Source organism: Nibribacter ruber (genome assembly GCF_009913235.1).
In the GTDB taxonomy this organism is placed as follows: domain Bacteria; phylum Bacteroidota; class Bacteroidia; order Cytophagales; family Hymenobacteraceae; genus Nibribacter; species Nibribacter ruber.
On record NZ_CP047897.1, the window covers coordinates 1326047 to 1383717 of the forward strand.

47 protein-coding genes (2 of these 47 running past the window's edge) are annotated in these 57671 nt (G+C 50.6%); 15 read left to right on the top strand and 32 right to left on the bottom strand.

The window, feature by feature from the left end:
• Positions 1-1132 carry the 3' portion of a bifunctional metallophosphatase/5'-nucleotidase gene (locus GU926_RS05620; RefSeq protein WP_160689838.1) on the top strand. The gene continues 530 nt to the left of window position 1, outside the view, so the window shows 1132 of its 1662 coding nt (coding positions 531-1662); its start codon lies beyond the left edge, outside the window; its stop codon occupies positions 1130-1132.
• A gap of 241 nt (positions 1133-1373) precedes the next feature.
• Here the strand turns inward: GU926_RS05620 and GU926_RS05625 are convergent, their stop codons facing one another.
• Complete coding sequence (locus GU926_RS05625; protein ID WP_160689840.1) at positions 1374-2060, bottom strand: outer membrane beta-barrel protein; 687 nt, start codon at positions 2058-2060, stop codon at positions 1374-1376.
• 347 nt (positions 2061-2407) lie between these two features.
• On the opposite strand from GU926_RS05625, the gene GU926_RS05630 reads away from it, so the two are divergent.
• Positions 2408-3646 carry a PQQ-dependent sugar dehydrogenase gene (locus tag GU926_RS05630; protein ID WP_160689842.1) on the top strand — a complete coding sequence of 413 codons (1239 nt, stop codon included), beginning with the start codon at positions 2408-2410 and terminating at the stop codon, positions 3644-3646.
• Between the two features lie 166 nt (positions 3647-3812).
• On the opposite strand, the gene GU926_RS05635 is transcribed toward GU926_RS05630, so the two are convergent.
• The 11 genes from GU926_RS05635 to GU926_RS05685 form a co-directional block, all read right to left on the bottom strand.
• Positions 3813-4691, bottom strand: a complete 879-nt coding sequence (locus GU926_RS05635) for a DUF5777 family beta-barrel protein (protein ID WP_198001467.1) — start codon at positions 4689-4691, stop codon at positions 3813-3815.
• Positions 4688-5272 (bottom strand): YceI family protein, encoded by a 585-nt coding sequence (locus GU926_RS05640; RefSeq protein WP_160689844.1) that lies wholly within the window; start codon positions 5270-5272, stop codon positions 4688-4690. Before GU926_RS05640 ends, GU926_RS05635 begins: the two co-directional genes overlap by 4 nt.
• 16 nt (positions 5273-5288) lie before the next feature.
• Positions 5289-5696 carry a cytochrome c gene (locus GU926_RS05645; RefSeq protein ID WP_160689846.1) on the bottom strand — a complete coding sequence of 136 codons (408 nt, stop codon included), beginning with the start codon at positions 5694-5696 and terminating at the stop codon, positions 5289-5291.
• 79 nt (positions 5697-5775) lie between these two features.
• The gene (locus GU926_RS05650) at positions 5776-6333 is read right to left on the bottom strand and encodes a CHRD domain-containing protein (protein ID WP_160689848.1); all 558 of its coding nucleotides are present in this window, start codon (positions 6331-6333) and stop codon (positions 5776-5778) included.
• A 176-nt stretch (positions 6334-6509) separates the two neighbouring features.
• Positions 6510-7904, bottom strand: coding sequence for a porin family protein (locus tag GU926_RS05655; RefSeq protein ID WP_160689850.1), 1395 nt, complete (start codon positions 7902-7904; stop codon positions 6510-6512).
• Positions 7882-8448 (bottom strand): RNA polymerase sigma factor, encoded by a 567-nt coding sequence (locus GU926_RS05660; protein ID WP_160689852.1) that lies wholly within the window; start codon positions 8446-8448, stop codon positions 7882-7884. The genes GU926_RS05655 and GU926_RS05660 overlap by 23 nt, the downstream gene beginning before the upstream one ends.
• 300 nt (positions 8449-8748) lie before the next feature.
• Positions 8749-11721 (bottom strand): PAS domain S-box protein, encoded by a 2973-nt coding sequence (locus tag GU926_RS05665; RefSeq protein ID WP_160689854.1) that lies wholly within the window; start codon positions 11719-11721, stop codon positions 8749-8751.
• A gap of 454 nt (positions 11722-12175) precedes the next feature.
• On the bottom strand, positions 12176-13468 hold the full coding sequence (locus GU926_RS05670) for an amidohydrolase family protein (protein ID WP_160689856.1): 1293 nt from the start codon (positions 13466-13468) through the stop codon (positions 12176-12178).
• 58 nt (positions 13469-13526) lie between these two features.
• Positions 13527-16577: an amidohydrolase family protein gene (locus GU926_RS05675; RefSeq protein ID WP_160689858.1), complete on the bottom strand. Its 3051-nt coding sequence runs from the start codon at positions 16575-16577 to the stop codon at positions 13527-13529.
• A gap of 409 nt (positions 16578-16986) precedes the next feature.
• On the bottom strand, positions 16987-18540 hold the full coding sequence (locus tag GU926_RS05680) for an amino acid permease (RefSeq protein ID WP_160689860.1): 1554 nt from the start codon (positions 18538-18540) through the stop codon (positions 16987-16989).
• Between the two features lie 213 nt (positions 18541-18753).
• Positions 18754-19374, bottom strand: coding sequence for a hypothetical protein (locus GU926_RS05685; protein WP_160689862.1), 621 nt, complete (start codon positions 19372-19374; stop codon positions 18754-18756).
• A 183-nt stretch (positions 19375-19557) separates the two neighbouring features.
• On the opposite strand from GU926_RS05685, the gene GU926_RS05690 reads away from it, so the two are divergent.
• Complete coding sequence (locus tag GU926_RS05690; protein ID WP_232058443.1) at positions 19558-20820, top strand: exonuclease SbcCD subunit D C-terminal domain-containing protein; 1263 nt, start codon at positions 19558-19560, stop codon at positions 20818-20820.
• Positions 20821-21228: 408 nt separating this feature from the next.
• Positions 21229-22833 (top strand): catalase, encoded by a 1605-nt coding sequence (locus GU926_RS05695; protein WP_160689864.1) that lies wholly within the window; start codon positions 21229-21231, stop codon positions 22831-22833.
• A 902-nt stretch (positions 22834-23735) separates the two neighbouring features.
• Here GU926_RS05695 and GU926_RS05700 read toward each other — a convergent pair.
• The 6 genes from GU926_RS05700 to GU926_RS05725 all read right to left on the bottom strand — a co-directional run bounded on the left by GU926_RS05700 (position 23736) and on the right by GU926_RS05725 (position 27373).
• Entirely contained in the window at positions 23736-23990 is a 255-nt protein-coding gene (locus GU926_RS05700; RefSeq protein WP_160689866.1) for a hypothetical protein, read from the bottom strand.
• A gap of 48 nt (positions 23991-24038) precedes the next feature.
• Positions 24039-24644, bottom strand: a complete 606-nt coding sequence (locus GU926_RS05705) for a hypothetical protein (protein WP_160689868.1) — start codon at positions 24642-24644, stop codon at positions 24039-24041.
• Between the two features lie 2 nt (positions 24645-24646).
• Positions 24647-25456, bottom strand: coding sequence for a metallophosphoesterase family protein (locus GU926_RS05710; RefSeq protein ID WP_160689870.1), 810 nt, complete (start codon positions 25454-25456; stop codon positions 24647-24649).
• A gap of 221 nt (positions 25457-25677) precedes the next feature.
• Positions 25678-25929, bottom strand: coding sequence for an acyl carrier protein (locus tag GU926_RS05715; RefSeq protein WP_160689872.1), 252 nt, complete (start codon positions 25927-25929; stop codon positions 25678-25680).
• A gap of 247 nt (positions 25930-26176) precedes the next feature.
• A complete protein-coding gene (locus tag GU926_RS05720; protein ID WP_232058444.1) occupies positions 26177-26764 on the bottom strand; it encodes a glutathione peroxidase in 588 nt (195 codons plus the stop codon).
• A 156-nt stretch (positions 26765-26920) separates the two neighbouring features.
• Positions 26921-27373 (bottom strand): MarR family winged helix-turn-helix transcriptional regulator, encoded by a 453-nt coding sequence (locus GU926_RS05725; protein WP_160689876.1) that lies wholly within the window; start codon positions 27371-27373, stop codon positions 26921-26923.
• 365 nt (positions 27374-27738) lie between these two features.
• Between GU926_RS05725 and GU926_RS05730 the strand changes: the two genes are divergently transcribed.
• Complete coding sequence (locus GU926_RS05730; protein WP_160689878.1) at positions 27739-28011, top strand: hypothetical protein; 273 nt, start codon at positions 27739-27741, stop codon at positions 28009-28011.
• 78 nt (positions 28012-28089) lie between these two features.
• Here the strand turns inward: GU926_RS05730 and GU926_RS05735 are convergent, their stop codons facing one another.
• The 3 genes from GU926_RS05735 to GU926_RS05745 all read right to left on the bottom strand — a co-directional run bounded on the left by GU926_RS05735 (position 28090) and on the right by GU926_RS05745 (position 32145).
• Positions 28090-29052, bottom strand: coding sequence for a cation diffusion facilitator family transporter (locus GU926_RS05735; protein ID WP_160689880.1), 963 nt, complete (start codon positions 29050-29052; stop codon positions 28090-28092).
• On the bottom strand, positions 29036-29527 hold the full coding sequence (locus tag GU926_RS05740) for a transporter substrate-binding domain-containing protein (RefSeq protein WP_160689882.1): 492 nt from the start codon (positions 29525-29527) through the stop codon (positions 29036-29038). Before GU926_RS05740 ends, GU926_RS05735 begins: the two co-directional genes overlap by 17 nt.
• Before the next feature lie 215 nt (positions 29528-29742).
• Positions 29743-32145, bottom strand: coding sequence for a heavy metal translocating P-type ATPase (locus tag GU926_RS05745; protein ID WP_160689884.1), 2403 nt, complete (start codon positions 32143-32145; stop codon positions 29743-29745).
• Between the two features lie 428 nt (positions 32146-32573).
• Between GU926_RS05745 and GU926_RS05750 the strand changes: the two genes are divergently transcribed.
• Positions 32574-32894: a cupin domain-containing protein gene (locus tag GU926_RS05750; RefSeq protein WP_160689886.1), complete on the top strand. Its 321-nt coding sequence runs from the start codon at positions 32574-32576 to the stop codon at positions 32892-32894.
• A 67-nt stretch (positions 32895-32961) separates the two neighbouring features.
• On the opposite strand, the gene GU926_RS05755 is transcribed toward GU926_RS05750, so the two are convergent.
• The 3 genes from GU926_RS05755 to GU926_RS05765 all read right to left on the bottom strand — a co-directional run bounded on the left by GU926_RS05755 (position 32962) and on the right by GU926_RS05765 (position 35609).
• Positions 32962-33669 carry a response regulator transcription factor gene (locus tag GU926_RS05755; protein WP_160689888.1) on the bottom strand — a complete coding sequence of 236 codons (708 nt, stop codon included), beginning with the start codon at positions 33667-33669 and terminating at the stop codon, positions 32962-32964.
• Positions 33670-33753: 84 nt separating this feature from the next.
• Positions 33754-34326, bottom strand: coding sequence for a hypothetical protein (locus GU926_RS05760; protein ID WP_160689890.1), 573 nt, complete (start codon positions 34324-34326; stop codon positions 33754-33756).
• 14 nt (positions 34327-34340) lie between these two features.
• Positions 34341-35609 carry a sensor histidine kinase gene (locus GU926_RS05765; protein ID WP_160689892.1) on the bottom strand — a complete coding sequence of 423 codons (1269 nt, stop codon included), beginning with the start codon at positions 35607-35609 and terminating at the stop codon, positions 34341-34343.
• A 247-nt stretch (positions 35610-35856) separates the two neighbouring features.
• Here GU926_RS05765 and GU926_RS05770 point away from each other — a divergent pair, with 247 nt between their 5' ends.
• On the top strand, positions 35857-39093 hold the full coding sequence (locus GU926_RS05770; protein WP_232058445.1) for a protein O-mannosyl-transferase family: 3237 nt from the start codon (positions 35857-35859) through the stop codon (positions 39091-39093).
• Between the two features lie 585 nt (positions 39094-39678).
• Here GU926_RS05770 and GU926_RS05775 read toward each other — a convergent pair.
• Together GU926_RS05775 and GU926_RS05780 are read right to left on the bottom strand one after the other, a co-directional pair.
• Positions 39679-40320, bottom strand: coding sequence for a DsbA family protein (locus GU926_RS05775; protein ID WP_160689894.1), 642 nt, complete (start codon positions 40318-40320; stop codon positions 39679-39681).
• Between the two features lie 1007 nt (positions 40321-41327).
• Complete coding sequence (locus GU926_RS05780) at positions 41328-42593, bottom strand: DEAD/DEAH box helicase (RefSeq protein WP_160689896.1); 1266 nt, start codon at positions 42591-42593, stop codon at positions 41328-41330.
• 345 nt (positions 42594-42938) lie between these two features.
• Between GU926_RS05780 and GU926_RS05785 the strand changes: the two genes are divergently transcribed.
• The 7 genes from GU926_RS05785 to GU926_RS05815 all read left to right on the top strand — a co-directional run bounded on the left by GU926_RS05785 (position 42939) and on the right by GU926_RS05815 (position 50408).
• Positions 42939-43946 (top strand): nucleotidyltransferase family protein, encoded by a 1008-nt coding sequence (locus GU926_RS05785; RefSeq protein ID WP_160689898.1) that lies wholly within the window; start codon positions 42939-42941, stop codon positions 43944-43946.
• Positions 43946-44821, top strand: coding sequence for an S-4TM family putative pore-forming effector (locus tag GU926_RS05790; RefSeq protein WP_160689900.1), 876 nt, complete (start codon positions 43946-43948; stop codon positions 44819-44821). Before GU926_RS05785 ends, GU926_RS05790 begins: the two co-directional genes overlap by 1 nt.
• A 156-nt stretch (positions 44822-44977) precedes the next feature.
• Positions 44978-45652 carry a TetR/AcrR family transcriptional regulator gene (locus GU926_RS05795; RefSeq protein WP_160689902.1) on the top strand — a complete coding sequence of 225 codons (675 nt, stop codon included), beginning with the start codon at positions 44978-44980 and terminating at the stop codon, positions 45650-45652.
• Positions 45649-46968, top strand: a complete 1320-nt coding sequence (locus tag GU926_RS05800; RefSeq protein ID WP_160689904.1) for an ABC1 kinase family protein — start codon at positions 45649-45651, stop codon at positions 46966-46968. Before GU926_RS05795 ends, GU926_RS05800 begins: the two co-directional genes overlap by 4 nt.
• 440 nt (positions 46969-47408) lie before the next feature.
• Complete coding sequence (locus GU926_RS05805; protein ID WP_160689906.1) at positions 47409-47759, top strand: DUF6370 family protein; 351 nt, start codon at positions 47409-47411, stop codon at positions 47757-47759.
• Positions 47760-47832: 73 nt separating this feature from the next.
• A complete protein-coding gene (locus GU926_RS05810) occupies positions 47833-48693 on the top strand; it encodes a sulfurtransferase (protein ID WP_160689908.1) in 861 nt (286 codons plus the stop codon).
• 80 nt (positions 48694-48773) lie between these two features.
• Positions 48774-50408 carry a glycosyltransferase family 39 protein gene (locus GU926_RS05815; RefSeq protein ID WP_160689910.1) on the top strand — a complete coding sequence of 545 codons (1635 nt, stop codon included), beginning with the start codon at positions 48774-48776 and terminating at the stop codon, positions 50406-50408.
• 61 nt (positions 50409-50469) lie between these two features.
• On the opposite strand, the gene GU926_RS05820 is transcribed toward GU926_RS05815, so the two are convergent.
• Positions 50470-52260: an AsmA family protein gene (locus GU926_RS05820; protein ID WP_160689912.1), complete on the bottom strand. Its 1791-nt coding sequence runs from the start codon at positions 52258-52260 to the stop codon at positions 50470-50472.
• A gap of 53 nt (positions 52261-52313) precedes the next feature.
• On the bottom strand, positions 52314-52787 hold the full coding sequence (locus GU926_RS05825; protein WP_160689914.1) for a DUF4890 domain-containing protein: 474 nt from the start codon (positions 52785-52787) through the stop codon (positions 52314-52316).
• A gap of 279 nt (positions 52788-53066) precedes the next feature.
• On the opposite strand from GU926_RS05825, the gene GU926_RS05830 reads away from it, so the two are divergent.
• Complete coding sequence (locus tag GU926_RS05830; protein WP_160689916.1) at positions 53067-53489, top strand: GNAT family N-acetyltransferase; 423 nt, start codon at positions 53067-53069, stop codon at positions 53487-53489.
• 27 nt (positions 53490-53516) lie between these two features.
• Here GU926_RS05830 and hemA read toward each other — a convergent pair whose 3' ends face one another.
• The 4 genes from hemA to GU926_RS05850 form a co-directional block, all read right to left on the bottom strand.
• Positions 53517-54785 carry a glutamyl-tRNA reductase gene (gene hemA / locus GU926_RS05835; protein WP_160689918.1) on the bottom strand — a complete coding sequence of 423 codons (1269 nt, stop codon included), beginning with the start codon at positions 54783-54785 and terminating at the stop codon, positions 53517-53519.
• 315 nt (positions 54786-55100) lie between these two features.
• Positions 55101-56162 (bottom strand): response regulator, encoded by a 1062-nt coding sequence (locus GU926_RS05840; protein ID WP_160689920.1) that lies wholly within the window; start codon positions 56160-56162, stop codon positions 55101-55103.
• Between the two features lie 2 nt (positions 56163-56164).
• Positions 56165-57391, bottom strand: a complete 1227-nt coding sequence (locus GU926_RS05845) for a hybrid sensor histidine kinase/response regulator (protein WP_160689922.1) — start codon at positions 57389-57391, stop codon at positions 56165-56167.
• Between the two features lie 14 nt (positions 57392-57405).
• On the bottom strand, positions 57406-57671 hold the 3' portion of the coding sequence (locus GU926_RS05850) for a response regulator (protein ID WP_160689924.1). 184 nt of this gene lie beyond the right edge of the window; the window shows 266 of its 450 coding nt (coding positions 185-450); its start codon lies beyond the right edge, outside the window; the stop codon is at positions 57406-57408.

The following is a 57671-nucleotide window of genomic DNA, read 5'->3' on the forward strand; positions in this document are numbered from 1 at the left end:
AGAAGTGAAGGGCGTGAAGTTGGGCTTTATCTCTTACAATGACCCCGAAGTGCCCATCCGCCAGAACCCGGGTTTCAGTAAAGGATTACTTTTCAAACAACTGGAAGAAAATCTTCAGCCGCTTATTAAGGAATTGAAGGAGGTACAGGAAGTAGACATTCTGTTTCTGGTAACGCACTTGGGCATCTCTAAGCAGATATACCTGGCAGATCAGGAAGAGATAAAGGGTGTGGACTTTATTCTGGGCAATGACACCCATGAGCGCATAAGACAGCCTCTGAAAAGAAAGTACGCGCAGGTGGTGGAACCGGGAGCCTTCGCGTCCTTTGTGGGCAGATTGGACTTGGACGTGAAGAATGGCAAGATTGTAAGCCAGCGCTATGAACTCATTGACGTTGACCCTGCCAAATTTCCCGCCGACCCAGCCGTCCAAAAAGTAGTGGATGCCCAGATGGCTCCCTACAAGCAAAAGATGGACCGGGTGCTGGGTTACACGTCTACGCCCCCTTACCGCTATCTGGTGGTGGAGAACCCCATGGACAACATGATTACGGACGCTCTACGCGAAAGAACCGGCGCGGACATTGCCATCTCCAACGGCTTTAGGTTCAGTACACCCATTGTGCCCGGCGCCTCAGGAACAGCCCCCATCACCTACAGCGACCTTTGGAACATGCTCCCTGTGAATGAGAACGTAAAAACCGCCAAGGCAACGGGTAAGCAGATACAGGATTGGATGGAGCAGGAGTTGCACAACGTCTTCGCAGAGAAGCCATTGGAGCGGTTTGGCGGCTGGGTCTTGCGCTTTTCTGGCATGAAAATGACCTTTAACGCCAACGCTCCCAAAGGCCAGCGGGTACAGAGCATAATCGTGGGCGGCCAGCCGTTAGACCCAGCCAAACTTTATACTCTAGCCGCCTGCCGGCGAACCGGCGAGCCAGATCACATGCTCTGCCGCCTGCCAAACGCCCAAGATCCTCAAGTGATGAAGTACACGGTGCATGATGTGTTGGAGGATTACTTAAAAAAGCAGGGTACCGTGGCTCCAAAGGTAGATGGCCGAGCCCAAGCCCTGGATTTGCCCTCCCCCGTGCTGTCCCAATTGCCAAACGTTGACTATGAGTTCAGGTAAAAGCACGAGAAAACCATTACTATCTTTTTTGCATTAGCGCCTCATTCGTTTTTGGCCTGTTTTCTTTAAAACAGACCAAAAACGCAAAATAGGAATCTGTGAAAGTTCCACTTTTAAGGAGTAAAGAAAAGGGAGGCACCTGCGTTGCCTCCCTTTTCTTTACTCCTTAATTTTAAATATTATAGGTGTCACCTAATGAACGAAGGCATCTTGCTTTATAACTTTGAAAGTTATTCAAAACCTAAAGTTTCACATTCAACCCTATCCCCAGCGTGGGTTGATGGAAAAAGGGAGACTGGTCGCCAACGGAAAGGTTTTTCTGAATTAGGTTACCTTCAATATAGCCATCAATTCGTTTATTAATCCGGTATTTCAACAAAAGCCCTCCTACAAAATAGGTATTTACCCCTGAAGCGTTTGCCTCACTGTTTATAGTCTTAGCCCCTTCACCTGAGGTTGAATATTCGTTGTGAACAGACCCAAACACCGTCACTAACTTGGCGGTCCCATATAACTGGAATCTTTTCCCGGGATTAAATGGCGTATACTGTAGCGTCACTGGAATCACCCAACCTCTTATATCATTTCTAATTTCATCAGTAAATGAAGGGCCGTCCTCCTCTTTCCTGTATATTCCTGCACTAGTAACAACACTTCTCCTATACCCAACTCCCACTTCTATATTTAGTCGGTCACTAAGCCTATAGCCTAAATGAGGAGTAGTCCATGGCCGCAAATTTCCCCCTTGATACGTTATGCCAGAAGAAGATCTGCTTTTAAATGCTACGAAATAGTTAATGTTACTTAATCCTACCCCTACATACCATTTGCTTTCTGGAGGGGATGTTTTCAAGGAATCTAAAGTCTGCGCCGAAGCCGCGCTTGCGAATAATAAACAGATAAGGGTTGCGCAAATAGAATTTCTCATGGTATATAATTTGGTTATAGGTGATTCTATGGAATGGGTGAACTGATGAAATGAACAGGATTAAATGCAAGTATTATTAATTGTTATATAGAAGGGTTTGAATAACATAGTAACTGACTATATTCTATTCTTATTATATTAAATATTAAAAATTTACAAATCGTAATAAAGACATCATCGGCATGTTAGTAGGTCTTTAATGATTGTCTAAAAACTTCAAGCTGTGTTTGCTTTATCCATCTTTTACCGGCTCCCTGAACAAACCTTTTCTGTGTCTGTTAACTAAATATTGTTTCACTCAGTACAACCACCTATACAGGACAGCTGGCAATAAACAAGACCTACCTATGAAAAACTCAAAACAACTTATTATTTCTAGCCTGCTGGCGGTGGCCATGAACACCGCCTGTAGCCAGAAAACCATGACCAATGACCCGGTAGCAAATGAATGTAAGCCCCTGGAAACACGCCAACCCAACGTACCAGAGCAGAAACCAACCTTTGCCGGCCAAACCCGGGCCTGTGGCATTACGTCTACCTCTGCCTATCAAGTAGATGTAATGGCCAAAGGACTGGACAAACCTTGGGCCGTAGAACCTATGCCAGACGGCAATTTGCTGGTAACAGAAAAACCCGGCAGAATGCGCGTCATCTCAGCAATGGGTGCCATGGGCGATCCTTTGACCGGACTGCCTGAGGTAGTCGCTGGCGGACAGGCTGGTCTGTTAGATGTGGCGCTTAGTCCTACGTTTGCCACAGACAGAACCATTTACTGGAGCTTCTCTGAGCCGCGTCCCGGCGGCAACGGAACTGCCGTAGCCCGCGGCGTATTGTCACAAGACAACAAAAGCCTGAGCCAGGTGAAGGTGATTCTGAGCACCAAGCCTACCTATAACAACACCATGCACTTCGGTAGTAGGCTGGCGTTTGGGCAGGACGGCATGCTGTACGTGACCATGGGCGAACGCTCAGATTTAAAAACCCGGCCCCAAGCCCAGCACATGGACAGCCACCTGGGCAAGATTCTGCGCATCACCAATGACGGCGCTCCGGCTCCGGGCAATCCATTCATAGGCCAGGCCGGCGCCTTACCCGAAATCTGGACTGTAGGCCACCGCAACGTACAATCCTCGGCCTTTGACACCCAGGGCAGACTATGGTCTGTGGAGATGGGACCACAGGGCGGCGATGAGCTGAACCTGATTGAAAAAGGCAAGAACTACGGCTGGCCGCTGGTGACCTTCGGGGAAGAATATTCTGGGCAGCCAGTGCCCAATGCCGTAACGGCCAAAGAAGGATATGAGTCGCCGGTGTATTACTGGGACCCCGTGATTGCGCCGTCTGGCGCGCAGTTCTATACCGGAAGCGCTTTCCCAGAGTGGCAAGGCAACCTGTTTATAGGCGGACTCAAAGACAAGCGCCTGGTTCGGCTGAAGATAGAGAACGGCAAAGTAACCGGCGAGGAGCATCTTCTTACAGACCGAGGCCAGCGCATACGTGACGTGAAACAAGGCCCGGACGGCGCTCTGTACGTAGTCACTGACCAAAGCAACGGCGAACTCTGGAAAATCTCTCCCAAGAAATAACGCAGTTTCCATTTTATCACACAGCACCCCGTTTTTGGCTTGTTTTCCAGAAAACAAGCCAAAAACGGGGTGCTGTGTTACTACTGTTGCTACAGTAGGACAAAGGCAGGTACAGCTTCTATATTCCTGTGCCGTACCTGCTTTGTCCACTACATTCACATAAGTTTTACTTTTCCTTCAGTTGGAACACCCGTGAGATGTTGAACCCGAAATAAATATCGCCTTTGCTCCAGCTGCCCGCATTACTGGGGATGAAGAATTGCTCTATCATTCCCTGGGAGTTGGTGGCCATGAGTTGGAAGACGTGTCCGCCGGTTTCAATGTCTACCCCCAACGAAAGGCTGTTCCTGAACTGGTCTGCGGTAGCACCCGGTAATAGATAAAAGTATTCTGCGTTGAAGGTAGTGCGTTTGGTCAGTTTAAACCTTCCGCCCGCGCCCACGGCATACACGTTGTTCTCATCCGTAGAAAGAGGCACCAGGTTTCTGTGCACCAGGGTTGGGGCCACCTGCAAAGAGACCCTATCTGTGAGCTTGCGGGCTACCAAAGCCTGAAACGTGTAGGTGAGCCGGTACTTGAACTGTTCTTCTACGTTGGGCTCAAACCACTCCAAGGTTTTAATGGCGGTGCTGGTGAAAAGCGTGAGGGTAATGGGCATGCCTGCTTCCTGCTGCTGAAGTAGTTTGTATTTCAGGAACCCGTCATAGGTTTTTTCCAGGGAGCTTCTGCCCACGCCCACGGTCAGCTGATCTGTGAGACCGTATTCCAAACCCAACCGAATAGTGGCCTGGTCCAGCCCCCAGAACTCATAGGCGCCGCTGTTAAGAGTCCCAAATCTATGGGAGATTAAAAATAGCAGAGCGCCGGCTCCGTTGGTTTGCACGGTGTGCCCGTTTAGCAGGCGCGTGGCTTTGAAGGTGCCCGTGGTATGGCCTGTCCGGGCGCTGTCCTGGGTTTCCGCTAGCTTTAGCAAATCGTCCTGGGCCTGGCTTTTGGTCACCATCACTAGGCAGAAAAAGCAAAAAAATGCAACACGTTTTATCATGGCCGTAGAGGTTTTTCCTGGAACGGAGCATACAGCATCTGCACGCTTATGTCAATGCGTTTGGCTATGTGCTCTCTCACCAGGGCGGGTATCTCAATGTTGAATTCCTGGGGCGTAACAGAGAAGTTGGCCCTGCCCTGCAACTGCCTTCCTTTCACGTCTAGCGTGGCATTGGTCTTCAGGAGCCTCTCTACCCCGTGAATGGTCAGAACGCCCTCCAACTGCAGGTTATAGAGCCGGTCCTGCCCGAAGTCGATTTCCTGCAGATTGAGGATTTTGCCTTTAAAGGTAGCCTTGGGGTACTTGTCTGACTCCACGTAATTCTCATTGAAGTGCTCCTGCATGAGCGCCTTCTTGAACTGGAACGCCTTCATGGGCACTGAGAAAACCAATTCTCCGGTCTTGGTGTCCAGTATAGAAACCACTTGACGGTTATGGGCTTCAATGTCTTCCAGGGGGGCCTTGGAGAAGAAGGAAATGTACCCGGTCCTGGTCATGTACTTGCCCTGTGCCTGCACCCCGGGGGGGCCTAGCAGTGCTAAAGCTCCCGCCAGCAGCAACATCCTTCCCCTCTTTTTCATCACCCTGGTCATAGTCTTAGTTGTTAGGGGCACCGTCATCTACCCATTTCTTAATCTTGGCAATGTTACAGTCAGAAAGCTTAGCGCCCCCGCTGGGCATGGCTGGAAACCCCGGAGAGTGTGTAATCACGCCCATGAGCTTGCCCGTACTGGCCTGGGCCTTTACGCCGGCGTACGTATCCAGCACCACGCCGTCGGTGGCAATGGCCGTGCTATGACAGCTGTAACAGTTAGTGCTCAAAATGCTCACCACGGTGTTGGTGTAGGTAACGCCGGTGGTCACGCATTGCTGGTCCTGCGGATTGGGCGTGGGGGTTGGTTGTGGGTCTGGATCATCAGCTGAGTCACTGGAACAGGCAGAAACCATGCTGGCCGCAAGCGCCAGTAATACAAAAACGGTACGTGATGGGGTAAAATACTTCATAGTGGAGAAGGATTAGTGGAACAAAAAAGCGTTTTGAAAAAGGGGGAGTCCTGGAGCCTCCCCCTTTCATCAGTTGAGATTAATAGCCGGTGGTGCCGCCTGTAGTGCTGCCCGTGGTAGAGCCGGTGGTGGTACCTGCATTTCCTGTAGTAGAACCAGTGGCCCCTTGCATGGCAATCTGGGCGCGTATTTCTCCGGCCGGGTAATTGGTGGTGTGCACGTTCACATACCATAGGCCCGCCATCAAATCTGCCTCCTGGGCGTCGGTGAGAACTGCCTCTGCCGTTACTGGGCTACTGAAGGTGGTTTCACGTATGTTGACCACCGGCGGGCCAGACACGCCCACGGCTCCCTTGTGAAAGTGCGCCATGGTGGTGGCGGAAGACAAGCCAGAAAAGGTGAGGGTGTAGGACAGTACGTTGGTGTCTTTGTTGTAAGAGCCCGTGATGGTACCAGTACCTCCAGAGGCATTTGCGGGAACTTCCTGTGCCCCGGTCAAAGTGGCCATCTGCATCTCTACCTTGTTCTCCTTTGTCATACCATCATCATCATCATCATCACTGCAGCTGTTCATGGTGAAGGCGCCTACTACCAGTAGACTGAATACCAAGTGGAAAATATATTTTGAGGTTTTCATAGTGATACTTTTTACTTTTTGAGATTGAATTGAATACATCCTTATCACAAGTAGCTATACATCAAATATTTATAGCCTTCGTTTTTTCCTTTTAAGCAATTAATCGTCCTGAAATTTGGGCAACAAGGAGCCAGTCTCCCATTTTTTGGAAGATGAAACAGTGAGTTGAAAGTTGTTTAGGGTTTTAGGTGAAACGTATAACTGGTAGAGAAAAAGACCCCGGCACTGGTCAGGTTAACCTTTCCTTCGCCTATGCCAGACAGCGGTATTTTCACGAACGGCTCCACCCCCAGAGAAAGGCCGGAGGCAAACGTGCGCGCGTAGCTCACGGAAAGATTCTGGACCTGGAACCAATGCCGGTTCTCATTGTCCACTTCCCAGGTTTTGGTGTAGGTTTTGGCCGGATTGCCATAGCCATACGCAGCGGTGTAACTATATGTATACTTCTCGCTTAGCATGAGGTAGCTGGATAGTCCGGCCTGCAGTGCTAGCGTATTGCCTCCTTTCTGCCAGAGCGTGTATTTCAAATTCAAAGGCAAGTCAATGACCTGGCAGACGGCGTCAATGTCATTTTTATAATTACTGATGGCAGAACCAGCGGGCGCAGTGTATTCCTCAGGCGGAGCGGAGTAAATCTTGCGGGCCCAGATGGCACCAGTCACCAGGCTCCACCTCTTGCTGATCGGAACGGCCACCAGCATGCCGGCGTTGGGAGAGATCCGGCCCGCGCCTTTGAATTTGACCGTGGTAATATCTGGGGCTATTGCTACACCTACCTGCACAAATCGCAGAAAATTACTTTCCTGTGTCACTGGGGCTTGTTTCTGTGGCAGACTGTCTTGGGACGGCACCAACTCTACAGGCGTTTCTTTCAGGTTTTTGGGCAAGTCTGCAGAATCAACTACCAAGACTGTCAGCGCTTCCAGTAGTTTTTTTTCTTTAGTGGAAATAGCTTCCTGCTCGGTTATAAGGGTTTCTTGCTGCTTTAGGCTTTCTTCCTCCAATCCTTGTGGGGCCTTTTCTGCGCCAGCGTTACTTTCTTTCCTGTTGATGGCTAACTTGTATGGAACGGTTCTTTTTTTACCGGGCAGCAAAGTCACAATTCCTAAAACTCTTCTTTGCTGGGCAACCCGTTTTTGGGCAGTTTTCTGGGTTTCAGGCGAAAAACGTTCCTTCTGCTGGGTATTCTCAGGTATTGCTGCCTTATCCATGGAGACCTGGGCTTTTTTAGTTGACAGGCTAGTCATGGTTGTAGCCTCTGGCCGGGTGCGGCTGGCAACCGAAGTTGCTTTTTCTGGCGCGGTAGCCTCATTCTCTGACTGGCTCTGTACCAATGCAGCAGACTTTTCCTGATGGCTGGTAAAGAGTGTGGGCACGCTGAGCAGACCCAGAAAGAGCAGCAAGATGAGTGCCGAATAATACCACGCACCTCTTCCCTTGCCCCCCTGGAGCGTATCTAGCCGTTGGTCCATGTCTGCCCAGGCGGCCGGGTTAAAGGGAGGTTCATACCCTTCTGCCGACTCCCGGAACAGCTGATCTAGTTCTTCGTCAGACATATTGTTTGTACTCATCTACCCTGTTTTTTTTTAACATCTCCCGTAAATTGGCCCTTGCCTTGAACAGATTGGATTTGGACGCTCCCGCAGAAATTCCCAGAATCTCAGCTATTTCCTCATGGGTGTAACCGTCAATCACGTACATGTTGAACACCGTTCTATAGGCCGGCGACAGTTGCTGCACCAGGCCAATGAGGTACTCATAGTTGATCTGCTGCAGGACGTCATAGGCATCGGCGGTGGGGGCCGCGGACTCCAGGTCCATGGAGTGGTAATGCTTGAGGTTGTGGCGGTAGTTGTCCAGGGCCGTGTTGATCATGATCCTCCTCAACCATCCTTTAAAAGGCTTGGCCGGATCATACTGCTTTAACCTGGTAAACACTTTCATAAACCCATCATTCAACACCTCTTTCGCCTCTTCTGCATCTTTGGAGTAGCGCACGCAAATGCTCATGGCATAGCCATAGAAGAGCTTGTAAAGCTCTCTCTGTGCTTCTCGGTTTTGTGCCAGGCACCCTTGAAGTACTGCTTCTATCTCCTTGCTTACCGTTTCGCTCACTGTTTCAGATTTAGCGCTCCCATCACGGAAGGATTTACAAAAGGGTTGCCACGGCTTAAAAAAAAATTTACCTGAAAAATGCAGGGACGGGAATCTATCAGCAACCTGGCCTGGTGTACAGCCCAGTGGACATTGGGGGAATGCGTGATGGTTCTGGGTAGAAAGATATCATTTTTACGGATTTGACAAGAAGTTGGGACTTCAAAATAGAGAGTGGGCATCTGTCCTTTGTGGGGGAGGGCAAAAAAAAGAGGGGCGACTGTAACGTCTGCCCCTCTCTATTGTATTTCTAGCCATGGTCTACGCCAAGTTCTTGATGTACACCTTGAACGAAGATCCTTTGCCCACCTGGCTTTCAACGGTCACATAGCCACCCAGCGCCTCAGCCTGGGTTTTTACCAGGTACAGGCCCAGCCCCTTGCCCGTGACATGGAAATGGAACCGTTTGTATAGGCCAAATAGATTTCCCTGTTCCTTTTTAAGGTCAATGCCCAGGCCGTTGTCTTCTACGGTAAAGCAGAAAAGGTCTTCCACTTGCTCCGCCGAGATTTTAATCTGCAGTTCCCGCTGGGGCGCCTTGTATTTTACAGCGTTAGACACCAGGTTGCTCAAGATGCTGCTCACGTAACTTCTGGCAGAATGTATCTTCTCCAGACCATTCAATTCTATCTGTACCCGAGGCTTGGTGGTGTCTGGCAGAATCTGGAGAACCTGTTCCACCAACTCCCGCAGGTCAATCTTCTCGCGGGCGTCGTTCACCTCGCCTTGCATGCTAAGCAAATCATTCAAGTCCCGGAGAATGGTGTCCAGGTTCTGAGCGGTTTGTTTTAGCCGGTCCAGGATGAGCTTTTGATTTTCCATGTCCTGCTGGTAGTTGAACAGCGCCGTAAGACCCAGAATGTTGGCCACCGGTGAGCGAAGGTTATGCGAGACAATGTAGGTAAACTGCTCTAAGTGGCGGTTGCGGCGCAGGAGTTCTTCTGTGAGGAGCATGCGTTCCTGTTCTGCTTTCTTCTGTTCTGTGATGACCGTCTCAATGACAATGAACTTCTTGCCACCAGATTGTTCATCAAAAATGGGCGTTACGTCCAGCTTAGACCAATAAAGTTCTCCGTTTTTATTCCTGTTTTGTACCTCCTGCACAAAAGGCTCCTCAAACTTCAGTTTGTCTCTTATCTGGCGCACCTCGTCCAGCGCGGTCTCTGGGCCTGCCAGCAGGTCGCCGGGGCGCTGGCCCTTCATCTCTTGCAGGGTATAACCTGTGACGCGGATAAATCCGTCGTTCACCCATTCAATGCGTGATTGATCATCTGTGATATACACAGAGTTCACGGTTTTACTGGCCACCCAAGACAGTTTCTTAAGTTCTGCCTCGGCGGTCTTGCGGCTGGTAATCTCTTTGAAATAAATGGAAAGCCCCTCTTCAGATGGGTACGCATTCACATCTAGCCACAGCTTTATATTAGGCGAGAACATTTCAAAATGAACGGCTTCTCCTGTGGCAAGGGCCTGTTGGTAATGCTGGTAGAAACCTTCAAATTCCGTCACAGGGAAAATCTCCCGCATGTCTAAGCCCAGCCAACCCTTGGAATTTACGCCGAGCACCTTGTCAAATTCCTGGTTGATGTAGGTGAAACGCCAATCCTTGTCTATGGTAAAAAAGGCATCTCTGATGCTTTCCAGAATTGTGTTCAGTCTGTTGGCGGTGGCTTCTTGCAATAACTGCTGTCTTTTGGCTACCGAGATGTCTTTGGCAATGCCGTGTACGCCCACCACCTTTCCATGAATGATGATAGGAATTTCTGTGAAACTGAAATACAGGTCTTCATTATTAGGTCCCTTCATAGCCGCCTCTGAAGAGATGGGCTCCCCGCTTAGCACCTTGGCGAAGTCTCTTTTGGTCTCCTCTAGATTGTCCTGGCTGGCAAACTCAAACAAATGCTTCTTCTGCAACTCTTCTGGGCTCAAACCAAAGAACTTAAGGGCTACGCTGTTGGCAGAGGTATAATTTCCTTCGGTGTCTAAGGAATACACCGCATCTGGATTATAGTCAAAGAGGGCCTTGAAACGCTGGTTGTTTTCTTCCAGTTGCAATTCTGCCTTGCGGCGGTCTGTTATGTCCCTGGTGTTTACTATGATGCCGTTGATGCTGGGCTGGTCCAGACAGTTGGTGGCATGAGACTCCAGCCAACGCCATTCCCCGCGCCCGTCTTTGAACTGATACGGCATGGTGTTCACTTCCTCCCCGTTCAGGACCTTGGTAAGGCAGGCAATAACTTCTTCATGAAAATCTGGGTGGATGTATTCAAAGGCGTTCCTGCCAATGAAGTCTTCTGGTGAAATACCCAGAATTCTGGCGACGTTGCTGCTGGCAAACAGATAGCCACCCTGGATATCCAGGATACCGATCATGTCAGAACCTTGCTGTAAAAGAGCCTGCAGGCGTTCCTCGCTTTCCTTTTGAATCTGGTCTACCTTAATCAACTCTGTGATGTCACGCGCAATGCAATAGGCTTTGCCCACCGTCTCAGAGCGCGAAGAAGACCAGGAAAGGTGGACCAGGTTTCCGTTTTTATGCCGATATCTGTTCTTAAAATTGGTGGTGGTTTTAACGTGTTTTACCTTTTCTGTGTCCTGCAGGGTGCTGGCAATGTCGTCTTCATATATAAACTCAGTATAATGACGGTTCACCAGTTCTTCTGCCTTGTAACCCAGAATGGTTTCACAGGCTTGGTTCACGCGCAGGAACCGTCCTTCCAGATCAAAGGTGCAGATAAGGTCCGCAGAATGTTTGAGCACCATGCCCATGTCATGGAGGGATTCTGTGGTGGCTATCTGCTGCTGTTCCAGTTTCTCTTCAAGCGCTTTGATCTCTCGTTGATCCCGCACATGCAGGCTTACCAGTGTATCGCCTTCCAGCGTTTGAACGGTTTTGGCCAACAGCTGTACCGGAATCATGGCACCGTCCTGGTGCCGTAAATGGAGCTCTCTTTGGCAGATCCCTTGTAACTGGCTCTCCTGCCGTATTAGCCTCCACTCCCCTTCTCCCAGATCGCTGAGGGGCTCCAAGCCCAATAAAAGCAAGGTGCTCTTCTCATGGCCTAACAACTGTTCCAAGGCTTCGTTCACGCTCAACAGGGTACCGCCTTGATGGGTTAGGGCCATTGGTTCTGGGTTAAGGTCTACCAGGGCATAGAGAACTTCAACCCCCACCACGGGCACCTGTACTTCTTGCTGTACTGTCATTTCTACTTCAATTTCCCCCTTCTCCATGGTATTGATATCTGGTTCGCTCCTTTGCCAGCTGAGCACTTCCTTTCTGTAAAGTCCTGTATTATACAAAATAAGCACGCTAACCAATAACTACCTTGCAAACAGAAACAATAAATTGAAGAAGGATAAAATACTTTAAATCTTCTGATTAAAAACAATAATCCTGCTACTTCATAGGTACTACTGGTAATCTTCAAAGGCAATTCTGACGATTTAAGTTCTTCAATAATTCATAAAATTAAAACTGCTCCCGCGCTTGCTCCTGCTTAGCGGCCTACCTAAGAAATTTGTCAGCACCGGCAACATACATCAACCTGCTTTTTTGCTGCCTACTTACCCCCTGTATTAAAAAAAGGAACCATCGTTTTTAAGCTGTTTTCTGAGAAATAGGCCAAAAACGCCAAAAAAAAAGAGCAGCTGTTGAGGCTGCTCTTTTGGTAAGGTAGAAAGAAGGTTATTTCCCTACCTCATACTTGTGGTTGAACTTCTCATACAGATATTTCTGCTTGTCATTGAGGTTGAGTTTACGGCCTTCAATGAAAGAAAGGGCCACCTTGTTAGTTCGCATATCCAGTAAATCGCCTTCAGAAACTATCAGGGTGGCATCTTTGCCTGCTTCCAGAGAACCCACCCGGTTGTCTACCCCCAGAATCTTGGCGGCGTTCAACGTTACGGCAGAAAGCGCTGCTTCCTTGTCTAGACCGAAGGCTACGGCAGTACCGGCAATAAACGGCAGGTTGCGAGTGCCGTGCAAACTGGCGTCATAGTCCAGGCAGAACAAGATGCCCGCCTTCTGCAGGTAACCCGGCATTTTATACGGCAGGTACACGTCATCACCGGCTCTGGCAGGTAGGGCGTGCACGCCAGAATAAATAACCGGAATCTGATGTTCCTTCAGGAAGTCAGCCACCATGAGAGCGTCTCCACCCCCCACAATCACCACGTTCTTTACGCCGGCTTTCTGTGCGAAGCGTACGGCTTCAATGATTTCCTTGCCATAGTCAGCGTGAATGAATAGCTTTTTGCTGCCGTCAAACAAGCCCGTCATGGAGCTCATACGAAGGTTCTGCTTGTCATTTTTCTGGTTTTTGTACACAGAGGCTTCAGCCAAGAGAGCAGAAAGCTGCTGCAAACCAGCATCGCGCTGTTGTTTGCGCTGCTGGGCCTGCGGCGAGTTGTCTCCCATCTGCACCAGACCCGGCCATCTCAGGTGAATGCCACCATCTGCCTTGATTAGGGCATCTTCCCAGTTCCAGGCATCCAATTGCACCACCGAAGATGACCCGGAGATCATGCCTCCCACGGGAGTCACCTGCGCCAGCAAGACGCCGTTAGACCGCAAGGTGGGCGTAATGTCTGAGTCGGTATTGTAGGCTACCACAGAGCGCACGTTAGGGTTGAAGATGCCTACTTCCTGCTGGTCCAGCGTAGCCCGCACAGACTCAATCTCGGTTAAGCCCAGTTGGGAGTTAGGGAGGATCAGGCCCGGATAAATGTGCTTACCAGAGACGTCTACTTTGTCATAGGCCGTAGCACCGGCGTTGAAACCAGCGGCGGGGCCGGCGTAGGTAATTTTTCCGTTGTCAAAGGCCACGGCCGCTTTCTCAATAACCTGGCCGTTGCCTACGTGTAAGGTGGCACCTGTCAGGAGCGTTGGGGTGGTTTGCTTGGCAGCGGGCACGGGCACTTGCGCCCAGGCGGTACCGCCTATCAGGAGCGATGCCAGTAGCAAAGCTGTCTTTTTCATGTTTTTGGTTTTTGAGACTACCACAGAGGTTGGATTTAGGTGCATGGTTGGGTCCTCCTTAGTTTTTGTGGTATTCAGATTCATACAAAGTCTCTTGGGCACCGTTGTCTACATCTTCACAATGCAACACTTCCTGCGCCCCGCGTCTGCCCACTACTGCAGACTGGGTTTTCTCACCGCGGGCTTTGGCGGCCAGCATTTTCTGGATCAGGCGCAGACGCTCCTTCTCCTGGTTGTCTTGCATGGCCTTGTCCTGCTCCAGGTCAAAGTAAGCGATACCGTCTACAAAGGTCTTCTCTGGACGCGCGTAGATGGACAGCGGGTGTTCGTTCCAAAGCACCACATCGGCGTCTTTCCCGACTTTCAAGCTACCCACCTTGTCATCAATGTGCAGAAGTTTGGCTGGGTTCAAGGTCACCATTTTCAGGGCGTCTTCTTCAGACACGCCACCGTATTTTATGGTTTTGGCGGCTTCCTGGTTCAGACGGCGGGCCATCTCGGCGTCATCTGAGTTGATGGCCGTGGTTACGCCCACGTTGTGCATGATGGCAGCATTGTACGGAATGGCGTCTTTCACCTCCACCTTATAAGCCCACCAGTCAGAGAAGGTAGAGGCACCCGCACCATGTTCCTTCATCTTGTCTGCTACTTTGTAGCCTTCCAGAATGTGAGTAAAGGTGTTGACTCTAAAGCCCATCTGGTCTGCCACTTTCATGAGCATGTTGATCTCAGACTGCACGTAAGAATGGCAAGTGATGAAGCGCTTGTCGTTCAGGATTTCTACCAAGGCGTCCAGTTCCAGGTCGCGGCGCGGGGCGGCGGTTTTCTTCTGGGCAGATTTAGACAGTTTGTTGTAGGCGGTCCAGGACTTCTCATACTCTTTGGCGCGCTGGAAGGCGTCAATCATGACCTGCTCCACACCCATACGGGTCTGCGGGAACCGGATGTTGTATACCGGCGAGCGGTTGGATTGCTTCACGTTTTCACCCAGGGCGAATTTGATGAACGGATCGGCGCCCTGGAACATGAGCTTCTCAGGAGCCTGTCCCCAGCGTAGTTTGATGATGGCGCTCTGCCCACCAATGGGGTTAGCCGAGCCATGCAGCAATTGCGAGGTAGTTACTCCACCCGCCAATTGACGGTAGATGTTCACCTGCTCATGGTTCACTACATCTGCCATGCGTACCTCAGAAGTCACGGACTGGGTGCCTTCGTTTACGCCGTCCAGGGCAATATGCGAGTGCTCGTCAATAATACCCGGGGTTACGTGCTTGCCAGTCCCGTCAATCACTTTGGCGCCGTTGGCGGACAGGTTCTTGCCTATCTGGGCTATTTTGCCGTCTTTCAACAACACGTCTGTGTTTTCCAGCTTGCCTTCTTTCTCATTGGTCCAAACGGTGGCGTTCTTGATTAACACGGTCTCTGAGCCGGGCATGGCCGTCCTACCGAAATCTGCGAATGGATACACCATGGCCCCCATCTCTACTTTTTCAGCAGCTTTGGCAGCGGCGGCTTTTTTGGCTTGGGCGGTAGAGGCTTCAGACAATTGGGCAGACCATTTCACCATCTGGGCGTCTGTGTTCTGACCTTCGCCCTGGAATCCTTTGCCCGTGCTCCAGCCGCTTAGCCTAATGCTTTCCTTGCCGTTCTTCACTGGGGCAAACGCCAATGTCAACTGGTCGCCAGAGAACAGAAGCGTGCCTTTCAAGGTGTCTGTGGCCACAATCTTCACGTCTGGTTTCTCAGCGGAGCCGCCAATGATCATTTTACGCTCCGGCTGACTGCCAATACGCAAGGAGTAGATGCCGCGGTAGTCATTGGGCGTCTCACTGATTTTGTAAGATTCGCCCTGCACGTAGTTTTCTAGAAGCACGGCGCTGTTGTCAAACAGACTAGCCGAGGCGATTACAAAGTTGGCTTGCATGCCTTCGCGCAGGCTGCCTACGTATTTCTCTCCCTTTATGAGTTTGGCCGGGGTAGCCGTCAAGGCTTTCAAGGCTTCCTGTTCAGACAAACCATACTGCACGGCTTTGCGCAAGTTGGGCAAGAAACGGGATTTGTCTTTCATATCTGAAGCCGTGAACGCAATGATCACTCCTTCTTTGGCCAGCATGGCCGGGTTGGCCGGTGCCATTTCCCAGTGCTTCAAATCACTTAGGTTCAAGCGACGGGCCTCATACGGGTCTTCTACATTGTAGGCATCCGGGAAGTTGAGGCTTACAATAAACGGTGCCTTGGTGGCCTTGATCTCTGGCAACATCTGGTATTCGTCACCGGTGCCTTTGAAGATATATTGGTAGCCAAACTCATCGCCTACCTTGTCAGCGCGCACGGCGTTCAGCTTGTTGCTCACCTCAAAGATCTGGGGCAGGCTGTTGGATTCTGTGAAGGCTTTTAACGAGATGTTCTGCTCTTTGTCTGGGTTTTTGGCGTTCCACTGGGCGTCCAGGTACGTCTGGCGCAGCAGCGCAATGGAGCCCATTAAAGACTGCGGATACTCCTGGGTAGAAGAACCTTTGTCCAGAGACAGGGCGGCGGCGGCTCTATCCAGAAGCACCACCTGGTTTTCACGCTTGTCGGCTAGAGATACCAGAGATCCGGTGCCGCGGGCAATGCCGTCCTGGTGAATGGTCAGCACGGCGCCATAGCCTAGCTTTCTCAGTTCATCGGCGGCTTTGTCATCTACCTTGAACAGTTCTACCGCGTGGGTTTCTGGGCGAATGGCCTGGTTCCAGTTAAAGGCTCCGGCCTTTTTAGACTCTGCCTGCGGCGGGCTGTTCCAACCGCCCCCGGTGCGGGCCACGGCGGGCAGACCATAGTTGGAGAACGGATCCACAAAACCGGGATAAATGGTCTTGCCTTTCATGTCTACCACCAGTGCGCCCTGCGGCACGGCCACTTTGGTGCCCACGGCGGCAACTTTGCCGTCCTTGATGACTAATGTGGCATTTTCCAGCTTGGTTTGGTAGTCTACATAAATGGTGGCATTGGTGAAGGCGCGTAGACCGCTGCGCTCATCATACACCCCATTGCGCGGAAACGTCTCCTGCGCCCGGCTCTGGAGCGACAAGGCCGCTACCGCCAGCACGGAGAGAATTACTTTTTTCATGGGTAGAGTCTGTGTGGTATGTGGTTAGGTGTGAATGTTTTGTAGCAGGGAATCTACTAAATATACAATGGGCAAAAAAGCAGTCTACCAAGAAACATTGGTTTTTCACCTTTTTCCTAAAAAGAAGCCAAAATCGGCAATTGCATAACCACGTTCTACTATTCCTTAAAAGAACTTTAAGGAAAACAAAGCTTACTCCTGATAGGTCATGTCGAAGAATAAAACACGCTGGAGAAGAGTAGAGATCAATGCCCTGAGCAAGGAAGCTGGTTCTGAGGAATGACAATTGTTTTTAGCGTATTTCCTAGAAAACAGGCTAAAAATGCCAGGCAAGCACCCAACCGAAGCGAAACAAAAAGCCCGTCACGCAGGAGCGCAACGGGCTTTTTTATAAGTGATGTAAAAGAGGCTATTCCAGGTTGTTTTCCTTCCGGATAACGCTGTGCTTTTTACCGTAGAAGAAGTAGATGGCAATACCAATGGCCATCCAGCCTAACAGTCGGTACCAGGTTTCAATAGGCAGACCAGCCATCATGCCCACGCACACCAGAATACCCAGGATTGGCACCAACGGCACCAACGGCGTTCTGAACGGACGTACACGGTCTGGCTCTTTCACGCGCAGGTACCAAACTCCGGCACACACAATCACGAAGGCCAGCAACGTACCAATGGACACCAGGTGACCCAGTTCTGTAACAGAGAAGGCACCTGCCACTACCGCACAGATTGAACCAGTCAAGATAGTGCTTACGTGAGGCGTCTTGAAACGTGGGTGCAAACGACCGAATACCGGAGGCAGCAAACCATCTTTAGACATGGTGTAGAAAATACGCGGCTGTGACATCAACATCACCAACATTACAGAAGAAAGACCGGCAATGGCACCAATCTTGATCAGGTCGCGCAAGAATCTGTAACCTGTTTTCTCAATACCCACGGCAATAGGCTCGGCTACGTTCAGCTGGCTGTAATGCACCATGGCCGTCAAGATACCAGACACCAGAATGTACAGAATGGTACAGATCACCAAAGAACCCAAGATACCAATTGGCATGTCTCTTTGTGGGTTCTTGGCTTCCTGGGCAGTGGTAGAAACGGCGTCAAACCCAATGTAGGCGAAGAAGATAACCCCCGCGGCCCGTACAATGCCAGACCAACCGTACTCGCCAAACCCTCCTTTGTTTTCAGGAATGAACGGCGTCCAGTTAGCGGCAGCCTCATCTGGGTGACCAAACAACCAGTTGGCACCAGCCATGATGAACAAGATCACCACGCCTACTTTAATGATTACGGCCACGTTGTTGAACTTGGCAGACTCGCTCATACCAATCACCAATAAGATGGTTACCAAGGCAATAGCAATAGCAGCTACTAGGTTGAAAATACCCGTAGCGTGCGGCAAGGTGGCAATGTTGACGCCATCGGCGGCCAAAGAAGCCGTCAATTGGTCTGTGATAGGCGTCCAGGCACCGGTTTTGGCCACGTAGACCATTTCAATACCCACTGCGTTGGACCATTCTGGTGGAATGTTCACGCCAAAGTCACGCAGGAAGGAAACCACGTACCCAGACCATCCCACGGCCACGGTAGCAGCGCCAAAAAGATATTCCAAAATCAAATCCCAACCAATGATCCAGGCCACGAACTCGCCTAGGGTGGCGTAGCCGTACGTATAGGCAGACCCGGCAATAGGAATCATAGATGCAAACTCAGCGTAGCAAAGACCGGCAAACGCACAGCCAATACCTGCTAAAATAAACGCCAGAACAATAGCCGGACCGGTGTACTCAGCGGCGGCGCTCCCGGTAAGAACAAAAATACCCGTCCCAATGATGGCCCCTACGCCCAGGGCTACCAGATTGACCGGCCCTAAGGTACGTTTTAGACTGTGGGCGCCCTCACTAAAGGCGTCTGCGCTAAGCTTGTCAATTGACTTCCTAGCGAAAAGTTGGTTTGCCATAAAAGCTTAAAAATTAAAGAAGTGTTTAGTTTGGTTAGTTAATCAAGGGGATTGAGGAGGCTAATATAAGGACAAATTAATAGATGCAACGCAGAGAGGCTGGTTTTTGCAACTGGGCATCCGTATTTTTTCGGGACGTTTTTGGCCTGTTTTCCAGAAAAAAGACCAAAAACGGAGGCGCCACTTGTACCAAAACAAGGAAAAGGCGGCAGCTCATAACTTTAGAAAAAAGCCAACGGTATTAAGGCCGGAGTAGCCAAACCCTAGTTCAGCAAAGATCCCTTTTTTGTTACCAAGTCTTGCCCCTAAAACTGTTACTTGATAGGCCAACTCATAAAGTGTTTTCGTTTCATCCAGATCAGTGCGGGAATTCTCTTTGACGGTCCCTTCCCTAACATCCACTCCCATCAGTAAACTTGAATAAATAGAACCGTCTTCCTTGTCATACCATTTGTAAGAAACCTTAGGCATAAGGGCCCATGATTTTGTTCGTTCTACCCTGTAGTCAGCGCTGGAACCTGGATTCCGAGATTCGTACTCTTCCTTGATGCTTAAATAAGAACAGGTCACCCCTAGTTGTAGGCGCTTAGACACATCCAGAGAGTACCCCATAGTAAATGCGCCAATAGGCCTGAAGGTTTCTCTACTCCAAGAGGATCCCCACCCTCCTAAACCAGCCACTTTTCTGCTGATTTCCAGGACAGGATGAAAGCCATACCCCATTTCAAAGGAATGCCTCGGCTCACGTGGCTTTTCCTGCGCCATCAAGGATGCAGGCCTCATGAAGGACAAAATTGTAGCCAAAACACATGTAAAGAAGATGGGATATTTCATAGTATAATTCATATCTGGCCTTATACCGAGTAATTTACATTTAATTTTGGTCATAGAAAATTGCCCATTCACCATGACCTCTTTATCAAAAGATTTTCCCAGGACCTCCACGATTGCTTCAGGATTGATGTCGCTTTTGTATCTTCGGGGCTCCTATACTCCACACAGAAAGACAGCAGCGGCATGATACGGGTACTACACACAGCAGACTGGCATTTGGGGCAGCGCCTGGCCAACCATGAGCGCCTGGAAGAGCACCGGGCTTTCCTCACCTGGCTCTGCCAGACCATCTGCGACCAGAAGATTGACCTCCTGCTCATTGCCGGCGACATCTTTGACACCGGTTTCCCCAGCAACGCCGCCCTCAAGCTCTACTATGATTTCCTGCGCGAAGTAAAAAATACCTGCTGCCGCGACCTGGTCATCATTGGCGGCAACCATGACTCCGTTTCTACGCTCAACGCCCCCGCCGAACTGCTGCGCCACTATAATGTGCACGTGGTAGGCGGCGCGCCGGTCAACTGTGAAGACCAGGTGATCGTCCTCACAGACGAGAACGATCAGCCCAAGGCCGTGGTCTGCGCCGTGCCGTTTCTGCGGGACAAAGACGTGCGCCTCTCGGTGCCCGGTGAAACTTCTGAAGAGCGCGAAGCCCGCTTAAAGCAAGGCATTTGTGACCATTATCACCAACTTGTGCCTTTAATCCAGGAGTTCAAGCAGCAGGGTATTCCGGTGCTGGCTACCGGCCATCTGTTTGCCGCCGGCGGTAGCGGTTCAGATTCTGAGAAAGAAATCCATGTGGGCAACCTGGGCCAGATTTGCGGCGATCAGTTCCCGGCGGAGTTTGATTACGTAGCCCTGGGCCATTTGCACAGACCGCAGGTGGTGAACAAAATGCCGCACATCCGGTACAGCGGTTCGCCTATTCCCTTGAGCTTCTCTGAGGTCACAGACAAAAAACAAATTCTGGTGCTAGAGTTTGAAGGCGCCTCGCTCACCAATATCCTAGAATTGCCCATTCCGTGCTGGCGGCAGTTGGTCAGGTTCAAGGGCACCATTGACGAGGTCTTTCCCAAGATTCTGGCCTTTGACAACGGCGACACCGCCCTTCCCGCCTGGGCCGAGGTGCAACTGCAATACGAACACAACCTGCACGACCATACTGCGCGCCTGCACGAGGCTTTTGCCCTGCAAGACCAGGTGCAACTACTCATTCACCGCCCCCTGCGGACCATTGCTCAGCAAAGCCTGGACCAGCAAGTAGCCCCAGAACAAGACTTGGCAGACCTGAAACCCAAAGACGTCTTCCTGAAAAAATGCGAAGAAGCCCTGGAGCAGGACACCTACCAAGACCTGGTAGCCACTTTTGATGAGCTTCTGGAATTGATGCCCCAAACCGAAGACGCTTTGGACCTGGCTACCAATCCGGTAAAATCACTGTTTTAAGCCAGCAAACTCTTCTTGCCTTACATCCGTTTTTGGCCAGTTTCCTGGAAAACTGGCCAAAAACGGAATTTTTTTCCAGGCTCGCTCACTGCGGTGTAATGCGTTTAGGTGTGTTCTTCAAAATCGTCTTCAAAAAATAACAATCGCTGCCAACCTTTGACTGCCTTTCTCCTTCCTAACTCCCTGCAGCCATAACCTTATAAACTGAATTGATAAACGCATCAACTTTATCAATTTGATAGATAACCATAAAGCTGGCACCTTTACTCTACCTCAAGAGAGAAGAAGTGCTTTAAAAGCCTGTTCGGCTGAAATAAATCTTCTAAGGTTTTGATAACGTGCCTGGTACGCAGAACCTCTCTCCTACGCAAGCGTTAATGAACTATCACCTTAACCATTCATCATCCTATGGAAAAAGACCAAAACAAGACCAACGGCCAGTCTGGCAAAGACCAGGAAGGCCGTCCTACCCTCACCACGCGGCAAGGTCATCCGGTCACTGATAACCAGAACCTGCGCACCATCGGGAACCGTGGTCCGGCCACTTTGGAGAACTACCACTTCATTGAGAAGATTTCTCATTTTGACCGGGAGCGCGTGCCGGAGCGTGTAGTGCACGCCCGCGGTGCTGGTGCCCACGGGGTCTTTACCGCCTACGGAAAAGTGGGTGATGAACCAATTGCCAAGTACACCCGCGCCCGTTTGTTCCAGGAGAAAGGCAAGCAGACGCCGGTGTTCGTGCGCTTCTCTACGGTTGGCCATGGCGGCCACTCGCCGGAGACCCTGCGTGACCCGCGTGGTTTTGCGGTGAAGTTCTACACCGAGGACGGGAACTGGGATCTGGTGGGCAACAACCTGAAGATCTTCTTCATTAGAGACGCCATGAAGTTCCCGGACCTGATCCACTCCCAGAAGCCAGACCCGGTGACCAACATCCAGAGCGGTGAGCGTATTTTTGACTTTATCGCTAGCACGCCAGAGGCCACGCACATGGCCACGTTCCTGTTCTCGCCGTGGGGTATTCCGGCCAACTACCGCCAGATGCAAGGCTCCGGCGTGAACACCTACAAGTGGGTGAACGCCGATGGGCAGGCTGTTTTGGTGAAATACCACTGGGAACCGTTGCAGGGCATTAAGAACCTGACCCAGAAAGAAGCCGAAGCCATTCAGGCCAAGAACTTCAACCACGCCACCCAAGACCTGTTTGAGGCCATCAAGGAAGGTAACTTCCCAGAGTGGGAACTGTGCGTGCAAATCATGTCTGATGACGACCACCCAGAACTGGACTTCGACCCACTGGATGACACCAAGCTGTGGCCGGTAGACCAGTTTCCGTTCCTGCCAGTGGGCAAAATGACCTTGAACAGGAACCCTGAAAACTACTTCGCGGAGGTGGAGCAGTCTGCCTTTGGTACCGGGGTTTTGGTAGACGGTCTTGATTTCTCAGATGACAAGATGCTCCAGGGACGTACCTTCTCTTACTCAGACACGCAACGTTACCGCGTGGGTGCCAACTACCTGCAACTGCCTATCAATGCGCCTAAAACGCATGTGGCCACCAACCAGCGAGACGGCCAGATGGCCTATCACGTAGACACCAGCGGCCAGAACCCGCATGTGAACTATGAGCCATCCATCTTGGCTGGCGTAAAAGAAGCACCCAAAGCCGGCAAGGACTACACCCCGCGCTATGAAGCCAACCTGGTACGGGCCAAGATTGACCGCGCCAATGACTTTAAGCAGGCCGGTGACACCTACCGCAACTTTGAGGACTGGGAGCGCGATGAGTTGATCAGCAACCTGGTGTCTACTTTAGCTACTGCCGATAAACGGATACAGGATAAGATGATTGAGCATTTCACGCTGGCAGACGCAGACTACGGCAGACGCGTGGCTGAAGGCCTGGCCAAGACCAAGAAGTCTCAAGATGACAAAGGCCCTATTGGCGCCACCTCGCCAGAGGCCGGCGTACAAGAAGCCAAAGAAGTCTCTCATTCCGCTAAACCTTATTAATGAATGTGTTTTATTTAGAGCTTGAGAAAAGCCGCTTCTTATGGAAGCGGCTTTTCTGTTTTTAGGCTGTTTTGGAGAAAAAAGGCCAAAAACAAGAAGGTAGTGGCAATCACTGGTGCTTGCCTTTTTCTTTGGAGAGTTGCAGGCAAGCCATCCATATGCGTCAATGCAACCACAAGGGATTGCCCTACAAGGAATGCAGGCAGAAGATGGAAATGCGCGGGAGACAAGGCAGTGCCGTTTCCTCTACATTATTATCCACGCGACAGCGCAGGAAGGCATTGCTGCTTCTCAAGCACAAACCCGCCTGCCCTTGACCGAGGGAAAAAGGACCGGTCAATTTAGGTCCCTTTTCAGGAGGGAGAAAGCAGTGGCCTGTCAATTTTCAGTGGCTTAAGTTTACTATAAAACGAATCACCTCAGCCAGGTGCATGTTGAAGGAAGAACAGACTGTCTGAGCGTCAGCGAGTTTCTGTTCTTCTTGATTCTTTTGGTTACTTTTCTCATCAAGGAGAAAAGTGACAGACTTGAGTAGAAAGTATGAAAGAAAGAGTTGGTAAGGAAAGAACTGGGAGGCAGAGGTTGGTAGTATGTCCTAGTTAGATCCTTCGGCGGTGCTCAGGATGACGACGGAAGGAAAAGGCAGTCTAGGTCGTTGGTGATAACACCAACAACGGCGGGGGCAGGGATTTAGGAGAGGCAGGTAGGATTAATCAGCTTTTGCCCATCTGCTAGTGTAAACACCCCTCTTCGCTCCCCTCAAGGGGAGAATCCATGTTAGGCCAAGGTAGTTGGTTTAAATCTAAGGACTCGAAAGCCATCCCCACCCTCTTCAAAAGGGACGAAGATCTCCTTGGATAGAAGGCTACTTCCCAGAAAAAAGCCTAAAAACGAAGGCAAGCTTAGCAATCACAAGTAAAATCCCGGGCATCGTAGTTAGAAGAATTCACGTTCCCCACCCGCACCAGTTGGTCAAACCGAAGCTGTTCACCCGTGGCCAATTCCAGCACCAATCCGGTTTCTTCTTCGTGCAGGTCTTTGATGAACGCCGTCACCGTAAGGTACTCGTGAATATCTGTGACGTACTGTACCCGCACCGACTTACGGTGGGCCACCGCCTCTTGCACGGCATCTAACAAAGGAAGGTCTTTTTCCATAGCGGTTTACTAGCTGATGTTCACTACCTGTATACGAAAACCAACCGGTTAGCGGAGAGCCATCTTCAAGCCCAGGGCCAGATGGAAAATCTTAGGCAGGCTGAGGTAACGGGGGTTCTGGATATAGGAGATTACGTATTCGCCGGGGGCGCCCACCTCATAATAGGCACTAAACTTCTGGAGTTTGGGAACGCGCGCAAAATCCACCTGACCGCCGGCAAACACATACACACTCAAGGCAGTGGAGAAACGGTAGTACGAATTGGGGTAACGGCTCAGGTATCCTTCCCAGGCAAAATACTCGTCGCCAAACGTATAACTCACCTGCGCTCCCGCCGTGATGAAATACCAGTCCAGGGATTTGAGGCGGACGGGCTTTAAAGGAAGCATGGTAGATTTGAGGGCCACGGTGAAAATGGCGTCACCGCCAATGCTTTCGGGTAGGTAGCCAACGGAAAGATCAGTGTTGAGTCTTCGATTAAAGGACTCCCGACCCACGCCCACAGACAAAAACCCAATGTCACCGGCAAACTGCGCCTTGGCATAATACGGAGACGGAGGCACGTGCAGACTGTCATGGGGCGTCTGCGCCCATACAGAAGAAGTTAAGTCTGTGCACAACAAAACCAGGGCAAGAAGGAAGTAGCGCTGCATGGTTAAAACTCCACCCTTTCCAGGCGGTAGCCGCCTGGCCAGATTTTAAGATACGTAAAGCCACGGCCCTTGGCGCTGGTGGTCACGTGATACAAGATTTCGCCGTCGTATTTCTTCTCGGTTTCCCAGCCGTGGCGGTGCCCGTGCAAGCTCAAAGGCACTTTCTGGCTGTTGACCAGCGTCTGGTGATAGGGCAGTTCTAGTTGGGCGTCAAAGTCGCCGTCAAAGGGCGGCGCATGGGAGACGACCACCGCCTGCTGCCAGGTATCTGCCGGAGAATGCATCAGTTCCCTAGAAAGCCAGTCTAGGTCAGGCACGCGGCCTTGAAACCCGTCTTCGCGGCCGTTGGTGTCCAGGAACACGAATTTGGTATGGCCATACACGAAGGAGTAGTTCAGGTCTCCGTACATGCGGCGGTAGAGTTTCCGGCCGTTGCCCAGCATGTCATGGTTGCCAATGACGGTGAGGTACGGCCATTGGAGGTCTTGCATGATGTCATGCACCCACTTGAACTCCTGGGTCATGCCAAAGTCTGAGATGTCTCCCAGGTGCACAACAAAGTCAATGTCTTGAAACGAGTTGGCCTTCTGCACAAAATCAACGGTGGCATCATAAAAGCGCTGGGTATCACCCATGACCAACAGCCGCAGGGTGTCCTGGGGCACACGCGATTGCAGTTTTTGCAGGTTTAGGGCAGTGAGGTTTTTTTCATCATCGTCTAAGATGATCTGGTGCGGATGGTACTCAAACAGGTTCTCACAGGAAGAGAAAAGCAGCAGCAGGAAGGGTACTAAAAGGGGTAAGCGTTTCATAGCGGGTCTCACGGAATGCGCCAAACGGAAAGAAGCCCGGTTGCCCGCTTCTTTTCTTTTGGTCAGGTGACGCCCGGGCAGAAAGGTGAGACTTCTGCGCGGGCGGTTGGTACGTAGTGATCAAAGGATAGTGTGTATCCTGTAGAAGAAGGACAACCGGAAGGAAAGGTACCCCTACCCAATGCCCCGAAGGGAGAGAAAATGAAGTCTTTTTGAAGGGCCTAGCTGGCCTGACGGTACTGCTGCATCTCTATGATGTGGGCAAAATCATCCAGCGTGAACACCGGCAGATCATCTGTGATCTCCACGCCGTATTTCTTCTCCACTTCCAGAATGATGTCTACCACGTCCAGCAGTTCCAGGCCGTGCTTTTCCAGATGGGGCTGGCGGAGTAATTGAAAGGTTTCCAGGTTTTTGAGGTCACTGATCAGACAGGCAACATCATAGCGCAGTCTGTTGGTATAGGAGTCCATACTCGTATAGATTAGGGGTAAAGGATAAGCGCAAACCTTGGTAGTTGCAGGACAGAATCTACCCGTTGTTTGACGATGCAAAAATACGCCCTAAATAATTGTCTACATGCATACTACATGATACCCTTTAATATACCTGATATCCTTCTTCTGCCCAGATTGACCTCAACAAAAAATGCCGTTTTTGGCTTGTTTTCCAGGAAACAGGCCAAAAACGGCTGATGCGGTTTGAGGTATGGCTAACTTTCTATTTTCTACCCTGCAAAGCCTGTTGCACTTCGGGTCCCAGCGGTGAAATGGCCGGCCCGAAGTAATGTGTCAGGACGCCGTTTTCATCCAGCAGGTACTTGCTGAAGTTCCAGTCGGGTTGGTGTTGGTTCCAGCCGTTCTGGCCGGGGTCTGAGAGCCATTGGTACACGGGGTGCTGGCCTGGGTTTTTCACCACTACGCTCTTCTTGGAAAGTGGGAACGTGACGCCGTAGTTTACCTGGCAGAACTGCGAAATGGTTTGGTCATCGTCTTTCTCCTGCTCCTTGAAATCATTGGCCGGAAACCCGATGATCACCAGATCGTCCTTCTTTTCTTCCTGCAACTTCTGCAGTTCTTCATACTGCCCGGTGTAGCCGCAGTTGGAGGCCGTGTTCACCAGCAGCACCTTCTTGCCTTTGAGGGCACTGAAATCCATTGGCTGGCCGTTGTTGAGCACCGTGCCTAAGCTGTAGAAGGGCTGCACGGGCGCCGCATTCTTCTCATTCTGCAACACCGTTCCGTTCTTGGTGCTCTTGCTCAGTTTCATGATGAGCGGGTACAGCAACTTCATTATTTTCTTTCGCATACTCATAAGGGGTATAACCTAAAAAAGACCAAAGAGTTTAAGCAAGTCGTTTTTGGCTTGTTTTCTGGAAAAGAGGCTAAAAACGACCTCGGTCCAGGTAAGATAAAACAGTGGTATTTCCAGCAGCTAATTCAGCTTTTAACAGACAAGAGGCTTTTAAGCAATCTGTTGTTTTACGTTCTCCTGTATGTTCTTGAACACGTCCAGGCTGGATTGCAGTTCTTCTGATGTACCGCTCAGGGCCACCATCTGGTACATCTCTTCCAACCACGGCTGAATCATGGCAGAAAGGTCTTTGCCGGCGGGCGTTAGGGTGATGAGCTTGTTTCGGCGGTCCTGGCTGTCCTCGGTGCGCTGCACCAGGTTGCGGCCCACCAGGTTGTCAATGAGGTACGTGAGGCTGGCTTTGTCTTTAATGATGGCGTCTGCAATCTCCTGCTGGTTCCCACTTTCCTTTTCCCACAGAAACCTGAGCACCTGCAGCATCTCAAACGTGATATTGATGTTGTGGGCTTTGAATTTCTGCCGCATAAATCCTTTCAAGGTCTGCGTCACTATAGACATCTGCCTCAGGAATTTAATGGCGTTCTCACGGTCAGAAGGCTGCATAGCGGTAGTAGAGTTTGAAAGAAAACGCAGGCAAAAGGCACAACAATCACCCTTTGCGAGATATTACTATTTACAGGCAAAAATATACAATAACGCCAACAATGCGCCAGTTTTAAACAGCCAATTTGCTCTAGCCTCTCTGCGGCGGAAACAAGGAACAATAAATGACCGTTTGGCAAACCCGCCTCATAGCCACAACACGCGCGTTACTTTCATGTTTCGTTTTATGCGCAATTCCTGGACAACAGGCTAAAAACGATGTCTCCCCATTGCTGGCATCCAATAGATGAATATGCCGGTCTATATAGGAAACTCTCCTTTTACGGCCTCGTTTTAAAACAGATAGACCACTAAACTGAACGCATATGAAAAAGCTCACAAGCATAGGGTTAGCAATTGGATTTGCCTTGAGCATGGGGGCCGCTCCCCTGGCCGCGCAAGACACCACTCATGTAAAGAAAACCAATAAAGAGCGTGCCAAGACCGGAACGCACCAGGTAGGCCATGGCACCAAAGAGGTAGGCAAAGGCACTAAAAACGTGGTGGTGGCCGGCGCCAAAGCCACCGGCAAGGGTGCCAAGAAAGCCGGTAAAGCCGTAAAGAAGACCGTTAAAAAAGGCGTTGACAAAGTAGATTAAATTTTCCCCTTTAAAAGGAGAGGGCGCCCGCAGAATAGATGCGGGCGCCCTCTCCTTTTAAAGGCAAGCAACCGTGCTTTATTTTTCGCCGGTGGTCTCCGGAATCTCCCGTACCGGCATTATCACAAACTCTTCAATGCGCCAGGACAGGTCTTCTACCTCCTCCCCTAACTGGTTTAAGTTCTCTACCAGGTCCTCATCTGAGGTAGGCACCACGTAGGCTTCCCCCAAATACACGTGACCTTCTTCGCGCATTCTAAAGACATGTTCTTTTACCCAATCTTGTTTCTTAAGTAATGCGTCAATCTTATCCAGCAGGGGATCTTTTTTCTGCTCTTCCACGGTTTTGGGTTGCTCGTCCATCAAGTCAAAAACGGCCTGCTTGAGGTTGGTGAACCCGTCTTTGATAATGTCCAGGGAGATGATGAGGGCCGCTACGGCATCTGCCCACCAAAAGCCTAAGCCAATGCCTGCAATGCCCAGAATGGCGGCCAGGCCGGTCATCCAGTCGGCTTTGTTCATTTCGGCGTCAGTGAACAGGTTCTTTTCATGCAGCTGTTTGGCCAGCGGCAGTTTCATGTGACCCAGAATGACGGGCGGCACGGAGCCATACACCAGGGCCGCCATCATCACGTAGCCCAGCCAGATCTCATGACCGAAGATAACGGCTATGCCGATGGTGGGGTGCTCCTGTTTGATCAAGGTCATGGAGGAGTCGATGATTAAGAAGGCTCCCACCGCAAACAGGGCCAGGGAACTGCACAGGTAGGCAATGCTCACCACCCGGTGGTACCCGTACGGAAAATCCTTGTTGGGCTTCTTATGAAACACCCGGGAGGCGATCAAAAACGAAATGGAGGGCGTGAGGCTGAGCGCGTCTTCAAACCAGGCGGTTTTCATGGCCTGTGAGTTGCCCATGGTAAAGAACATAAGGGCCGCCGCCGAGATGAGGTAGAAGATGGTGATCCACTCCAGGCGTTTAGCTTTCTCAAAGGCGGGCTTCAACTCCTCCGGATATTCAAAGCTATTGAGGGGTTGCATGGCCGTAGCGGGTTTTAAGTGAGTCTTCTTTTTGGTGCAGGTATTTCTCTAGTTTGGTGACAAAGGCGTTTTCACCCATCACCACCCCAAATACATGCTTTTTCTTGCCCTGTTCCAGGTAAGGACGGGTAAAGGAGATTTTACTTTTCCAGGGAGAGTCATCTGTGAGGCCGGCCAGTACCAAATGCAACTTCTTTTCCTCCAGTTCCTCCAGGAGGTTCTGCTCGGTGTCTCGTTTCCAGGTGATCTGGGCTTGTATGGTCTTGGCGAAGCCTCTTACCAGGTCTGCCTCCACCCCGCCAGGATGGCCGTTGGGGCCCAGCGTGACCCAGGGCGGGTTTTCTGAGTAACCCACCACCAGCGTGCCTCCCGTTACCTGGGCCAGGGTGTCATTGGGGTCTTTGGGATAATTCTCACAACCGGCCAGCAGCCAGCAGAGACAGAGGAGAAGGGGTATTTTCCAGACTTTTTGCATCACGTACACAGGTTAAGAGTGGGCCTTCCCTCAGAAATTTCTTTCCAGTGCAGCCTATCCTGCTAAACAATTTCTGAAGAACGCTGTTAGTACGCAGCATTTTGCCCAATGTTATTTTACCGCCAGTTGGGCTCATAAGCAAACCCGCCGTTTTTAGCCTGATTTCTGGAAAACAGGCTAAAAACGGCGGGTCAAGCAAGAGGGCTTTCTATGGGTTACAGACCGGCTCTTCTGGCGGCTACCTTCACAGACAGTACGGCAAAAGAAATCACGCTCAAGGTGCTCACCGGCATGAGAATGGCAGACACGATAGGCGAAAACTCACCCATCACGGCCAGCGTCAAGCCAATGATGTTGTAGACAAAGGACACCCCGAAGGCGGCCAGAATCAGGCGGCGGCTGGTTTTGGAGAACTTCAGGAAATGCCCCAGCCGGGCCAGATGGTTGGCCTCCAGAATACCGTCACAAGATGGCGAGAAACCGTTTACCTGGTCAGTTAAGGCTAAGCCCACGTCACTCTGGCGCAGCGCCCCGGCATCATTCAGACCGTCACCCACCATAATAGGCGACTGGCCTTTCTGCTTCAGTTCCTGGATGTACTCCAGCTTTTGCATGGGGCTTTGGTTGAAGCGCATGTCGGCGTCCGGCCCGAAGATGGCTTGCAACCTTTCCCGCTCGCTGTCATTGTCACCGGAAAGGACGGCCAGTTTTCTGGTCTTGCCCAGTTCCTGGATTAATTGCGGCAAGCCGTTGCGGTACACGTTCTCAAACACATAATAGCCGCGTGCTTTCTTGTTGAAGGCCACATACACTTTGGTTTGCTTGGCAGAGGCATCCTGGGTGTCTACGGGGGCGCCCACCCACGCGGCAGAACCTATTTCCACCAGGTTGTCGGCCACGCGGCCAGAAAGCCCGGCCCCGGTTTTTTCCAGGAAGTCCAGAACCGGCAGCGGCTTGGCGTCTACGTGTTGGTAGAGGCGCTGGCTGAGCGGGTGTGTAGAGTGCTTGAGCAGGGATTTGATCTGCCGGGTTTCTTCTTGAGAAAGCGCATCGCCGTGATAAGTGATCTGCGAAGCGCTGGGCTCTGTAAGCGTGCCGGTTTTGTCAAACACAATGGTGTCTGCCTTGGCCAGGGCCTCTACCACGGCGCTGTTTTTGAGGTAGAACTTATGCCTTCCAAAGATGCGCAGCGTTGCGCCCAGCGTGAACGGCGTGGCCAGAGACAGCGCGCACGGGCAGGCAATCACCAGCACAGAGGTGAACGCCTTCACGGCCATGTCTGTGTCTCTGGGCACCCAGTACCATAGCGCACCCGCCGCAATCAGCAACGTTACAGATAGGAAGTACTTGCCCACCGCGTTGGCGTAATTCTCTACGGTCTGGGTTTCTTCTTTCTTGTAGTTGGCGTTGTTCCAGAGTTGGGTTAAATAGCCCTGTGATACTTCCTTGATGACTTCCAGTTCCAGACCTTCGCCCAACTGCCGACCACCGGCATAAATGACTTCGCCAGCGTTTCTCACCACCGGCACAGACTCACCGGTCACAAAGCTGTAGTCAATGTTGGCAGAACCGCGCAAGAGCACCGCGTCTGCCGGAATCAATTCTTGGTTGCGCACCAGAATGCGCTGGCCTTTCTGAAGTTCTTTGACAGAAATGGGCTTCTCTTTTCCTTCCTCCAACACCGTCACGGCAATAGGAAAGTAAGAAGTATAGTCGCGGTCAAAGGCCAGGGAGTCATAGGTGCGGCGCTGCACGTACTTGCCAATGAGCATGAAAAATACCAGGCCGGTGAAAGAGTCTAAAAAGCCGGGGCCGCGGTGCGTAAGAATGTCATACAAACTCACGCAGAACAAAGACAACAACCCAATGGCGATGGGCAGGTCCAGGTTAATCATGCGCTGCTGCAAACCCTGCCAGGCACTGGTGAAAAAGCCGCGGGCGCTGTATAAAAACACCGGCAAGGCCAGGGCAATGTTGATCCACCCGAAGAACTGGCCATACTCCTTCTGCAGGCCGCCAAAATACTCCGGAAAGCTCAGCATCATCACGTTGCCAAAGCAGAAGCCCGCCAGGCCCAGCTTGTAGTAAATGGACTTGTCTTTCTTGGGGGCCGGGGCCTCCATGTCTGCCAACGTGATTTGCGGTTCATAGCCAATGTGGGCCATGAGTTCCACCACCTGCGCCAGCGTGGTCACGCCGTGCTCAAACGTGATGGCGGCCTCCTTGCGCAGGAAGTTCACGTGCACGTCCGTAACGCCCGTGTTCAGGCGGTTCAGGTTTTCCAGGAGCCAGATGCAGGAGCTGCAGTGCATCTGCGGAATATGGAAAGTGATTTTGCTGACGGTGCCGTTCTGGAAGTCCAACAACTGTTGCTGCACTTTGGCGTCATTCAAATACGCAAATCGCGCTGACAGAACCGGGTCTTTCACCGAAATACCAGGGCGTTCGTCCAGGGTGTAATAAGTGCAGAGATTGTTTTCGGCTAAAAGGGTATAGACCACTTTGCATCCTTCGCAGCAGAAGTCCTTGTCTTCATGGACAATGGGGGCTCCCTGGCATTCATCGCCGCAATGGTAGCAGGTGTGGAGGGCGGTCTCTAGATGTGCGGTCTGGAGCATAAGTTTCCTCAGTTAATGTACACTACAAAACTACCGGGTGCGGGCCGCTCCAGACATGATGAAAGTCATCTTACCCTTTGACTTTGCTCATCTGCTTTGCCTGCCCCAGACCAGACATTTGTCATGTTGAAAGAACACAGGAAGTTCTGTTTGCCGCGCCCGGTTGTTTCCATAAAAGCTTACCTGGGACGCATTTACAGAATGAGAGCGTTTTTGGCCACTTTTGGGGGAAATTGGCCAAAAACGCCCGTCCTTCCGGTGGTTGCCCGTTGGGCGAATAAAAGAAAGCTGCTTCTCCGTTGACTAAGGCTTTTATGCTTCTTGCCAGCCGAGCTCTCAGGCATTTTTTACACTGAATGAGAACTGGTTCCAACTTCAGCAAATCCCTCCATCTAAGTACCCACCTTACCACCAAAACTATGGCACCCATGCATTTAGCAAATCAGTTGCAATTACCAGACTTAGCGGGCCAACTGGGCTATTCAACAGAGAAGTTCCAAAGCAAGATACTCTCTGACCAAGGTTTCCAGAAGGTGATTTTGTTTGCCTTTGCGGCAGGTCAGGAATTGAAGACGCACACCACGCCCATTGATGCCATTCTGTTGGTGCTGGAGGGAGAATGTTCCTTCTCCTTCCCCGAAGAAGATATCACCAAAACCCTAACGGTGGGCCAAGTCATCCAGATTCCGGCCAAGGTGCCGCACGCTTTAAAAGCGCTCACAGACTTTAAAATGGTCTTGATTAAATAAGTGATTGGGAGGTTTTCCAGCGGCAGCCGTTTTTTGCTTGTTTTCTGGAAAACAGGCCAAAAACGACTTACTCTGCCACTTCCAGCTTGTAGCCTCTGCCGTGTACCGTGGTGATTTTCAAGGTGGAGTCTGGTTGCAGGTATTTGCGCAGGCGCGAAATGAACACGTCTAGGCTTCGGCCCACAAAATAGCCGTCGTCCTGCCAGAGGCGCTGCAAGATTTCCTCTCTTCTCAACAGTTGCTGCGGATGTTGCGCAAACAATCTCAGCAGTTCGGCCTCGCGATCAGTGAGCAGGTGCGTCTCTCCTTTCACGTGCAAGAGCAGGTTCTTGAATTCCAGGGAGGAAGCGCCAAACGTAAGCAGTTCGTTGGCCGGTTGGGTTTTGTCGGCTGGGCTGGCTTCTGGCTGCTGGCTGGTCCTTCTCAAAATGGCCTTCACGCGGTAAACCAGTTCCTCCAACCCGAAGGGCTTGGTCAGGTAATCATCACAACCCAGCTCAAACCCCTGCAGCCTGTCTTCTTTTAACGCTTTGGCGGTCAGAAACATGAAGGGCACCTCTTGCCGCTGCTGCCGTATTTGCCGCGCCAGGGTAAAACCATCCATCTTGGGCAGCATCACGTCCAGCACGCAGAGGTCAAACGTTTGTTTTTTGAAAGCCTCCCAGCCAGCCTCACCGTCTGCACACAGCGTAACGGCATACCCCGAACTTTCCAGGCTGTCCTGTAGCAAAAAGCCCAGATTGGGATCATCTTCTACCAGAAGGAGGTGCGGCATGTTATTTTTTTAGACTCAAGTATCATGATGTAAGATAAAAGACTTTCCGTTTTTAGGCTATTTCCTGCAAAACAGGTTAAAACGCTATACAGGCACAAGCCTCACGTGTTTTCTATAGGTCCATATCTGGAACATAATTCCTGCCAATACGCCCAACAGTCCACCCAAATAACTGAATCCGTGCACAAACCCGACAAGAATGTAACTGAAGCCTTCCGTAATTTTTACGTCTGCGGGGACAAAACCTGTATCTACAAAGCTGTAACTTTCCATGGAGGTTGAATCCAGGTAGTCTTCTAAAAAATAGGCTGGCACGCCAATGATGGGGGTGAAAAAAGCGATGGCCAAAGCAATTCCTAATGCCTTGAGGGTAACAGAGAGCATCAGCTTAGGAGATGGGAATAAGAAGAAGATTAGCCCGAGGATAATACCCGCCGCCAAGCCTAAATACCAGGTGGCCAGGAAACCAACAATGGCCACTCCTACCCGAGGCGAGTTTGCTATAAAATACTCTAGACCAAATTGATAAAACTTCAACTTGGTGTAATACTCATTGGAAATGGTAAAGGTAATCTGGTCATGAAGAATGCCATAAACCCCTCCTATCAAAGTAGATAGAAAGATGATCAGGTAGAGCATTCTAAACTTTCTAGACATACTATCTCAAACAATCAAACAGGCAATACCAAGGTAAAGCGCGTGCCGCCTTGTTCGGCGCTTTCTACCGTTACCTGGCCGTGGTGGGCGTCCATGATGGCTTTCACGTAGCTCAATCCCAGCCCGAAGCCTTTCACGTTGTGCACGTTGCCGGTGGGTACGCGGTAGAACTTGTCAAACAAAAACTTCTGGAATTCCTGCTTGATCCCGATGCCGTGGTCCCGGATGCTGATGAGCAGGCCCTGTTCTACGTCACGGGTTTGTATTTCAATGGCGGGAGCCTGGGTAGAGTATTTTTCAGCGTTGTCCAGGAGGCTGTACAGGGCGTTAGCCACATGCAGGCTGTCTGCGTGCACCAGGGACCGCGTGGCCTGCAAATCTAACCGAAGATGTCCGGACCGTTGCTGCAGCCGCGGGGCCACGTTCTGGCTGGTCTGCTGCAGAAGTGCATGCACGTCTACGGGTTCTTTTTTGAGGGCGAGTTCACCACTTTCCATGGTGGCCATCTGCAGGACGCGCTCCACCTGGGCCCGCAGGCGCTCATTCTCAGAGTAGATGAGGTCATGGTAGCGGGTGAGCCTTTCCGGGGACAGCGTTTCGGGGCGTTTGCGCAGCACCTCGCTGGCCAGGCCAATGTTGGTGATGGGTGTCTGCAGTTCGTGGGTGAGGTTGTTGATGAAATCGGTCTTGAGTTCGGTGAGCCGCTTTTCGCGCAGAATCTGGAACATGGTATAGGCGAAGAACAAAACCACCAGCAGCAGGGCGCCGGTAGAATACCACCAGAACTCCATCTCCCCCAGAATCACGGCCGTCTTGCCAGGGAACACCACCGCCACGTTGTAGAGCAAAGGTGTGCCGGTTTGTTCATGCTTCAGGATGGCATCGCCCTTTTCTGCCAGTTGGCGGTGCGTGGCCGGCACGTATTTCCCGAACATGAGCGTATCATCCAGGCTGTTATAGACGCCAAACTCATAGGCTTCGTGCAAGTTGCGTTTGCCCAGCTCCTGTTCCAGCAGGTGTTCTACCTGGCTGGGGTCTACGGGCGCGTTCAGTTCGGCGAGGTAATAATTGGAGGCAATCTGTTGGATGGGTTTGGCCTCTGCCCTTCCCAGACCGGTCAGCAACTGGTCAGACACGCTGGTGAGCGCCACCTGCACGCGGTGGTTAAAGGCTTTCTCCTCCACGCTGTACGCCTTGGTCAGCCACACCAGCTGGGCGCTCAGCAAAGCCACCAGGGCTAAGCTAGCCAACACCAGTATGATTTGAATCTTTTGCCTGCTCATGGTCTAAAAGTAACCAATTTCTCACTGCCTTTCATGCCATTAACATATCGTTAACATGATTTTACATTCCATTAACCTGGGTGCGTTGGTAGGCGGGCTACTTTTGTAAGCAAGGGAAAGGAAGATGCGCGCATTACACCGATTATCTTCTTAATGATCAACGCTACTCCTGCCAGTTTTCTTACAGAATCCTGACAAACAACAGGTTGCCCACTACTCGCCCACATTTAAAGTAATCAATACCGCCATGCCGAACACCAAAATTTTCAACCCGCTCTCTTCAGTGACCAGTTCCAAATCATCAGGAATCCTCTTCGGGAGGCGGCAGTTCCTGCCGGTGCTTCTGGGTTTGGCCGTGGTGGCGCTGGGCTTTGCCTGCATGGCTCTGGACACCTCGCCGCAGGGCTATGGCTTTCTGGGTTTGACGCTGGGCCCCTTGCTGGTGATGGTAGGATTGGGCTTGCCGTTTTTCGGTATTTTTAGGGAAAACAGCCCAAAAACGGAGATTCCTGCATCGCCGGCCTGGCAGTCTTTCATCCGGTGGAATACAATACTGGGTTGGGTTGTGGCCTTGGCAGCGCTTACGGTGTATGTGCTTACGCTAGAGCCCAGCACCTCTTTCTGGGACACCGGCGAATTCATTGCCGCCGCCTACAAGTTGCAAGTCCCGCATCCGCCCGGGGCGCCTCTGTTTCTGCTGCTGGGTAGGTTGTTTACGCTTTTGAGTTTGGGCGATGTTACGCGGGTGGCCTGGTGCATGAACCTGCTTTCGGCGCTTTGTAGTGCCGGCACCGTGTTATTTCTGTTCTGGAGCATCACTTTGTTGGGTCAGCGCCTGCCTTCCCTTTCTTTCCAAGGCCCCAGCCGGGCGCAACGCATCTTGCTCCTGGCCAGCGGGACGGTGGGCGCACTGGGGTTTGCGTTCACAGACTCGTTCTGGTTCTCGGCGGTAGAGGCCGAGGTGTACGCCATGTCCTCCTTCTTCACAGCCATTGTGGTATGGGCCGCCCTTAAATGGCAAGCCGAGGCCCCGGCCCCCGCTGCCAACCGCTGGCTGCTGTTTCTGGCGTATTTGGTGGGCTTGTCCATTGGCGTGCACTTGCTCAACCTGGTGGCTATTCCGGCCATTGCCCTGCTGGTCTATCTGCATTTGTATTCGCCCACTAAAAAAGGAATTGCCTTTACGCTGTTGATTGGGGCTGCCATAGTTTTGCTGGTGATGGAAGGCATGATTACCGGTCTGCCCAGCGTAGCCGGTAGCTTTGAGGTGTTTCTGGTCAATAATCTGGGGTTGCCCTATGGCAGCGGCGCGGTGCTGTTTCTTTGTTTGCTGGTGGCGGGTATTATCTATGGCTTGCGCTGGGCCAAACAACATCAGAAACCGGTCTTACACACCTCGCTGGTGGCCCTGGTGTTGGTCTTGATAGGCTATTCTTCTTATTTGATGGTGCCCATCAGGTCGGGCTTCAACACGCCCATTGACGAGAACAACCCCGAGAACCTGCTCAGTTTTGTCAGCTACCTCAAGCGGGAACAGTACGGCTCCCGGCCGTTGCTGTACGGCCCGCAGTTCAACGCGCAGGCGCAGAGCTATGACAAAACCGGCCCCATCTATGCACCCCAGAACGGAAAGTATGCCGTGGTAGACTCCAAATTTGAGCAGGTGTATGACGCCCAGGACAAGACGCTTCTGCCGAGGTTGTATTCGCCAGAGCCGGCGCACCTGCGGGCCTACCAGCACTGGGTGAACGTGAAGGAAGGCCAGAAACCCACTTTTGGCCAGAACCTGAGTTTTCTCTGGAACTACCAGTTAGGACATATGTATTGGCGGTACTTCGGGTGGAATTTTGTGGGCCGCGAGCATGACACGCAACATGCCGGGGTGCTCTGGCCCTGGGAGCAGCAGCATGACGTGCCCGCCCCGCTCTCTACCAGCAAAGCCCGAAACCAGTTTTTCCTGCTCCCTTTGTTGTTGGGCGTTTTTGGCCTGTTTTTCCAGTTTAAGCGCAAAAACACCGATGCCTGGGTGGTGCTCCTGTTGTTCTTTTTCACCGGCGTGGCTATTGTGCTGTACCTGAACCAGCCGCCCGTAGAACCCCGCGAGCGCGACTACACCTTTGCGGGCTCTTACTACGCCTTCAGTATCTGGATGGGCCTGGGCGTGCTGGCTTTGGCAGATATAGTCAAGAGGTTCATTAAATCAGAAACGGCCACCGCCGGACTGGCCACTTTGGTAGCTTTGTCAGTGCCGGGCATTCTCCTGGCCCAGGGCTGGAACGACCATGACCGCTCTGGCCGGTCGCACGCCCTAGATTCGGCAAAGAACCTGTTAAGCTCCGTGGCACCCAACGCCATCCTGTTCACCAACGGCGACAATGACACCTTCCCGCTGTGGTACGCCCAGGAGGTGGAAGGCTTTAGAACCGATGTGCGCGTGCTGGTGCTCCCCTACCTCAACACCGACTGGTACATTGAACAGTTGAAGAAGCCCATGAACGCCTCTGCGCCGGTTAGCACTACGCTGCAAATGGCCCAGTATGCCTTCAGCAACAACAACTACCTGCCCTACGTGCCCAATCCCAGCGTGCAGGACAGTGGCATGGACGTACGCCAATATCTGAATCTGCTGCAGTCCCAACATCCCGCCTTGCAAGTGCAAACCCAGGACGGCCGGACCTTAAACGTACTGCCCACCAAAAAACTGCTACTGTCTGTGAACCCCGCAGAGGTCCTGAAAAATCAAACCATCTCCCCGGAAAGAGCCAGCCAGGTGGCACCTAGTATGAATTGGAGCCTTCAGACCGAGGCTCTAGAGAAGAAGCACCTGGTCATCCTAGACATTCTGGCTTCCAATAATTGGCAGCGGCCCATCTACTTTTCTACCGCGGGTTCAGAGACCACAGAAATGGGTTTGCAGCCGTTCTTACAGTTAGAAGGTCTGGCCCTGCGCGTAGTGCCTGCCCGTAACCCAGACACCCAGGCAACAGCGTATGTAGACCGGGAACGCACGTATCTGCGGCTAATGCAGCAGTTCAGGTTCACGGGCCTGCAAAACACAGACCATGCGTATGAAGAAAACTTCACTACCCAGCTAGCACCCATGTACCGAACCGCCTTTGTAGACCTGGCCACTGCCTATCTACAGAACGGTCAGACAGAAAAAGCCCGCGCCGTCTTGCAAAAATGCCTTGCCGACTTACCAGACCAAGGCGCCCCGCACAATTTTGAAAGCGCCTCTCTGGTGTTGCCCCTAGCTAAGGCAGGGATGACCAAACAAGCGCAGCAACTGACCAATTTGCTCAGCCATAGATTTGACCAGCAGCTCATCTATTACAGCACCCAACCCGCCTATTTTGACCGTGAACGCCAACTCAACTTATACGGCCTCCAGAACCTGACCCAAGCCGCATACGCCGCTGGTTTACCACAAGCCCCGCAGCTAGAAAGGCTCTTTAAGAAACACTATCGTTTAATTAGTAATTGATAATTAAGAATTAATAATGACGAAGAGTGGTATAGTCGTTTTTGGGCTGTTTTCTGGGAAAGAGGCTAAAAACGCCCTCGCCTAAAGTTGGCAATTTGTGGTTAGTAGGATGGTAAATTACAATTGATGAATGGCTTTAGCAATTAAGCAGTTGGAAACTTGCGGCAATGGTGGTTTTAAGTTAAAAACATGCAGCAAAGAGCTTAGCCACCGCCTTTCTAGCTTGCCCACAAGATCCTTTCACGATGACAACTTAGATGTAGAGATGTGAAAATTTGAAAATGTGGCGATGTGAAGATTTGAAGATGGCACAAACGGGTACCATGGCACGAGCGGACGCTTGCGTCCGCTTGCCTTGGTCCTTCCCCTGACAGACCAACACCTCTAAGGATTATTTATACAAGATTTTGTCTGTCAGGGGACAGACCAAGGAGATGGGAGAGCTTACTATCCTAAGAAACCCTAAAGCCAAGAAGATAATGGACAGTCAGAAATTCTTAATTCTTAATTCTTAATTCTTAATTCTTAATTCTTAATTCTTAATTCTTAATTCTTAATTCTTAATTCTTAATTCTTAATTCTTAATTAAAAAGGAATGCTCATGGCTTGCAGGAGTCTTTCTTCTAGTTCTGGTAGTTGGCAGTAGCCTTTGGAGATGAGGCGCGGGCCTTGGGGATGGTCCAGAAAAAGGGTGGGCAGGGTGTCTACGCCCAGGCCTTGCACATACTGGAACTCCTGCTCGGTTTGCCTGAAGATTTCCTCGGTCTCAAAGACGGCCAGAAACAGGTTTTCAGATATCCCGAAGAGCCGCAGCACCTCCACCAACACCTCTGTTTTGCTTAAGTCCCGGCCATCGGCGTAAAAGCTGGAGTGTAAGGCTCTGAGCACCTCTAAGGTAAGCGCGGGGCGTAAATGGCGCACCGTGAGCAACGCCCTACAGGCAGGCTCTGTGTCATAGGAGAGCTCGGGTTGCAGAAAGATATGGTAGTCAAAGGGAAGCTGTGATTTAGACTGCGCCCGATGCCAGCCCACCGCCAATTTATCCCGTTCCTCACTGGTTAAAGGTTCATGCGCATACGGCCTGAATCCACCCACCAATACCTTCACCGTCAGCCTCCCATACCACAGCGCCTGCAGACGCCTCACTACGGGCGTGAAGCCATAGCACCAAGCGCACATAGGATCCGTGACATACAGCAGAACAGGATTTTCGGGCAGAAGGGGCATATATATTGACAAATGGTGGATTTACTTTTACCGCGTTCCTCGCCAGAAAGGTTTACAATTTACCTTTCGAGTTGCATCAAAACCCATTCAGCCAAACCAAGAAACAGCCCCTACAAGCAATTCAATACCGGTTTATATACAACTACCAATGAAACCATAGTACCTGAGCACGATCCCGAGACACTTGACCCTAGATTAAATGCTTGTCTGGATTTGCAATCCGCCGGGGAACACGTCTTGTAAGGCATTGGGGATTGCAAATCCCCTTTTCAGTGCCTCCGGATTGCAAATCCGGAAGAGCTTATGAAAGGATGGCTGGCAGAAGAAAGTAATGCGCAAGAGACATGGCGGTGCCATTGTCTCTACCACCGAAACGATCACTTACAACATCCATCCGCGCCAGCGATGCAGGCATTGCAACCTCTCCACCGCCAATAGCACCGGCCGAGCGACCTTGCGCAGGGCAGCCCTGGCTGTGCGCCCGGAGCATGGGAGAGAGCAGGTAGTAGCTGGTCAAAGAGCAGTGACGTAAGCTGGCTAAGAGCAGATCACCTGAGCCAGGTGCACTTCTCCGAAGAAAAGACTGTCCGAGCGGCAGCGAGTTTCTTTTCTTCTTGATTCTTTTGGTTACTTTTCTCATCAAGGAGAAAAGTGACAAACGCGGGCAGAAAGTAAGGAATAAGAAGGTTGGTAAGTAGGTGTTGAAAGGTAGAGGCTTGAAGGGCAGTCATGGTTGTTGGTGATAACATCAACGACGGCGTGAGGCATGACCTACTGATGTAAACACCCCCCTTCGCCCCCCTCAAAGGGGGAATCCTTGGTTAGCAATGGTAATTGGCTCTTTAATAGCGACTCAGAACTCTAAACTCAGAACTCCCTTGTCATCTTCCTATCCCTCCAAAGGAGGACGAAAGCAACAACGTCAGTTAAGAAAGGCAACAAAAAAACCGTTTTCAGCCTGTTTTCTGGAAAACAAGCCAAAAACGGCTAATAGGAACAAGACAATCTTACTTCTTCTTCTTTTTCTTGTTGGCGTTAGACACCTTAGGTGCCTTTTTCATAGAATCCAACTTCGCCTCATGCTCGCGCATCAGGGCCATCACATCTGGTTTGGCCTCAGAGGAGAAGTCAATGGTGGCCGAGTAGTCGTCCTTGGCAATTTCCAGCACTTTGATGGGCTTGCCCAGGAACTTCTCAATCTCGTCCAGAATTGGTTTCTCCTCTGGGCTGCAGAAAGACACCGACTTTCCTTTATGCGTGCCTCTACCCGTACGGCCTACGCGGTGCACATAATTTTCAGGGACTTCAGGCAGGTCATAGTTGACCACGTATTCTACGCTGGGGATGTCAATGCCTCGTGAACTCACATCCGTGGCCACTAACACTTTCACATCGCCTTTCTTGAAGCGGTTAAGTGAAGTGAGGCGCTCTTTCTGGTCTTTGTCGCCGTGCAGGGTTTCGGTGACGATGCCCACGCGCTTCATGGCTTCGTGCACGCGCTCTGCCCGTACCTTGGTCCGCACGAAGACCAGAATCTTGCTTCCGGCATTCTCCTGCACAACGCGCTCCAAGAAGAAACGCTTGTCATCCATGCCCACATAGGCCACCGAGTGGTCCACGTTCTTGGCTACCGGATCTTTAGGCGATACCTGAATACGGATAGGTTTGGACACCAGCGAGTAGGCCAAATCTTTGATGTGCTCATTGATAGTAGCCGAGAAGAACAGCGTCTGCCGCTTGCGAGGCAAGAATTTCATTAAATCCCTGATGTCTCTGATAAAGCCCAGGTCCAGCATGTGGTCAGCCTCATCCAGGATGAGAATCTCTACGCGTTCTAGTCTAATGTAGCCTTGGCTTACCAGGTCAAACATACGCCCGGGCGTGGCTACCAGAATGTCTATGCCGTCCTCTAGTTTGGCAATTTGCGGTCCCTGCTCCACGCCGCCAAACACTGAGAATGTCTTCACACGCGTGTGCTTGCCCAAAGTCTGGAACACCTCCGTGATCTGGATAGCCAATTCACGGGTTGGTACCATGACCAGGCACTTGATGCCATCCTCGCGGGCGTATTGTTTGCGCTCATGCAGTTTGTGCAAGACCGGTATGGCAAACGCCGCTGTCTTGCCCGTGCCGGTCTGGGCAATGGCCAGCACGTCCTCCCCTTTTAAGATGGGCGGAATGGCTTTGAACTGGATGTCGGTGGGCTTCTTGAAGTCCAGTTTGTCCAGAGCTTTCTTGATGGCGGGATTTATAGAGTAATCGTCAAATTTCATGGGTACACGGGTTTCGGCGGGAGCCGAGGGTGAAAGCGTTTCTCCTTGTACGAAACACCAGCAGAAACTTCTGCAAAGGTGCGATTTCTTTCTGGCATTTGCAGAGGGAGGCGGGGGATTTGCGTTTTGGACTAGTTTGGAAAAAAAAGCTAAGAACAGAAATAAAATCCATATCTTGTATTAATAAAACACTATATAACTAAAATTTAATTACAGTTATTCTTTATTTTTAAAAATAAGTACACCTTATATAGATTTAACTGTAATGAATAGAATTTTAGTAGCAAGTCATACAGATAGTAAAACAAAATAGCAGATAACTAAAGATTCAAATAACTAAAATTTATGGCATCAACGGTAAATAGTGCATTCGACACTTTTATGAAAGATAGTATTCGTTTAAATAGTGACAGAAACATCATAGCAAAAAAAAGTAAAAACAATTTACTTATTGAAATAGAAAAGTTTCCTAGTGACGGAAAATTCCTTGACTACTATACCGATTACATGAGCATTGATTATGGTTCATATTCACGTAAGACAAAAATAAGACCACTAGACGATATTGATTTAATGGTAGTTTTGCATGCCCAGGGTAATTGGAGGGAACCAATTGATGATGGCTATAGGATTCGAGTTAGACCAGAAGCAAGTAAGCAAATAGCATTATGTAACTCAGGAACGGACGCATTAAATTCGATAAAAGTTATCAATAAATTTAAAGAATACTTATCCAATATATCTTCTTATAAGAAAGCTGAAATAAAGAGAAATCAAGAAGCTGTAACTTTAGAACTCAACTCATATGAATGGGTATTTGATATTGTGCCTTGTTTCGAGACGGCTCCCGATTACCTTGGAAAAACTTTTTTCTTAATCCCTGATGGAAAAGGAAATTGGAAACCTACTGACCCAAGAATTGATAAAAACAGAACTAATAGTATTAACGGAAAACAACAAATTTCAGTATTGGACATGATTCGAATAATGAAATTCTGGACAAAGCGAAGGACCGCATCTACAATGGGTTCATATTTTCTAGAATGTTTGATTTTACAGTACTATGATTCTAATACCGTCAATAGTAGCACATATATTCACATTGAATTACCAAATTTATTCGCCTACATATATCATCAAATTCATCAGACTTTAAATGACCCAAAGGGATTCCAGGGAGATTTAAATAAACTTACATGGGATGAAAGAAATTCTATACAAGAAAGGGCGAAACTAGATTACAATCGCTCAATCCAAGCTCGCGAATATGAAACAAAAGGCAAGCAAAAAGAATCTATAGAAAAATGGGGCGAAATATTCGGCTCTGAGTTTCCAATCTATTCAGCATACTAATGAATAATATTAAAATAAATCAGGAACTACCACAAAATCTTAAATTCCTAAAAGCGCAGAGGGTTATTTATGCAAATGCCAAGAAAATATATAGATGGCAACTTACTATAAGTATTGTTGTTGTGGTAACACTTAACATCATTAAACTTACCCAAAAAAACTTTACAACTATTGACTTAACACCCTATATAGCCTTAGTCTCTGTATCAGTGACTTTATTTGACTTACTGTTCCTCTCGGGTTATTTATCAAAATTTAAAACTAACGGAGCTAAAGTCCAAGAATTATTTGACTGCAATGTGTATAACATGGAATGGAATGAAACAAACAGCGGCGATAAACCAGAAAACTGGATTATTGAGGAAGCTGAGAATAAATACGTTCACAACCCCAAGGCTCCATTATCAAATTGGTATCACATTGAACTTGATGGTCTAAATCAACAGGAAGCAATACTACGGTGCCAAGAAACAAATTTGGAATATGACCGGAAATTAAGGTATCATTTTAAAAACGACTGTCTGATTATTTGCTTGTCTATTGTTATAATTTCTTTTGTTGTAGCAACAATTATAAATACCTCCTTACAAGGTTATTTAACCAATTTCATTGCACCTACTTTACCTCTTATTGTAATTTTACTAAAATTGGTATTAGACAATAAAAAAGCCGTCAGGTCATTGGAAGAAGTAAGGAAAGCTGTAAGAAAGCTTCGTAACGCTGGTGGCACTCCTTCAATGAATCAGTTAAGACAAGTACAAGACAAGCTATATTGCAGTAGAAAAGATAGTAGTTTGATTCCTGAAAATTATTATCAATACAGGAGAGCAAAATTAGAACAATCCACAAAAATTAATGTTGCAAATCCGTTATAGAAAGTGATTTAAGCGAAGTAGCTAACCCCATCATCCGTTTTCGGGCTGTATTCCAGAAATCAGCCCGAAAACGGAAAACTTTCTCCTACATTTTGCCCTTTCTTTAAACCTCTCCCCTCCCCTGGTTGTTTCCCTTACAAGAAGATAAACAACCAAATGGAAAATATAGAAAAGACCAACATCCCATTAAAAGACACCAGAACTAGAATTCTGGAGGCCTTTGTGCACCATGTACTGGAGACGGGCCAGGAGCCGGTGTCTGTGTATAAGTTCGCGCAGAGCTTGGGCATGACTGAGCAGGAGTTCTACACGTTTTACACCTCGTTTCAGGGGGTGAAAGGCGGTGTGTGGGATTCCATCTTTGAGCAGACCCTGGCAGACATGTACGCGCAACCAGCGTACGCCCACTACTCACCCAAAGAGAAGCTCCTCTCCTTTTATTTCACCTGGATAGAAGAACTCAAGAAGAACCGCAGTTACCTGCTGACGCTTTATGAGAAACAGCCAGATTTCAAGAAGGTGACGCCGCAGGAGGTGCAAAGCTTTAAGCGCCATTTTACGGCCTTCGCCAAAACGCTGGTGCAGGAAGGCAAGGAAACCGAGCAGATTGTAGACCGCAAATACGTGTCAGACAAATACCCCGAGGCCCTGTGGCTGGAAACCCTGTTCATCTTCCAATTCTGGTTGAAAGACACCTCGCCGGGCTTTGAACGCACCGATGCCGCCATTGAGAAATCAGTGAGCTTGTTCTTTGACGTGGTAGGCAGAAACGCCGTCGACTCCCTCTTTGACTTCGCCAAATTCTTGTACCAGTCTAAAAAATTCGTATGAGCCAATCCCCCGAAGAGCAAGACCATATTCCTACCTCTAAAGTACAGCGGGCCACCAAGTTTTTGGGGGCCGGGGCCAAGGTGGGTGGCAATTATATTAAGCACTACGCCAAGAAAATAGTGAACCCGTCGCTTAGTAAAGAGGAGTTACATGAGGACAACGCCCAGGACATTTACAATTCGTTGAGCCAGCTGAAAGGCAGCGCCCTCAAGGTGGCCCAGATGATGTCCATGGATAAGACCATGTTGCCCGGCGCGTACCAGGACAAGTTCACCATGGCCCAGTACAGCGCGCCGCCCCTGTCCTACCCGTTGGTGGTGCGCACGTTCCAAAAAGCGTTCGGGCGCACGCCTGAGGACATGTTTGACACCTTTTCCACCTCGGCGGTGAACGCGGCCTCTATTGGCCAAGTACACAAAGCCACCAAGGACGGGAAGACATTCGCCGTAAAAGTGCAATACCCCGGCGTGGCCGAAAGCGTGAGCTCAGACCTTAAGATGGTGCGTCCCTTTGCCTACCGCCTGCTCAACATGAACGAAAAGGAGATGGACCATTACATGGACGAAGTTGAGGAGAAACTACTGGAGGAAACCGATTACGAGCTGGAAGTGCAACGCTCTATAGAGATAGCCGCCGCCTGCCGTCATCTGCCCCACCTCCATTTCCCCAACTATTATCCAGAGATGAGCACGGCCCGCATCATTACCATGGACTGGCTGGAAGGCGCACACCTAAAAGAATGGCTACAAAACAATCCTACGCAGGAAGAGCGGAACCAAATTGGGCAGGCACTTTGGGACTTTTACCACCACCAGGTGCATCACCTCAAACAGGTGCACGCAGACCCGCACCCAGGCAATTTCATCATTCTGCCGGGCGTGACGCTGGGCATCATTGACTTTGGTTGCGTGAAGGTGATTCCTGAGGATTTCTACCAAGGCTATTTCTCTCTTATCAAGAAGGAGTCTTTGTTGAATGAAACCGAGCTGAACCAAATCTTCTATGACCTGGATTTCATCAGTGACCGCGACACCCCCGCAGAGCAAGCCTACTTTAAGGGCGTGTTCAAGGAGATGATTGCCTTGTTGGGCCGGCCGTTCCACGCAGAAACCTTTGACTTTGCCCAGAACGACTACTTTCAGCAGATTTATACCCTGGGTGATCGCATCTCTAAAGACAAGATGTTTAGGCAGTCAAGACAGGCCCGGGGTTCTAAGCACGGGCTGTTCATCAATAGAACCTATTTTGGACTCTACAGCCTTTTGAACCAGTTAGGCGCGCACATCACCACCACCAAACCTGACTGGCTGAAATAAGTATAGCCGGTCTACAGTTTCTGCCACCAGCCTTGGGTAGTGCTTCTATCGTGCACACGCTCAGGCTGGTGGCTTTTTTGTTTAGCGGTTCTAACACTTGCGGCACTCCCAATTGGCAATCAATGACCTTGGCGTTGGCCACAAATAGCAAGATACGCCTTCGCCAATTTCAGAAGATTACAACCTTCCTGTAGTAGGAAAGGATTCGCCTTGTATATTGAGGAAAAATCCAGGGAAACAGTGGCAGAACTAGCGAATTGGATAGTTATAATAACTATTGAATTAGATTAAAAGCGCACCTTCCTTTCGCTTGCCGAAGTACACTATTGACAATTTGATTTACGTTCAAAATACTGCAGTAAAACGATGGAAATCATTAACTTGTGCTCGGCTGAAGGATAGCCCTGAAACTTGCAGAAGACCTTAACCACCTTAGAAATATGAAGACACTTTTACTTGCCTTGTTTATCTCCTGTTGCGCTGGTGTTGCCCAGGCACAAACTACCCCTCCGCCAACGGCTACGCCAGACAAAGCCACCCCGGTACAGACGGTAGAAGCCGCCTGCGGGCAATGCATGTTCGGGCTCAAGGCTTCTGGCTGTGACCTGGCGGTGCGTATTGATGGCAAAGCCTATTTTGTAGACGGCTCAGACATTGACCAGCACGGAGACGCGCACGCCACAGACGGCTTCTGCAACGCCATCAGGAAAGCAGAGGTACAAGGCACCGTGACCGACAATAGATTCAAGGCCACCTATTTCAGGCTCCTGCCCGACGCGGCCAAAAAATAGCCCGCCCGGCATTGTCCCGCCGGCGTGCAAGGCCGTTTAACAAGTAGTGACCCGTTCCTAACCTTTCCAGACTATGAAACCAATCATTTCAGCCGAAGACTTGGCCGTTCTGCTCAAAGAACCCGCGCAGGTGGTACTGGTAGATGCCCGCTCCGGCCCAGACGCCATTGATAATTTCCAGAAAGAGCATTTACAGGGTGCCCATTACGTGGACCTGGAGAATGACCTGGCCCATAAGAATTTCAGCGCGGCCCAGGGCGGGCGGCATCCTCTGCCCTCACCTAAAGAATTTAGTCGCATCATGAACCGGCTGGGCATTACGCCTTCTAGTCGTGTGGTGGTGTATGATGATAAAAACGGAGCCAACGCCGCTGCCCGGTTCTGGTGGATGGTGCGCGCCATGGGCCATGAGCAGGTGCACGTGGTAGACGGAGGCTATGCTGCCGCCAAAGCCGCCGGCGTGCCCACCACCCAGGAGGTGGAGAAAGTGGAATGCCCCCATTTTTTCACCAATTCAGAATGGCAGCTGCCCACCGCCAACTTAGAAGAAGTGGCCCACGCCGCCCAGCACCCAGACTACATGGTCATAGACGTGCGTGAACCGGCCCGCTATAGAGGCGAGGTAGAACCCATTGACGAAGTAGCCGGCCATATACCCGGCGCAGTCAATTATCCGTTTCAGGACAACCTGGACAGCCAGGGCAAATTCTTGCCGGAAGAAGAACTCAAAACCAAGTACACCAAAGACCTGCAAGGCAAACCCGCCAACCACGTGATGGTGCACTGCGGCTCTGGCGTGACCGCCTGCCACACGCTGCTGGGCATGGCGCAGGCCGGGCTGGACCTTCCCAAACTATACGTAGGCTCCTGGAGCGAATGGTCCAGAAGTGGCCAACCCATGGCCGGTCTGGGCGCTACCAAACAGTCTTCTTAGAACCATTTTTAGACCCGAGTCACAGGCTTCGTTTTTGGGCTGTTTTACAGAAAACAGCCCAAAAACGACATTTATTGCAAGTGAATCCACTCATAATCCCAACGTCTTCTCCCTTGCTTACTCAAACCTCCATCTCACACGCTACGCTTGGCACGCACTCCTCTCCCTCCAAATCGTTTTCACTGCCTGAATGGCTGGTATTAGGCGCGCTGGTGCTTTTGAAACTAGGGCTGCAATATGCGCTGGTAGACAGTAGTTATGACCTGCACCGTGATGAATACTTGCACCTGGACCAGGCCAATCATTTAGCGGCGGGGTACCTATCAGTGCCGCCGTTTACGTCTTGGGTGGCCTGGATCATTAAAGCGTTGGGCAACGGAGTTTTCTGGGTACGGTTCTTCCCGGCCTTGTTTGGGGCGCTCACCATGGTCACGGCCTGGAAGATAGTGCAGGAGTTGCAGGGCGGCTGGTATGCCAAAGTATTAGTGGCTGGCGCGCTTCTTTTCTCTACCCTGTTGCGCCTGAACATGCTGTTTCAGCCCAATTCAGCGGATATTCTGGCCTGGACGCTGGTCTTTTATCTCTTGATCAGGTACGTAAGGTGGCACCAGCCGAAAGATTTGTTGTGGCTGGGCGTAGTGGTAGGATTTGGCGTGCTCAACAAATACAACATCGCTTTTCTGGTGGTTGGGTTGTTGCCGGCCCTGGCTTTTTCTGAACATCGCAGAATTTTCACCCAGCCAGCTTTGTATGCGGCGGCGGTATTGGCTTTGCTCATCTTCTTGCCTAATCTCTGGTGGCAATACAGCCACGGCTGGCCGGTCATCCATCACATGCAGGAACTGGAGGCCACGCAATTGGTCAACGTAGACCGAGGGGCCTTCTGGCTGGACCAGGTGTTGTTTTTCTTCGGGTCTGTGTATTTGCTGGGAGCGGCTTTACTGGGAATGATGCTGTACCCTGGCTTGCGGCCTTACCGGTTTGTGGGTGTGGCGTTTGTAGTCACTATGCTGCTGTTCACTTATCTGCGGGCCAAGAGCTACTACGCCATAGGCATCTACCCGGTGCTGCTGTGCGTGGGCGCCGTGTACTGGGAGCACCTGTTCCGGCAGGGCTGGAAACGAATCACGCGCCCGTTTTGGATTGCTCTGAATCTGCTGCTGTTTGTGCCCTTGGTGAAGGTCTTGTTTCCGGTGTTGTCCCCCACCCAGATACACGCCAACGCGGCTCCTTTCAAGAAGTATAATTTACTCAAGTGGGAAGACGGCCATGACCATGAGCTGCCGCAGGACTTTGCCGACATGCTAGGCTGGCGCGAGCTGACCCAACACGTAGAAAAAGCCTTTGCTCTGGTGCCTGTGGCTGAGAGGGCCAACACCTTGATTATCTGTGACAATTACGGGCAAACAGGCGCGGTTAACTTCTACAAAGCCAAGGACGTGCCCGCCGCCTACTCCTTCAACGCAGACTACATTTTCTGGTATCCTACTGCCCTCAAGGTACAGAACATAGTGCTGGTGAAAGAGGCCGGCGAAGCCCCGCTCAGAGAAAAAGAGAAGCCGTTTGTGCAGTCGGTCACGCTCATAGACTCGCTCTCCACGCCCTTCGCGCGGGAGCAGGGGGCAAGAACGTATTTACTGAAGGGCGTCTCATCGGTGGTGGGGCAGGCCCTGGTGAAGAGGGCGCACCAAAAGCAGCAGGAATGGCGGCAGTAAAAGTGGCTGAATGGCGTTTTTAGGCTGTTTTCTGGAAATCAGCCTAAAAACGGGGCAGCCCTTATTTCATGCTGCTAACGCCCAGGGCATGCAGCGCGCCATCGGCTAGGCAATCCTTCCAATAGGTAAGAATGGACCGATCGCTTCTCCTGGCCACCTGAATGGGCACCTGGGCAGGCTCCTTCCCGTTAGACGGGCTGTCTGAATCTATCACCATTTTGTTGGCGGCAAAAGAAAGAAGCTTCTTCCCAAGGGATTGGCGCTTCTCCCCGTCTTTGGACAGCAAATCCACCTTAAACCCGTCATACTGAATCAGCATGATGCCTTTAGCCGATGTCCTGTTCAAGGATACTTGAAAGGAGCCTTTCTTTATCTCGCCGCTTTTCACGCTCATGTGCAGGATAGGTTCCAGCATCTGGTTAAGGACGGCCGGGTTGCCTGGGCCAATGCGGCCCACTATGGTATGACGGCCTTGCGGATCTAACAAGTTAAGTTTAACCGTAGCGGCCATATAGGCCTTGCCCATGATCAACCCTGTGGCTTTTACCACCGCCGGGCGTTTCTGGGTCATGAGGTTTTTGTCATTGGTAAGGTTGGAAATTTGGGCAATGATGTTGCGCACGAACAGCGTTCCCGTTTGGGTGGCTTCAGGTGCCAGCTCTTCATACCGTACATCTAAGGAGCGAATGGCCACGCGCTTAATGGTGAGACCAAACGGAAGCTTCTGTACCAGATCTTGCGGCAAGGGCTGCACTCCCTTGATGGGAAAGTTCTTACAGTCCATGTAGGCCCTTAGGCTGGGGTTAAGTACTTGCACGCCGCCCACTTGCACATTGCCATAACGTGACAAGGTACCAAACTGCACCTTGCTAAACCTTAGCACCGGCACCGTAATGTTGAACCTGGCAATGGCCCGGCCGGCTTTTCTGGCCAGGGCTTTGGGTCCCAGCAGCGGTACCAAAGCCGCTTGCTGCACTTTTACCTGCTTGGTTGTGGTGGACAACGCAACTGCTCCGGTTTTGAGGCGGTAATATTGCTGGGGCAGCATCAGGTTGGTGGTGGCCGCAGAGGCCTCTATCTTTTGGCAGTAAAAAGCGCGGGACAAGTCTTGAAAAGAAGCGCTGTCTACCTGCAGATGATAAGCAGTGGCCTTCAACCCGGTAAGTTCTACTTCACTTGCCTTTTGCCTGGGACTGCTTTTATAGCGAAGCCGTCCATTGTTTATGACTATTTTCTGAAGGATAATGCCTTTTAGCTGTCCAGTCAGTTTTTCATGCAGGGGTTTTGGTTGGCTGGTGTCTGGTTTCATCTGGGTGAGTACCAGGTTGGGATGGTCTAACTGCAAATTACCCAGGCGCAAGGGCTTCTTCTGAAGCAAATCTAGAAAGCTCAGGCCTGTGAGGTTCACGCGCGTGGCCTGCAGGTCTATGGCCATGGCCTTTGCCTGCGCTGGGTTTGACTTCTGCAACCGTTCCCACACAGCCGGTTGGTGGGCAAGTTCCAGCGAATCTATGGTCACCGTTCCGGCTAGTAGAGAAACATCCACTGATCCTGTTTTGAGCAGGTACTCCCCATTTGATTTGCTTCTTACTTCTTCGGCTAGCTTCTTTTCTGCCCAGGGGTCCAGGTACACGCGCACCCATACAACCGCTAGCAGCAATAAGGCTGCCACCGCTACCATGGCCCAGAACCATTTCTTGACTATACTTTTTGTGCTTAGCTGCTCCACTAGAAAAATGTTGGCTACTCTTCTACGCAGGAAAGCAGAAATCTTCCCATTTTGTTGCGCATGCCCGCTCCCCTTTTCAAAGAAGAGGAGTCCTTCTACGGCAAGCCCCAAAGTATCTAACACAAAGAAAGGCCAGCAAATGCTGGCCTTTCTCACTCCGGGGGATATGCAAACTCTTAGCTTTTCTCCAATTGTCTTTGGCCTCTGCCTTGGCGCTGTCCTCTTTTAGAAGCTTGTTTTTCTTTCATCTCCTTGCGGTCTGCCTCAAACTGGGCGTATTTCTTTTTAGAAAGAATTTTTTTAAGCTCATTGTTATACTGCTCGTGCTGGGCTTTTCTGGCCTGGCGCTGCGCAGGGTCTTTCTGAGTGGCTTCCAGACGGTTGCTGCGCTGAGCGGCCATCTCATTGGACTGCTTTAAGAAAAGCGCCTGCAGTTTAGACTGCTGAGACTTGTTGAGGTCATATTTCTTGGCCATCATCTCGGTGCGCTTGGCGGCTCTTTCTTCCGGTGATTTGCGCACTCTCTCCTGACCATCTTTGCGAACGTGGTGCTCAGAGCGTTCTTTTCTTACTTTCTGCGGACCATCTTGGGCAAACGAGCTTCCGGCAACCAGCACTCCCATGGAGAGCATTAGAATCAACTTTTTCATATTGGTGTATTTAGGGGTTAGTTTCTTAAATTTAGTTCTTTCCAGGAGCGGTAAGATCTTCAACCGCCTGGTTGATTCCTTATATTCAAAGCCCGTGCCAAAAACCAACCTACACGGTTAAATATTTGACTATTTTTTTTATCCGAAGGAAAAATATACTGATCAGGCCTGCAGACCTCTACTTCAATCAACTTACAACCAATACCTTACCCCGTTTTTAGGCTATTTCTCAGAAAACAGGCCAAAAACGATTGCCACATTGTAGAATAGACTAAAAGCATGGAGACACTCCGGATTGCCCTTATTTCACCGGCCCAGACGCTAGACTTGCGCCAACAGGTTTTGTGGCCACACAAGCCTGTATCCTTTGTGCAACTGCCCGAAGATGACACGGGCACGCATTTCGGGGCCTTTTTGAGCGAGGAACTGGTATCAGTGATGTCGGTTTTTTTGAAGGGAGAAGAAGCGCAGTTCAGGAAGTTTGCCACCGCGCAGGCTATGCAAGGCCGGGGAATTGGCTCTCAGCTGCTGCAGCACCTCCTAACGCATGCCTCTTCACTGGGCCTGAAAAGGATTTGGTGCCACGCCCGCCAGGAAAAGGCTGGCTTTTACCGGAAGTTCGGGTTCAAAGAAAAAGGCACTCCCTTTTTTAAAGAAGGAGTGCCTTATGTGGTGATGGACTTGTATTTACCTGGCGTTTAATTCAGATTGACCAAAGCCTTTATCTGATTACGCCGTTACGCTTGCCGGCTCTAATTGAAACAAGGCGCTCAGTCCTTCCAGCAACGCCTCAGACTCCCCGCGCTGACAGGCGGCTTTCAGTTCCAAGGCCGGCATTTTCACAATTTTATTCAAGATGTTCTTGGTGATGGTCTCTACCAGTTCCTTCTCCGTGTCGTTTAGGTTTTTAACGTAGCGGGCCAACTCGCGCTGTCTTATTTCTTCCAGGCGGTTTTTGAACTGCTGCAAGGCCGGCGACATGGCCATTTCTCTGGTCCAGGTTTTGAACTCGTCCATGCTCTCCTGCACAATCTGCTCTACCTCCGGAATAGAGGCCAGCCTGGTTTCCAGGGCTTCGGTGGCGCGGTTTTTAATGGTGTCAATGTTGTACACTTCTACGCCAGAAAGTTCTTCCAGGGCGGCGTCAATGCTGCGGGGCATGGACAAATCCACGAAGAACTTTTGATTGGACACGCCTTGCTGCGCTACCACCTCTTTGCTGATGAAGAAGCAATCGCCGGGCACCGATGAGATGACCACATCTGCCAGCGCAATCTCCTGCCAAACGTTCTCCCAGTACACGGCAGTGGCATTGCACTTGGTGGCCAGGTCCTGCGCTTTTCTATGCGTGCGGTTCACAATGATGATGTTCTGCAACGATGACTTCTGGAAGTTGTCACACACGTTGGCGCCAATGTCTCCCACCCCAATCATGAGCACGCGTGGGTTCACCAAATGCTGGGTTAGTTCCTCTACCAGTTCAACCGTGGCATACGACACCGACGCGGCACCGTCTCTAAACGCGGTCTCATTGCACACGCGCTTGTTGGTAAAGAAGATGGTATGCAACAAGCGGTGCAGGAACGGACCAGCCATGTTGGCGTCTGCCGCCCACTGGTAGGCGTTTTTCACCTGGTTCATGATCTGCATGTCGCCCACCACCTGTGACTCCAAACCCAGCCCTACGTTAAACAAGTGCTTAACGGCGGCGTCATGGTCTGTGATGGACAAAAAATACGGCGCTACTTCTTTGGTGGCAATAAAGCCGCGCTCAATGGCGATGAGCTTGATGAGTTCAGTGGAGAAATCCTGGTCAGCGGTGTAGTAGACTTCGGTACGGTTGCAGGTAGAAAGCACCATGGCCTCTTGTATGGCCGTGAAGTCTTTGATTTTGTCCAACAGGTTCTTGCCGGCAATCTCATTTAAAGACACAGCTTCTCTTACGGCTATGGGGGCTTGCTTATAAGATAACGTCAGGACTTTGAAGGTGCTTTGCATTGCTTTCTCTCAGATTACACTACAAAATTAGTATAGACCGCCACTTGAAAACATGACATTGGTCACTTGTTTAGTAGGAATGCCTCAGTTTTGAGCGAAAGCTGGTAGGTCATTTTTGGCTTGTTTTCTGGGAAACAGGCCAAAAACGGAAAGGTACTTTGGTGATAGCCGGGTTAGCGTTTGTCAGGTAGTTTGGCTTGTTGGTGATAACACCAACAAGGGCGGCGACAATTAATCGTTTAAAACAAAAAGACACAAAATGGAAGGCATTAAAAGTCCTACATCTTGTGTCTTATGTCTTGAGTCTTTAAAACCTTAATTCCTCATGCGGCTTAACTTCTCAAGGTTCAGGAGAATGATTTTACTGCCGCGGGTGTCAATGAGCTTTTCGTCTTTGAAGTCTGCCAGCGTGCGAATGACGGTTTCTTTGGAGGCGCCCACAATGCTGGCTAAGTCCTCACGGGAGATGATGATTTCGGTTTTGCCGTCTACTTCTTGCTGGTACTGTTTCTCTACCAGAATCAAGGCCTCGGCTACGCGTTTGCGCACGGAGTTGTATGCCAGTTTCAGGAGGCGGTCTTCGCGGTCGGCCAGGTTATCTGACAGGATCTTGATGAACTTGTTGGCCACGTCTCGGTTTTGGTGCAAGAGCGCAAAGAAGTCTTCCTTGGGTACCACGTACACTTCAGAATCCTCTAGGGCCATGGCAGATTCGCGGTAGGTGCTGTCTTCCAGCAGGTCCAGGTAGCCAATGAAGTCGCCGTCTTTGTAGAGGTTGGTGATGTATTCGCGGCCTTCCTCGTTAGACTTATAGCCCTTCACCTTGCCTTTGTTCAAAAAGAACAAGGAGTTAGGGTAGCTGCCTTCCAGGAACAGGTTGTTCTTCTTCTTGAAGAGCGTGACGCGGCGTTTGTCTGAGATGAGGTGGTTGAGTTCTTCAAATCCTCTGGCCTCTTCTACAAACTGCTCCAGGCCCTGGACGGTCTTCTGAAAGTCCTGGCGAAGAATTTCGCTTTTCTTAAGGCGCATTTCCACGGCGTCCAGCAGTTCTAGGTCGTCAAAGGGTTTGGTAAGGTAATCATCAGCACCCAGGTTCATGCCCTTTCTAAAATCCTCTTTCTCAGACTTGGCCGTCAGGAAAACAAAGGGAATGCTGGAAGTGTCTGGGTTCTTGCTGAGCATATGCAATACGCCGTAACCGTCTAGTTGTGGCATCATGATGTCACAAATGATCAGGTCTGGTTTCTCCTGACGGGCCAGTTCTACGCCTACTTTTCCGTTCTCAGCCTCAAACACCTGGTAATTGGCCAGAGAAAGAATCTCGGCGGTGTTTTCTCTGATTTCCTGATTGTCTTCTATGAGCAGTATCTTTTTCATTTTTAGGCAGATTTGGGGAAAATAAGCGAAAAACGGGAGCCTTTGTTCAGTTCGCTTTCATAGTGCATGGTACCGTCCATCACTTCTACGTAGCGCTTGACAATGTTCAGACCCAGTCCGGTGCCTTGAATGTTGGTGGCATTCTGCGCCCTGAAGAACGGCGTAAACAAATGCACCTGATCGGCTTTGGGTATGCCTATGCCCTTGTCCTCTACGGTAATGGTCACGGCTGACCCTCCAACGCTGGTGGTAAACAGAATGGGCTTGTCCTCTCCAGAGTATTTGCTTCCGTTGGAAAGCAGGTTGAGCAGAATGTTCTTGAGCAATTGCTTGTCCAGGTGCACCAGTGTTTGGTCACCTGTATGTTGATATTGAATCTGCTGGCCTTCTTTCAAGAGCCCCTGCATGTCTTCTACGGCCTCTTGCGAGAACTCCACCAGATCAAACGTGCTGGGCAGGTTATGGACTTTGCCTTCCTCAATGCGGCTCATGGACAGGAAGTCGTTGAGGATGGTGGTGAGGTTTTCTACCGCAGACTTGATGCGTGCCACGTGTTTCTGGCGCTTGTCATCGTCCTCAGTGGATTTGTATTTACCAATCAGAGACGCAGAAGACAAAACCGTACTCAAGGGCGTCCTGAACTCATGTGAGGCCGTGGTCACAAACCGTGACTTAAGCTCGTTCAATTCCTTCTCTTTCTGTAACGCCTTCTGGATGTCTGTTTGGGCCTCATGCAAGATACGGTTGGTGTTTTCCAGTTTCTGGATGGCCTCGGCCAGTTCCTGCGTGCGCGCCTCTACCCTTGCCTCTAATTCAGAGTTGAGCTTTTGGATTTCCTCCAGGTTTTTGGCGTGTTCCAGGCTGTACCTGATGGAACGTTCCAGATCAAAGGGGTTGAAGGTGCCTTTTACCAGATAATCAGAGGCGCCTGCGCGCATGGCTTTCTCATCAGTCTCGCGGTCTGTCTGCCCGGTGAGCAGAATAAACGGCGCGGTACAGCCTTCCTCCACCGCTTTGGTGATGAGTTCCAGCCCGTCATGCGCTCCCAGAAAGAAGTCTACCAGATAGACATCATACTTGCCCTGCTTGACCAGGGCCAGCGCCTCTTGAAAAGACGCCGTCCAGTCCAGGGAGAAATGACGGCCCGGAATGTCTTCTATGATGTCACGGGTGATGATGTAATCATCCTCATCATCATCTACCAACAGAATTCTGATTTTGTCTTGCATCCGCAAATGGCAGGTTAGGCTTTGGGCAGTTCTACAATCTGGAACCAGTATTTGCTTAAGGTCTGCATGACGTCTACCAGGCCGGCAAAGGTCACGGGTTTGGTGATGAAGGAACTCACGCCCAGGTCATAGGTGCGCAGCACGTCTTCCTCGGCCTTAGAGGTAGTCAGCACCACCACCGGGATCACGCGTAAATGGTCATCGGTTTTGATTTCCTTGAGGGCCTCGCGGCCGTCTTTCTTAGGCATGTTAAGGTCCAGCAGAATGAGGCCCGGAGTGG

What these genes read in the sequence shown, in the direction of transcription:
- GU926_RS05625 (WP_160689840.1), bottom strand. Translation starts at nt 2,060, where the DNA reads ATGAGAAATTCTATTTGCGCAACCCTTATCTGTTTATTATTCGCAAGC.
- GU926_RS05630 (WP_160689842.1), top strand. Translation starts at nt 2,408, where the DNA reads ATGAAAAACTCAAAACAACTTATTATTTCTAGCCTGCTGGCGGTGGCC.
- GU926_RS05635 (WP_198001467.1), bottom strand. Translation starts at nt 4,691, where the DNA reads ATGATAAAACGTGTTGCATTTTTTTGCTTTTTCTGCCTAGTGATGGTG.
- GU926_RS05640 (WP_160689844.1), bottom strand. Translation starts at nt 5,272, where the DNA reads ATGAAAAAGAGGGGAAGGATGTTGCTGCTGGCGGGAGCTTTAGCACTG.
- GU926_RS05645 (WP_160689846.1), bottom strand. Translation starts at nt 5,696, where the DNA reads ATGAAGTATTTTACCCCATCACGTACCGTTTTTGTATTACTGGCGCTT.
- GU926_RS05650 (WP_160689848.1), bottom strand. Translation starts at nt 6,333, where the DNA reads ATGAAAACCTCAAAATATATTTTCCACTTGGTATTCAGTCTACTGGTA.
- GU926_RS05655 (WP_160689850.1), bottom strand. Translation starts at nt 7,904, where the DNA reads ATGAGTACAAACAATATGTCTGACGAAGAACTAGATCAGCTGTTCCGG.
- GU926_RS05665 (WP_160689854.1), bottom strand. Translation starts at nt 11,721, where the DNA reads ATGGAGAAGGGGGAAATTGAAGTAGAAATGACAGTACAGCAAGAAGTA.
- GU926_RS05670 (WP_160689856.1), bottom strand. Translation starts at nt 13,468, where the DNA reads ATGAAAAAGACAGCTTTGCTACTGGCATCGCTCCTGATAGGCGGTACC.
- GU926_RS05675 (WP_160689858.1), bottom strand. Translation starts at nt 16,577, where the DNA reads ATGAAAAAAGTAATTCTCTCCGTGCTGGCGGTAGCGGCCTTGTCGCTC.
- GU926_RS05680 (WP_160689860.1), bottom strand. Translation starts at nt 18,540, where the DNA reads ATGGCAAACCAACTTTTCGCTAGGAAGTCAATTGACAAGCTTAGCGCA.
- GU926_RS05685 (WP_160689862.1), bottom strand. Translation starts at nt 19,374, where the DNA reads ATGAAATATCCCATCTTCTTTACATGTGTTTTGGCTACAATTTTGTCC.
- GU926_RS05690 (WP_232058443.1), top strand. Translation starts at nt 19,558, where the DNA reads ATGATACGGGTACTACACACAGCAGACTGGCATTTGGGGCAGCGCCTG.
- GU926_RS05695 (WP_160689864.1), top strand. Translation starts at nt 21,229, where the DNA reads ATGGAAAAAGACCAAAACAAGACCAACGGCCAGTCTGGCAAAGACCAG.
- GU926_RS05700 (WP_160689866.1), bottom strand. Translation starts at nt 23,990, where the DNA reads ATGGAAAAAGACCTTCCTTTGTTAGATGCCGTGCAAGAGGCGGTGGCC.
- GU926_RS05705 (WP_160689868.1), bottom strand. Translation starts at nt 24,644, where the DNA reads ATGCAGCGCTACTTCCTTCTTGCCCTGGTTTTGTTGTGCACAGACTTA.
- GU926_RS05710 (WP_160689870.1), bottom strand. Translation starts at nt 25,456, where the DNA reads ATGAAACGCTTACCCCTTTTAGTACCCTTCCTGCTGCTGCTTTTCTCT.
- GU926_RS05715 (WP_160689872.1), bottom strand. Translation starts at nt 25,929, where the DNA reads ATGGACTCCTATACCAACAGACTGCGCTATGATGTTGCCTGTCTGATC.
- GU926_RS05720 (WP_232058444.1), bottom strand. Translation starts at nt 26,764, where the DNA reads ATGCGAAAGAAAATAATGAAGTTGCTGTACCCGCTCATCATGAAACTG.
- GU926_RS05725 (WP_160689876.1), bottom strand. Translation starts at nt 27,373, where the DNA reads ATGCAGCCTTCTGACCGTGAGAACGCCATTAAATTCCTGAGGCAGATG.
- GU926_RS05730 (WP_160689878.1), top strand. Translation starts at nt 27,739, where the DNA reads ATGAAAAAGCTCACAAGCATAGGGTTAGCAATTGGATTTGCCTTGAGC.
- GU926_RS05735 (WP_160689880.1), bottom strand. Translation starts at nt 29,052, where the DNA reads ATGCAACCCCTCAATAGCTTTGAATATCCGGAGGAGTTGAAGCCCGCC.
- GU926_RS05740 (WP_160689882.1), bottom strand. Translation starts at nt 29,527, where the DNA reads ATGCAAAAAGTCTGGAAAATACCCCTTCTCCTCTGTCTCTGCTGGCTG.
- GU926_RS05745 (WP_160689884.1), bottom strand. Translation starts at nt 32,145, where the DNA reads ATGCTCCAGACCGCACATCTAGAGACCGCCCTCCACACCTGCTACCAT.
- GU926_RS05750 (WP_160689886.1), top strand. Translation starts at nt 32,574, where the DNA reads ATGCATTTAGCAAATCAGTTGCAATTACCAGACTTAGCGGGCCAACTG.
- GU926_RS05755 (WP_160689888.1), bottom strand. Translation starts at nt 33,669, where the DNA reads ATGCCGCACCTCCTTCTGGTAGAAGATGATCCCAATCTGGGCTTTTTG.
- GU926_RS05760 (WP_160689890.1), bottom strand. Translation starts at nt 34,326, where the DNA reads ATGTCTAGAAAGTTTAGAATGCTCTACCTGATCATCTTTCTATCTACT.
- GU926_RS05765 (WP_160689892.1), bottom strand. Translation starts at nt 35,609, where the DNA reads ATGAGCAGGCAAAAGATTCAAATCATACTGGTGTTGGCTAGCTTAGCC.
- GU926_RS05770 (WP_232058445.1), top strand. Translation starts at nt 35,857, where the DNA reads ATGCCGAACACCAAAATTTTCAACCCGCTCTCTTCAGTGACCAGTTCC.
- GU926_RS05775 (WP_160689894.1), bottom strand. Translation starts at nt 40,320, where the DNA reads ATGCCCCTTCTGCCCGAAAATCCTGTTCTGCTGTATGTCACGGATCCT.
- GU926_RS05780 (WP_160689896.1), bottom strand. Translation starts at nt 42,593, where the DNA reads ATGAAATTTGACGATTACTCTATAAATCCCGCCATCAAGAAAGCTCTG.
- GU926_RS05785 (WP_160689898.1), top strand. Translation starts at nt 42,939, where the DNA reads ATGGCATCAACGGTAAATAGTGCATTCGACACTTTTATGAAAGATAGT.
- GU926_RS05790 (WP_160689900.1), top strand. Translation starts at nt 43,946, where the DNA reads ATGAATAATATTAAAATAAATCAGGAACTACCACAAAATCTTAAATTC.
- GU926_RS05795 (WP_160689902.1), top strand. Translation starts at nt 44,978, where the DNA reads ATGGAAAATATAGAAAAGACCAACATCCCATTAAAAGACACCAGAACT.
- GU926_RS05800 (WP_160689904.1), top strand. Translation starts at nt 45,649, where the DNA reads ATGAGCCAATCCCCCGAAGAGCAAGACCATATTCCTACCTCTAAAGTA.
- GU926_RS05805 (WP_160689906.1), top strand. Translation starts at nt 47,409, where the DNA reads ATGAAGACACTTTTACTTGCCTTGTTTATCTCCTGTTGCGCTGGTGTT.
- GU926_RS05810 (WP_160689908.1), top strand. Translation starts at nt 47,833, where the DNA reads ATGAAACCAATCATTTCAGCCGAAGACTTGGCCGTTCTGCTCAAAGAA.
- GU926_RS05825 (WP_160689914.1), bottom strand. Translation starts at nt 52,787, where the DNA reads ATGAAAAAGTTGATTCTAATGCTCTCCATGGGAGTGCTGGTTGCCGGA.
- GU926_RS05830 (WP_160689916.1), top strand. Translation starts at nt 53,067, where the DNA reads ATGGAGACACTCCGGATTGCCCTTATTTCACCGGCCCAGACGCTAGAC.
- hemA (WP_160689918.1), bottom strand. Translation starts at nt 54,785, where the DNA reads ATGCAAAGCACCTTCAAAGTCCTGACGTTATCTTATAAGCAAGCCCCC.
- GU926_RS05840 (WP_160689920.1), bottom strand. Translation starts at nt 56,162, where the DNA reads ATGAAAAAGATACTGCTCATAGAAGACAATCAGGAAATCAGAGAAAAC.
- GU926_RS05845 (WP_160689922.1), bottom strand. Translation starts at nt 57,391, where the DNA reads ATGCAAGACAAAATCAGAATTCTGTTGGTAGATGATGATGAGGATGAT.